We start from the raw sequence: 57,671 nt of genomic DNA on the forward strand, positions 1-57,671 counted from the left end.
ATCTCGGCATCAAGCTCGAAAACGTCACCATCGAGATGCTTGGCCGCGCCAAGCGCGTACTGATCGAGAAGGACACCACCACGATCATCGACGGCGCAGGCACCAAGGCGACCATCCAGGCGCGCATCGCGCAGATCAAGGGCCAGATCGAGGAGACCACGTCCGACTATGACAAGGAGAAGCTGCAGGAGCGGCTGGCCAAGCTCGCCGGCGGCGTCGCCGTGATCCGCGTCGGCGGCGTCACCGAGTCTGAAGTGAAGGAAAAGAAGGACCGCATCGACGACGCGCTGAATGCGACGCGCGCGGCGGTGGAAGAAGGCATCGTGCCCGGCGGTGGCGTGGCGCTTCTGCGCGCAAGATCGGCTCTGGCCGGCCTGACCGGCGCCAATGACGATGTGACCGCCGGCATTTCGATCGTGCTCAGGGCGCTTGAAGCCCCGATCCGCCAGATCGCCGAGAATTCCGGCGTCGAAGGCTCGATCGTCGTCGGCAAGCTGTCCGACAGCAAGGACCAGAATCAGGGCTTTGATGCCCAGAACGAGGTCTATGTCGACATGATCAAGGCCGGCATCGTCGATCCGGCGAAAGTGGTGCGCACCGCGTTGCAGGACGCCGGCTCGATCGCCGCCCTTCTGATCACCGCCGAAGCGATGATCACCGACATCCCGGCCAAGGATGCGGCGCCTGCGGGCGGCGGTGGCGGCATGGGCGGCTACTGACCATCGCCCGAAAATTGCCCGCCTGGGAATCTGGGCGGGCATAAATCAGAACAGACTGCCGGGGACATTTCCCCGGCGAGCCAGGAATTTCCGTCAGTCAGTCAAGACCAGTCAGCAACGACACGGAGATCGACAGATGATCACATTTGCCCCGAAGCCATACGCTGTATCCGCGACCAAGCCGGCGGAGGAGAGCCGCTTCGATCGCATCCGCCGGATTCCGCCGACAAGCACAGGCAGGCCGATGCCGGGCCGATTCGCCGCGAGCCGTCGAAGACCGGCGACAAGCGGCCGATTTGACGGCTGCCAACCTCACGACACCGGCAACGCTCCGCCCTCTTCGGTGCGGCGGGCAATGAACTCGTCGAGTACATCGGATGTGGCAACGGCCGACGCCGGCGGCTGGAAGTCGGCCAGCGTCCGCTTCCAGATGCCGGTGGCGCGCTCGGTGGCCGACTTCGAACCGGACTGCGTCCAGCTGCCGAAATTCGACCAGTCGGCGACCAGCGGCTCGTAGAAGGCGGTGCGGTAGCGCGTCATGGTGTGGCCGGCGGAGAAGAAATGCCCGCCCGGCTGAACTTCGGCGATCGCCTCGAAGCCGATCGAATCCTCGTCGCCGGGGGTCGTAGCGCAGAGTTCGGCAACCGTCTGCAATGCCTCGATATCGGTGATCAGCTTCTCGTAGGAGACGCTGAGGCCACCCTCCAGCCAGCCCGCGGCATGGATGCAGACGGTGGCGCCGGCAAGCACCGAGCCCCACAGCGCGAACTGCGTCTCGTGCGCCGCCTGCACATCGGAAATGTTGGCCGCACTGCCGCCGCCGGACCGCCAAGGCAGGCCGGTGAAGCGCGCCAGCTGGCCGGCGCCCAGCGTCGCCTTGACGTGCTCGGGCGTGCCGAAGGCCGGTGCGCCGGACTTCATGTCCACATTGGAGGAGAAGGATCCGTAAACCACCGGTGCGCCCGGCCGCACCATCTGCGCCAGCGCGAGACCAGCCAGCGCCTCGGCATGCTGCAGCGTCAATGCGCCGGCGACGGTGATCGGCGCCATGGCGCCGGCCAGGCAGAAGGGCGTGATGATGGACACCTGGCTGGCCTTGGCGAAGTCGATGATGCCTTGCGCCATCGGGATATCGAGCTGGCGCGGCGAATTGGTGTTGATCACGGTGTAGCAATGGACGCCGGCCAGGAACTCGTCCTGCGAGAGCCCGCGCGCCAGCCTGATCATCTCGAACCCATCCTCGACCTGCGGCGTGCCGCGCGCGAAGACGAAGGGGAACTTGTCCGACAGGGTCAGCTGCGCACGGTTGACGGCATAGTGGCGCAAACGGTTGTCGACATCCTGAGGCTCGATCCAGGGGCCGAGCATATGCAGCACGTCGAAATTCTGAACAAGCTTGGTCAGTTCTTCGAAAGCGGCGAGCGTGCCCGGACGCCGTCCGCGTTCGAGATCGGTGACGTTGGGCGCCCCGGCTCCGGCGAGGAACGTCATCGAGCCGAGCTCCAGCATGAGATCGCGGCTACGGTCGCCCGCCAGCGCCCGGATGGATTTTGGCGCCGAGGCGATTGCCGCAGTGACAATATCGCGGCCGATGCGCACCATCTGGCTGTCCTCGTCGACCAGCGCACCGGCTTTGGCGTAGATCGCCCGTGCCTCCGGCAGCAGCACCTTGATGCCGAGCTCTTCCAGCACGCGCAACGCCGTGCCGTGGATGGCCGCGACCTGGTCGTCCGAAAACACCGGCTGGGGCAGGAACGGGTTTTTGAGCGAGCGATAGTTCGGGTGGCGGCTTGACCCGCTGCCGGCCTCACCGGTGTGCCCGCGCCGGCGCTCGCGCCTGGTCTCCCTTATGATGTCATCGACCATGGCCAAAACTCCTCATGCCGCATCGCCTGCCCTCGGGGTCGTATGGCGAGGCCGGAATAATTCGCGCCGGCCGCTCGACGCCGACAATGTGCACCCAAAGCGCGGTCCCCTCCCCGGCGAATTCGTCGCCCAGCAACGTCAGCGCGACGCTTTTGCCTATTGTGTAGCCATAGCCGGCTGAGGCGACGAAGCCGACGCGCCGGCCCTTGTGCCAGACTGGCTCGAAGCCACTGGCGTCGGCATCGACGGCGTCGACCTCCAGCGTCACGATCCGGGCGGCGCTCAACAAACCGTGCGGTGTGGCCTGGCTGCCCTTGTGAGCCGGGCTGAAATGGAAGAATAGTCTTCGCCGGGTATGCCCGCCCTGAAATTGCCCGCTTGCGGTTCTCAGGTGGGTTGGGTGAGTTTCGGGAATGGCCAGTCCTTTAGAACGACGTCCAAGACGAAGAGGTCCGATCGCCGCCGCACTGCTGGCGGTGGACGCGTGGATCGATTCCTCGCTCTACGAAATCGGCTTCAAGGCCGGCCAGTTCTGGGAGTCGGCGACCATTTTTTCGCGGCGCTTCCGAGTCACCGGCTGGCGACGCGGCATCATCGAGGTGCTGAGCGAAGGTTTTACGATGGGCGCCGGCGGCGTCGTCGTGCTGCTCGCACTCGCGATGCCGGCCTTCCAGATCACCACCGGCGACTGGCGCAGTCAGGGCGATTTCGCCGTCACCTTCCTCGACCGCTACGGCAACGAGATTGGCCAGCGCGGCATCATCCAGCGCGATTCCGTGCCTGTCGACGAGATGCCGGACCATGTCATCAAAGCAGTGCTGGCGACCGAGGACCGGCGCTTCTTCGAGCACTACGGCATCGACGTGCTCGGCCTGTCGCGCGCCATCTTCGAGAATGTGCGGGCCAATTCCGTCGTCCAGGGCGGCTCCAGCATCACCCAGCAGCTGGCCAAGAACCTGTTCCTGTCGAATGAGCGTACCTTCCAGCGCAAGATCAAGGAAGCCTTCCTGTCGCTGTGGCTGGAGGCCAATCTGTCGAAGAAGGAGATCCTGCAGCTCTATCTCGACCGCGCCTATATGGGCGGCGGCACGTTCGGCATCGAGGCGGCGGCGGATTTCTATTTCGGCAAGAGCGTCAAGGATCTGAACCTCGCCGAGGCGGCGATGCTGGCCGGCCTGTTCAAGGCGCCGACCAAATACGCCCCGCACATCAACCTGCCCGCCGCCCGTGCTCGCGCCAATGTGGTGCTGTCGAACCTCGTCGATTCCGGTTTCATGACCGAAGGCCAGGTGCTGCAGGCGAGGCTGCATCCAGCCGAGATCGTCGACCGCGGCGAGCAGAAGAGCCCGGACTATTACCTCGACTGGGCCTTCGATGAGGTCAAGAAGATGGCCAAGCCCGGCCAGCATTCGCTGGTCGCACACACCACTTTCGACGCCAACATCCAGAAAGCGGCGGAGGAATCCATCGAATTCCATCTCCGCCAGTTCGGCAAGGAATACAACGTCACCGAGGGCGCCGTTGTGGTGATCGAGACCAATGGCGCGGTGCGCGCCATTGTCGGCGGCCGCGACTATGGCGCAAGCCAGTTCAACCGCGCCACCAAGGCGCTGCGCCAGACCGGCTCCTCGTTCAAACCTTACGTCTACGCCACCGCCATGGAGCACGGGTTCACCCCGGACTCCGTCGTCTCAGGCGGGCCGATCAGCTGGGGCGGCTGGTCACCGCACAATTACAATGGCGGCTCGGCCGGCAATGTGACGCTGATCACGGCGATCGCCAAATCGATCAACACCGTGCCGGTACGGCTGGCCAAGGACTATCTCGGCATCGGCCCGATCAAGGCGATGGCCGAATCATTCGGCGTGGAATCGCCGCTGGAGTCGCACAAGACCATGGTGCTCGGCACATCGGGCATGACGGTCATGGACCAGGCGACGGGCTACAGCGTGTTCGCGCAGAACGGCTTCGCCGGCTCGCGGCACGGCATCACCCAGCTCGTCACCCGCACCGGCGATGTCGTCTACGACTTTGCCAAGGATGCGCCGGCGCCGCATCGGGTTCTGTCGGAACAGGCTTTGAAATACATGAACACCATGCTGGCTGCGGTGCCGGCGATCGGCACCGCGCGGCGCGCGCAGCTGCCCAACATCGTCGTCGCCGGCAAGACGGGGACGACGCAATCCTACCGCGACGCCTGGTTCGTCGGCTTCACCGGCAATTACACGGCTGCCGTCTGGCTCGGCAATGACGACTTCACCCCGACCCGCAACATGACCGGCGGCACGCTGCCGGCGATGGTGTGGCAGCGGCTGATGGTCTATGCGCACCAGAATATCGACCTGAAGCCGATCCCCGGCCTAGACAAACCCTTCGTCGACGAAGAGATCGCGGCCAAGGCCGAGGAAGCGGAGAAGAAAAATGCCGATCAGGCAGCAGCGGATGCCGCGGCCGAGCGCCCGGCGGTGCTGTCCAGCCGCACGACACAGACGCTGCGCGAGATGACCAAGGTGTTCCAGGCCGCGCCCGTGCTCGGCTCGCCGCAGACATCGGAGACCCTGTCGGCGCTTTGATTCCACAGCGCTGCTTGCTCTGTGGCCTGCCCCGCTATATCCCCGAACGATAATTCTCTCGTCCCGGTTCTTCATGCTCAAGACCGCCTTTTTCACGCTGCTTTCGCTTGCCATAGCCATCGGCCTCGGCGGCGGCAGCGTCTGGTATGCGCTGCAGGCGCAGAGCGGCGTCGGCGCGATCAGCATCGGCGAATGGACCGCCTTTCCCGAGATCGGCACGCAAGATGCCGACCCCTATTCCAAGGCGCGCGTGGCGCGTGAAGGCGTGCTGGCGCTCGGCAAGGCCGAGGGCTTGTCCTTCATCGCCGAACGCGATGCGGCCGGCGATGAGCTTCAGCGGCAATGCGACTACAGGATCGAGGGCAGTTTCCCCACCGCCCGGTTCTGGACGCTCTATGCCGCGGATCAATCGCTCGGCGTGGTCGACACCGGCAAGCCAAGGCTGGCGGCGCTGCAATCCTACCAGGTGCTGCGTCAGCCCGACAATTCGGTGATCATTGCCGTCGGCAACCGTCCGGCCCCCGGCAATTGGCTTCTGACCGAAGGTTTTGGCCGGATGTATTTCGTGCTCACCTTCTACGACACGCCGATTGCCTCAAGCACCGGCCTTTCCGACGTGTCGCTGCCCCGGATCGTCAAGGCTGGCTGCAATGCGTAGGCTGCTGCACGCCATCCTGCTCGGCCTGGTCGGCGCCGGCATCATCCACATCGTGGTGCTTTTGCTGGTGCCGGACTTTACCGAGCGCGACGCCTGGTCACGGCTGGCGATGGCGTCCGACCTCTACAAGATGACAAGGCTGGATGCCGAGGCGGGCGGCGCGCCGGTGGTGAAGTCGGTAGATCCGCTGTTTTACGCCGCCGCCTGCCGCTTCGACCTTGCCGAAGGCATGGTGCGGATCAAGGCGCCGGGCAGCGTGCCGTTCTGGTCGGTGTCGGTCTATGACCGCAATGGCCACAATTTCTATTCCTTTAACGATCGCACGGCGACCGGCAACAAGCTGGACACCGTGGTGCTGACCCCGGCACAGATGATCGACGTGCGCAGGGAGCTTCCCGAAGACCTGCAAGGGGCGATCTTCGTCGAGGCGCCGATCGAGGAAGGCATTTTCGTCATCCGCGCCTTCGTGCCTGACGACAGCTGGAAGCCGTTAGTGTCGCAGTTCCTGGACCAGAGCTCCTGCGAACTGCAGGACTACTGACCTCAGCCCGACGACCAGCAAACTCAGTGGTGCGGAACAGGCGTCCGTGGTGTGCCCGGCTTGTCCGCCGGCCGCGCCTGGCCTGCCAATGGCGGATGCTCGTAGCGGACGCCGGGAAAAATGATCACCGCCGCCGGCGTACCGGTGTCCTGAACTGCTCGATTGACTGGTGCCGATCGCGGCACGAAAGACAGTACCATGCCCATGGTTCGCGTATTCCTCTCGGTTGCCCCGGAGCACAACGCAACGCCTCCAAATGTGATTAAGGCCGGCAGAGGGTTAACGGAGCGCTAACGGATCGCGGCTAATTTGATGTTTGTTCCAGGCCTTGCGCGAAACCGACACAGTTGCGGTTGAGCATGGTCCGGGTTGTGTCGAGTGTCGGGCGTATCTTCCGTGTCAGCTTCGGATTTCAGGCAAATCGCCATACGGACGGAATCGGGAAAAGCCGAAAGGCTGTTTCGCGCCGCCGTGTCGGCGTTCTGCTCGCTGACCCGCCCGTCGCGCCGCGAGATCGCCCAGCTCGAGGATCTGACGCTGCCGCTGTTCGACAGCGTGCCGGTCGAATCGCGCCGCTATGTCGCCGCCGCCCTGTCCGAATGCGAATATGCGCCGGCCGCCCTGGTGCGGCGGCTTTGCGAGGAGCCGGTCGATGTCTGCGCCCCCTTGCTCGTCCGTTCGCGGGCGCTGGGCGACATCGACCTGATCGCGTTGATCGGCCGCCACGGCCTGCCGCATGCGCGCGCCATTGCCCGCCGCAAGGATTTGAACCCGACCATCGCGCAGTTGATCAAGGCGCTGGAAAAGCCGACCCTGGTGCGCGTGCGGCAGCCCGAGCCGATCGCCGACGTGGCGGGCGCCGAAGCCGCTGCCGCCGCTCCCAGCGCACCAAAACTGCCCGGCAGCGCCGCCGAAACCGCCAGGCGCCGCCTGCGCTCGATGATGCTCGCCGAGGGCGAGGCGACATCGGTCAATCCCTTCGTCGGCTCAGCAACTTACAGCAAGCTGCGCGAGACGGCGCTGACCGGCAAAGCCGCCTTCTTTCAGACCGCGCTTGCCGACGCGCTCGACATCGACTTCTCCACGGCGCGGTCGCTGACCGAGCATTCGAGCTATGTCTCGTTGCTCGCCGCGCTGCGGGCGCTCGACCTCAGCGAGGACAGGGCATTCCTGATCGTGGTCGCGGTTTACCCCCGGGAGTTTCCGCACCCGCAGGCGATCCGCATCTTCCTCGACCGATACCGGCTGCTGCACCACGAGGCGGCGCTCGACAAGGTGCGCGGCTGGAAGGCCGAAACATTGTCGCGAGCGGTGCGCGGCAACACCCCTGTCGCCGCGAATGGCGACCAAGCGCCGGACGTCGACAAAGCCAGCCTAGGGGCCAGCCTCAAGGCGTCTTGACGGAGAGAAGCTCCTCGACGGAAACCGTTGCGGCCTCGATCTCGACCACCCAGATGTCGGGATCGAATTTTTTCTCCCGCTCAAGCCTGGCGTCAAGCGCGGCGGCATCGTCGCCGGCGCCGAGCAGCGTGAAAAAGCGATCATCCGGTTTGTCCGAATCGTAGCTCGTCTGGGGCGCCGGGCCGAACAGGGAGACGTCGCCCAGCCTGCCGCGGGAGAGCACGAAGACAGCGCCGGCCTCGGTCGCGCCGCGCTTGACGACGGCCGCAAAGCCGCCGGCGCCGAAAACACGGCGCAGCAGGGCCGACACCCAAAACTCGGTGGTTACGCGCATGACGAGGCTCCGGAGGACATGCGCGGCGTCTTAGCCGGATTTTCGTCTATCCGCGAGCGGTCGTCTTGACCACTCAATTGGTCAGGCCGATCTCGCGCATCTTAACGTAGACGACCTCGTCGGGCTCGCCCGTTTCCGGCAGGCCGAATAGCGACTGGAATTCCTTGATCGCCGCCTTGGTGCGGGCGCCGACGACGCCGTCGAGCTGCATGTCGTCATTGCCGAATGCCTTCAGGCCGGCCTGGATCTTGACGATGCGGGCATCGGGCGCCTGGGCGGATACCGGCGCGGAAACCGGGATGGGCGCAGGCGCGGCCTCGGGCGCGGCAACTCGAGCGGCGGCCATATCCACGGGCCTCGGCACAGGATGCGGGATGCCAGCTGTTGTCTGCTTGGCGCCGAGCTGGTCGAGCAGGACGGCGTCGATCTCACCGGAGGCCGGCAGGCCAACTTTCTGCTGGTATGCCTGGATCGCCTTTTGGGTATTCGGCCCGGAAATGCCGTCGACCGTTCCCGTGTAGAAATCGAGATCCTTCAGGATGCCCTGGACCTGCTCGACGGTCGGATCGCTTTTGACCGGAGCCGGGCCGGGCCGCAGGATGTTGATGGTGGTTTCGGGTTCGTCCGCGCCGGGGTGCGGAAAACCCTCGATGCTGCGGGTGGCGAAGAAGGCGCCGGCGTGCGGAAAGGGCTGGTACCACAGCGCGTTGGCGGAAACGTAGAACAGCGTCACCAGGAAGGCGGTCGAGCCGCCGACCAGGACCGGATTGCGCGAGATCGCGCCGCCCAGCGCAATCGCGCCGGCCTCGAACGCGCCGCTGCGGCGCTTGACCGCCTTAGGCTGTTTTGCGGAGCGAGCCATTCCTGTCCCCTTTCGCGTCGCCTTTCGTCCTGGTCGCGGGCATCGGCAGCACGCCGTTCCTGTCGGTCGCGCTCCTCTTCGGCCCGTTCACCGGCAGGCTGATCGTGACCGTCGTCCCCTCGCCCGGCATGCTTTCGATCGACATCGTGCCGTCGTGCAGCGCCACCAGGCCCTTGACCAGCGACAGGCCGAGCCCGGTGCCCTCGAAGCGGCGCGTATAGTCGTTCTGGATCTGCATGAACGGCTTGCCGAGATTGACAAAATCTTCCTCGGCGATGCCGATGCCGGTGTCCCTGACCCAGAAATGCAGCCGCGAGCCGATCCGCTTGGCGCCGACGACGACATTGCCGCCATCGGGCGTGAACTTGACCGCATTGGAGATGAGGTTGATCAGGATCTGCTGCACGGCACGACGGTCGGCATTGATCTCGCCGGCGTCCGGCGCAATCTGCGCCTGGAGTCCGATGTTCTTGGCATTGGCCTGCAGCTGCATCATCGACTGGCACATCTCGACCGCTTCGATAAAGCGGAACGGTTCGGGCTCGGTCGCGTAGGCGCCGGCCTCGATCCTCGAGACATCAAGGATGGAGGTGACGACGGCAAGCAGATGCTGGCCCGACTCCTTCACCAGGCCGACATACTCCTTCTGGCGCGGGTCCTTGAAGCCGCCGAACATCTCATGCAGCAGCATGTCGGAAAAACCGATGATGGCGTTGAGCGGCGTCCGAAGCTCATGGCTGACGACCGCCAGGAAGCGGCCCTTCGCCACCTCTGCCGACGCTGCGGCCTCATTGGCGGCAGCAAGCTCGTCGCGCAATTCGGCAGTCTCGTCGTTCTCGCGCAGCAGCAGAGTGAAGGTCTCCTGCTGCTCTTCGGCGCGCATCAGTTCGAGCTGAAATGGCCGGTAATTGTCGGCCGTTGAGGCGCTGCCGTCCTGCGGCAGCCTTACCCGAAGATCGAGCCGGCGCGCCAGGGCGCCATCGCGCATGTCGGCAAGCGCGCTGAGATAAGCGACGCGATCGGACAGGTGGATGCGGTCGAACAGGCCGGCGCCGAAAAGCAGTTCCGGCGGCAGCTTCAGGATGGTGCGCGCCTTGGCCGAGGCATCCAGGACCTCGCCATGCCGGGCGACATGCAGGACAACGGCGTCGATCATGTCTTCAAGGCGGTCGTTTGGAAGCAGCGCGGGCTGCGCGCGTGCGGCATCGCCGAGGGCTGCGAGCCGGGGAACCAGCGTCAGGCCCCAGGCGAGCGGCAGCAGCCAGTGCCACGCCGCGACTTGCGCCCCGCCGAGCGGGACGACAGAGCCGACAAAGGGCTGCAGCAGCATTGCGGCCAAGGCTGAGAGGCCGCCCCAAAGTGCCGCGCGCTTTGAACCGCCGATCCACCAGGCCTCGAATGGCAGTGCCAGAGACAGCAGCGCAACCGGCGACGCCAGGCCGCCTGCTGCCGCGACGGCGCCGGCAAGGGCAAGACCGCCGGCGGCAAGGGCAACCTGGGCTGCCAGCGTCATCTTGCCTGACGCCGCCACCAGCAAGGCGGCGAACCAGCAAAGACCGAAGGCGGCGAAAATGGTTGCGACGGTGACGGCGGCGCCCATGCCCGAGGTGACCAGTGTCACCGCCGCACCGGCGGCGAAGAACGGAGCGGCAAGCATGATGCCGATGAACCGGCGCTGGCGCAGGCGATCGCCCTGGCCGATGATGGCCGGATGGACCATGCGTTCGCAACCAGCCGCCAGCGCGCCAGGCAGTTCAATATATCTGGCAGTTGTCAAACTCAACGCACTCGCACCCGGTCGTGACTGCCCCTGCTTTGCAGGTCGCTTTTGCTTGTTTGAAACTCGCATCCAGCGTTTAAGGAATGAATAAGGCTGACCCGAACAACGAGCGCGCTGCGGCAAAAATTGGAGCGCCGGCACCGGAATGCACCGCCATTTGTGGCCATAGTAAACGGAGCGTTATGTGCAAAGGGCGTGCCCGTGGCTGCGAAACCCTGAGCCGGCATGCCTGCTCTTCTGAAGATATCCATGCGCAACAATCGCTTAGATGGTTACTGCAAGGTTAAGAAAATCGCCGGCATTTGAGGCTAATGCACTGCAAAACGCCTCGCTTCGAATTTGCCTAAAATTTGAGGAAAATTTTCGCTGAGCAGGAAAGCCGTCCTTTGCGCCTCATGTGCCATTGTCGCTGATATAAAGAGGTCATTGCGCATGGACGCATGATCCGGTCATTGGACGAGAGGGCAGATCGATGGGCTTTTTGATAAGAATGGCGTTCTGGTTTTCGCTGGTGTTGCTGGCGCTGCCGCTGACCGTCGGCCCCGACGAGGATGGCCGCGAGAGCGTCGGGCCGTTCCAGGCGCTTTTTGCGGCGCGCGAAGCGGTCGGCGACATCGCCGGCATTTGCGAGCGCAAGCCGGACGTCTGCGAAACCGGCAAGTCGGCGATGCATACGATCAGCGCCCGGGCCAAGGAAACCGCCAAGATCGCCGCCGCCATGCTGGACGACAAGAGCGCCGAGACCTCGCCCGATACATCGCTGGCCACCGGCAGCGTCGCCGAGGACATCGTGCTGCCGGCGACAGTCAACATACCTGCCAAGCTGGTGGCGAAGAACTAAACACCGTTTCAGCTGGTATCTACAGCGACACCGCAGGCCGGTCGGACCTCTCGATGCCTGCGGTGCTTTTCTTCTTTTTCCGTGACGCCGCAGCCGCGGATGACTATATCCCGAGCAATGGCCACGACGATCCAGACGATCCGCGACGACTTCTCCCTGCTCGACGAGTGGGAAGACCGCTATCGCTATGTGATCGAGCTCGGCGAAGCGCTGCCGCCATTTCCCGACGCCGAACGCAACGCCGCCAACAAGGTGCCGGGCTGCGTCAGCCAGGTCTGGCTGACCACGAGCCGAGCGCCGGGCGCCGATCCGGTCATCACCTTCACAGGCGATTCAGACGCTCATATCGTACGCGGTCTGGTCGCCATCATGCTGGCGCTGTTTTCGGGACGGACTGCCAGCCAGATCCTTAAAACGGACGCCGAGGCGACGCTGAGGTCGCTTGGCCTCGACGAACATCTGTCGCCACAGCGGGCCAATGGCCTGCGCTCAATGGTCAAGCGCATCAAGCGCGACGCCGAGATGGCTCTCAAGCAGACTGCTTGATTGCTCTATCTTCTCTTCTTTCGACGCAATTCCCAAGAGAAAGCGCTGGGCAGTTTTCCTGGAATTGTTCTAGAAACAAAACGGCGCCGTAAGGGGCGCCGTTGATCTTGTCCATTGGAGCCGGTGTTACCGCCCCTTGCGCTTGCGGCCGAGGCCCATCTTCTTGGCCAGCTGCGAACGGGCAGCGGCATAGTTGGGGGCAACCATCGGATAGCTGGCGTCGAGATTCCACTTCTCGCGGTATTCATCGGGCGTCAGACCGTAATGGGTCATCAGGTGGCGCTTCAGCGACTTGAACTTCTTGCCATCTTCAAGGCAGACGATGTAATCGTCATGAACAGAGCGCTTCGGGTTTACCGCAGGCTTCTGCTTGTCGGCCGGAGGCTGTTCGCTTGCTCCGCCCACGCGCCCGAGAGCGGCATGGACATCAGCGATAAGGTTCGGCAATTCGCCGACCGGCACGGGATTGTTGCTGACATAGGCTGCCACCACATCGGCGGTCAGCTCGATCAGCGCATCGCTATTTCTGGAAGGTGTTTCGACGATATCCATGGTTTAGGCCCCAACGAAGGATGTTTCTGTTTGCGCCCTTTTTGGAAGATCGGGCATGGCGCGAATTTCACGCGGGAAGAGCTTCATGGATTCGCGTCCGGGCATCTTAATGAGCCCACAGACAAAGTAAGTCAATTCGCATCTTGCGCTATATTCAACGATATTCATCGAATAGTCGCTCTTCAGCTTCAATCTTTCGTGCACTCTGTAACTTCGCGATATTTTCTGGTCGGACCAGGACTAGCATGACGTAAGGTCACGCCATCGCTAAATCAGCAGGGACTCATAAAATGGGCAGCGATGCTTCGTCTATGCTTCAAGGTTTGGGCAGCTGATTGTCGGATTCGTACCAAACCGCAAGTTGCAAAGCGTTGGCGAAACACGCCGAAGAAGATATTCGGTCTGACCGGATTCAATACGGCGTGAGATATTTTCCATAGACCCAGCCACTAACAAAACCACCATTTTGCGCCGGGTCGTGCCAAACTTGACACCATTGATAGCGAATTGCCTGTTTCTGTTTCCAGTGCGGCTGGCCGGCGATCTCCAGAAGATTCAAGCCGCCGGTGCACTTGCCGGTCATCTGCAGGATCGTCCCGTTGGGATAGGCGGCCTGCTTCTGCGAGGTGCCGGACGGATATTTGCGAACGTTGAGCGTGTCGCCGAACGGCACGCCAGCCACTTGCCAAGCGGCGAACGCGGTTGCATGAGACTGGCCGGTGAAAGCCAGAACGGTCGAAGCGACGACGGCGAGAGCCGCAGCGGTGTTGATATGGAAATTCATCATCCTCTCCTTTTGGCTCATCTCCCGAGCCCGCCGCAACCAATACATCCCGGCCCTTGAACCCGCGCTGATCGGCGTGTTCATTTGCCATTCAAGTAATTTCTTCAGTGAGACGCAATGACCAAGACCTCAGCTTTTCCGACCGCCAGCCCGCCGAGCCCCGAGAAACACCCCGTCTTCGACACGCATCACGGCATTACCCGCACAGATGACTATGCCTGGCTGAGGGCCGAGAACTGGCAGGCGATGTTCAGGGACCCTTCCCTGCTTGAGGGCCGCATCCGCGCCCATCTCGAAGCCGAAAACGCCTATCAAGCAGTGCTTATGGCCGATACGCTAGAGCTTCGGAAGCAGCTGTTCGGCGAGATGAAGGGGCGCATCAAGGAAGATGATTCGACGGTGCCGATGAAGGATGGCCCCTATGCTTACGGCTCATCCTTCAAGTTTGGCGGCGAACAGCCCCGCTATTTCCGCATGCCGCGCGATGGCGGCGATGAGCAGATCCTGCTCGATGGCGACGCGGAAGCCGAGGGCAAGCCCTATTTCCGCCTCGGCGGCGTCGACCATGCGGCCGATCACCGCAAGCTGTTGTGGGCGTTCGACGACAAGGGCTCTGAATTCTTCACACTTCGCGTGCGCGATCTCACCAGCGGCAAGGAACTGAGCGACCAGATCGAGGCCACCAGTGGTGGCGGCGTCTGGAATGCCGCCGATGACGGTTTCTTCTACACAAGGCTCGACGACAATCATCGTCCGTCCAAGGTGCTGTTCCACGCGCTCGGCGGCAGCCCCCTTAATGACCGGCTGATCTATGAGGAAACCGATCCCGGCTTCTTCATGGATGTCGGCGGCACGCGCTCCAACGAATGGATCATGATCGGGATCAACGATCACGAAACCTCGGAATATCACCTGATGCGCGCCGATGAGCCTTTCGCCGAGCCAAAGCTGGTGGCAAAGCGCGAGACCGGCCTGCAATATGATCTGGAAGAAGGCGGCGACATCTTCTTCATCCTCACCAATGCCGACGGCGCCAAGGACTTCAAGATCATGACGGCGCCGGCTGATGACCCGGTTCGCGCCAACTGGGACGAGCTGGTGGCGCACGAGCAAGGCCGGCTGATCCTGTCGGTGGTCGGCTTCAGGGATCATATGGTCAGGCTCGAACGCAAGGAAGGGCTGCCGCGCATCGTCGTGCGCGATCGCCGCAGCGGCGAGGAGCATCTGATCTCGTTCGACGAAGAGGCGTTCTCGCTCGGCCTGTCGGGGTCCTATGAATACGACACCGAGATCATGCGCTTCACCTATTCGTCGATGACGACCCCGGCGCAGGTCTTCGACTACAATATGCGCAGCCGCGAGCGTGTGCTGCTGAAGACCCAGGAAGTGCCGTCCGGTCACAGTCCGGATCATTATGTCACGCGCCGGCTGATGGCGCCGGCCGCCGATGGCGAACTGGTGCCGGTCTCGCTGCTGCATCACCGCGACACGCCGCTCGATGGCTCCGCACCGTGCCTGCTTTACGGCTACGGCTCTTACGGCATTGCCATCCCGTCGGCGTTCAACACCAACTGGTTCTCGCTGGTCGACCGTGGCTTTGTCTTTGCCATCGCCCATGTCCGCGGCGGCAAGGACAAGGGCTATGGCTGGTATGACGACGGCAAGCGGGCGCACAAGATGAACACGTTCACCGATTTCATCGCCGTCGCGCAGCATCTCGTCGCCGAGCGTTACACCCAACACGACCGCATCGTCGCGCAAGGCGGCTCGGCCGGCGGCATGCTGATGGGTGCGATCGCCAACATGGCGCCGCAAAATTTCGGCGCCATCGTTGCCGAGGTCCCCTTTGTCGACGTGCTGACCACGATGCTCGACGCAAGCTTGCCGCTGACGCCGCCGGAGTGGCCGGAATGGGGCAACCCGATCGCGTCGGCGGAAGATTACCAAACGATCGCCGCCTACTCACCCTATGACAATGTCGCCGATCACGACTACCCGCCGATACTGGCGCTGGCCGGCCTCACCGATCCGCGCGTCACCTATTGGGAGCCGGCCAAATGGGTGGCGCGGCTGCGCGAGCGCAAGAGCGGCGACAATCCGGTGCTGTTCAAGATCAACATGGATTCCGGCCATGCCGGCGCCTCCGGCCGCTTTTCAAGGCTGGAGGAGATCGCCTATACCTACTCCTTCGCGCTCAAGGTTACGGCCAAGCCCGAACCCGAGGTTACGGGCAAGGCTGAGAATGCAACGGAGGCGTCGCAATGATCGATCTATCCACCTTGACGGCTTACATAGCGGTTGTGCTTGGCTTTGTGTTTATTCCAGGCCCAGCCACGCTTTTGACGGTCGCGCGAGCGACGAGTTCCGGAACCAGGGTTGGCGTCGCGACGGGCGCGGGCGTCGCGGCTGGCGATGTGTTCCATACCATCATGGCGATGGTCGGCATTTCGGCGATCATCGCCACTTCGGCAACGCTGTTCAGCGTCGTAAAATACATCGGCGCGGCGTATCTCGTTTACCTCGGCATCCGCGCAATCATCGAGAGAATACCGGCCGACCCTACTGCCGGCGCACTCGCGATCTCCGCCAGCAAGGCGTTTCGTCAAGCTGTCCTGACCGAAGTGCTTAATCCAAAGACGGCGCTTTTCTTCCTCGCCTTCCTGCCCCAGTTCGTGCGGCCTGAAAACGGATCGGTGATGCTCCAGATGATGACGCTGGGCATAATCTTTGTTCTGCTCGGCCTTTTCAGCACAGTCGTCTTTGCCGTGAGTGCGGGCCGGCTCGGCACGTTCCTGCGCCGCAATCCGTCGGTGGTGAAATGGCAAGGCAAGGTGGTTGGCGGCATCTACTGCGCGTTAGGCGTTCGTCTGGCCTTGCAGCAGCGCTGATGTCGAAGCGAAAAGCGCGCCCGTCGAGGCGCGCCGGTCGTCACTTTTTGAATTCCGGGCTGCTCATTTTCACTCGCATTTGCAATGGCTGCGCGCTACCCATGCGCGCCACCTTCCAGACCATGACATACGCAAAGGGGCCACTATGTTGCTCGTCGACACCTATCTCGAGAAATCACCGATCCAGGGCATCGGGGTTTTCGCCAGGAACCACATTGCCAAGGGCACGCTGGTCTGGAAGCTCGACCCCAGATTCGACCGGATCATCGACGTCGAGACCTATGAAGGCGAGAGCGGCCCGGTGAAGAACTATCTCGACCGTTATTCCTATCCAGACCGCCGGGATCCGAACTACATCGTCTTCGAAGCCGACGACGCCCGCTACATGAACCATGACGACGAACCGAATTGCGATGTCTCCTCGCCCGAGGAAACCTATGCCTTGCGCGACATCGCACCCGGCGAGGAACTGACCTGCAATTACAGCCATTTCTTCGAGACGGGCTTCGACTTCCTCGGCGATCGCCACCTGTAGATCGCCACCTGTAGCCGGGATCACTTGGCCGGCTTGCTGCGCACCGGGTAGCCGTTGGGATGCGGCGGCACCGCCTTGAGATAGGCGGCTATTGCCGCGCGATCTCCCGGCGGCAGTTCGGCCATGTTGCGCTGCACGTCGACCATGGCGCCGCCTACCGAGTCGAAATCGGGGGTAAAACCGGTTTCGAGATAGTTGGCGATGTCGGCTTCCGACCAGTCACCGAGCCCGCCCTCGCCCGATGTGATGTTCGGCACGACGCCGCTGCCTTCGGCTGCCGACGCGCCAGCCAGCCACTGGCTCTTCCTAGTGGCGCCGGTGAAGTCGCGCGGCGTGTGGCATTCGCCGCAATGGCCAGGCCCCTCGACCAGATAGCGGCCGGCGAGTACCGGATCAGGCGTGCCATCGGCAAAGGCAATCACCGGCTCCTTGCTGAGATAGAGCCGCTTCCACAGGCCGAGGCCGCGGCGCATGTTGAAGGGGAAACTCAGGGAATTGTCCGGCGCCTTGCCGGCGACCGCCGGCAGCGTCTTCAGGAACGCATAGAGATCGGCAATATCAGCCGGCTTCATGCGGGCGTAGGATGCGTAGGGGAAGGCCGGATAGAAATGCTCGCCCGACGGCGACACGCCCTTCAGCATGGCGTTGGCAAGGTCCTCGACCGTCCAGGCGCCGATGCCGTCCTTGGGATCCTGCGAGATGTTGGGCGGCACGAAGGTGCCGAACGGCGTCTTGAGCTCGAGGCCGCCGACCAGTTGCAAACGGGCGTCACCCTGCGAGCCTGGCTTGGCGTGACAGGAGGTGCAGCCGCCGGCATTGAAAATGCGCTTGCCCCTGGCGGCGTCGCCGGGGCCGAGCTGCGCCAGGGTGTCAGTGTCGAGCTTGACCGGCGCCGACAACAGCCAGCCGGCGCCGGCACCGACGACACCCAGGACAAGGGCGGCGCCGACAAATTTTTTCCACAAGGGCATTGACCGGGATCAGCTCTTCTTCACCCGATAGGTCTTGTGGCAGGTGCCGCAATCACTGCCGAGCGTATCGATCTGCGCCTTCAGCGCATCGACATCGGCGGGTGCGGCGGCGACTGCGGCCTTGACGTCGGCGAGGTACTTGTCTTCGGTCGATTTGAAGCCCGCCATGTCTTTCCAGATTTTGGGCGAGGCGGTGGTATCACCGCTGTCGCTGCCGGCCGGGAACAGCGTGTCGACATCGAACTTTTCCGCGTTGACCTGCAGCGCCTGCAGCGCCGTCAGCACGGCGGCGGCATCGAAGTCTGCCTCGCCCTTTGCGATTTTTGACAGGCCGCCGACGATCTTGCCTCGTTCCTTCATCAGTCCCTGTCGGTCGAGGATCGGGTCGGCAAAAGCCGCCGAGGCGGCGAGGCTGAGCATAGAGATGGCGATAACAAGCTTTCTCATTCAATTGGCTCCAGGATGATGAGGGGTCGCGACCTAACGTTAACGGAGGGCGGGCCGGGATTATTCCCTGTCCGCCGGCCGGATTCTGCCGAATTTTGTGTGCCTGCTGCTTCAGCTGAGAAAGAAAAGCCCCGGAGTACCGGGGCTTCTCTGGGTCGATCAGGCTTTCGCCTCTTCGTACATTTCAAGGACATGGTCCCAGTTGATGAGGCTGTCGACGAAGGCCTCGAGATATTTCGGCCGCGCGTTGCGGTAATCGATGTAGTAGGAATGTTCCCAGACATCGACGCCGAGGATCGGCGATGCGCCTTGGACGAGCGGGTTCTCGCCGTTCGGCGTCTTGGATATCGCCAGCTTGCCGTCCTTGACCGAGACCCAGGCCCAGCCCGAACCGAACTGCGTGGTGCCGGCGGCGATGAAGTCGGCCTTGAACTTGTCGTAGCCGCCGAGGTCGGCGTCGAAAGCCTTCTGCAGGGCGTCCGGAAGCTTGTTGCCGCCGCCGCCCTTCTTCATCCACTTCCAGAAATGGATGTGGTTGTAGTGCTGGGCTGCGTTGTTGAAGAGGCCGGCATTCTTGCCGAACGACTGCTTGACCACCTCTTCGACCGACAGATCGCCAAGGCCCGCTTCGGCGGCCAGCTTGTTGCCGTTGTCGACATAAGCCTTGTGGTGCTTGTCGTGGTGATACTCCAGCGTCTCCTTCGACATGTAAGGCTGCAAGGCCTCGTAGTCGTAGGGCAAGGCGGGCAATTCAAAAGCCATCGGTCATACTCCTCATGGAAAAATCCGGTGCGGATACCGGATTAAGATAGGGCTGCATTGATCTGGAACAACTCCGGAATGAAGCGCCAATTGCCTTTTAGCGGCTCAACCGGCGGAAGTCGAATGCGCCCATTCCCAATAAAGGTCGCGCGCTTTCTTGGCCACCGGCCCGGGCTGCAGATCGCGGTCCTCGATGCGGGTGATCGGCACGACCTTGGAATGATTTCCGGTCGAAAATATCTCGTCGGCTTCAAGAAAGTCGCGCACCGACAGCATCTTCTCCGTGGTCTTGAAGCCGTAATCGCCAAGCAGCGTCATGGTGCGCGAGCGGGTGATGCCGGACAGGAAGGTGCCGTTGGGCGCCGGCGTCAACACGTGGCTGTCCTTGACCAGGAAGATGTTCGAGGTTCCGGTCTCGGCGACATTGCCCAGCATGTCGAGCACCAGCGCATTGTCGAAGCCGCGTCCCTTTGCTTCGAGTATGGCGCGGCCATTGTTGGGATAGAGGCAGCCGGCCTTGGCATTGGTCGGCATGGTCTCGATGGTCGGCCGCCGGAACGGCGACACGGTGATCGAAAAACCGGTCGGCGAGATCATCGGCGATTCGTAAAGGCAGAGGCAGAAACGGGTCGAGGCCGGATCGGCCGGCACGCCCATGTAGCCGCCATGCTCGGCCCAGTACATCGGCCTGATGTAGACCGCTGTCTTGCCGTCGAACTTCTTCAGCCCGTCCCAGGTCAGTCCAACAATCTCATCGGCGCTCATCGACGGCGCGAGGCCGAGCGCGGTCGCCGATGCGTTCACCCTAGCGGCATGCAGCTCGAGATCGGGGGCGACGCCTTCGAACCAGCGGGCGCCGTCGAAGACGCTGGTGCCGAGCCACATGGCGTGGCTGCGCGGACCCAGAATGGCGACGTTGCCTTCGTACCAGTCGCCGTCGACGAAGGTCCATGTCGCCGATAGCGCCGCAGTCGCCAGTGTCATTGTTCGGTTCCGCTTCAAAGCTGCCTGTGCCAAGCATTGGAAGATGCTTTGACCGGCGCCGTCAACCGGCATGGAGCGGTTTTTGTTGAGGCCAGAGCGCCCCAAGAAAGCGATCAAGACTACAATCGATGCTTGCACCTTGCGCCGCCTGCCCTCAAAACTGTCGCCATGCATTATGCGGCTTACGTTTTCGACGCCTATGGCACGTTGTTCGACGTGCACGCAGCCGTGCGCCGTCATGACGGCGAGATCGGCCCCGACGGCCCGCTGCTTTCGGAAATCTGGCGCGCCAAGCAGCTGGAATATTCCTGGGTGCGCACGCTGATGGGCGGCTATGCCGATTTCTGGCAGCTCACCGAACAGGCGCTCGATTTCGCCCTGCTCAAGGTTCCCTCCGCCGACAAGGGACTGAAGGCCAAGCTGCTCGAAGCCTATTGGCGGCTCGACTGCTATCCGGAAGTGCCGGCCGTGCTCAAGGCGCTGAAAGCATCCGGCGCCAAGCTCGCAATCCTGTCCAACGGCTCGCCCGAGATGCTGGAAGCGGCGGTCAAGTCGGCCGCCCTCGACCAGGTGCTGGACGATATCTTTTCGGTCGACGCCGTCAGGCGCTTCAAGACCGACCCGTCGACCTACGACATGGTGGCGACGGGCTGGCGACTCTATCCGGGCGCCGTCTCGTTCCAGTCGTCCAACCGCTGGGACATCGCCGGCGCCACCAAATTCGGCTTTCGCACCGTATGGATCAACCGCGCCAACCAGCCCGAGGAATACCGGGATTTCCCGCCGGCGCTGATCCTGCCGTCGCTTGAAGGCCTGCTGACCGGCGGCTGATCACTCTGTTGCCTTCGAGCAACAGTGGCACGGCGGTCACAGCTTCGCCTTTGTTTGTCCACCCTCAGGCCAGAATCGGAACCGCCTATCGCGTCAGGCATTGGGGGAGGCCGGCCACTGCGCCGCTTGAAGGCATTCACGCTTTCTTGCGATTCGAGACTTAAAAAAGGCAACCATGTTGAAGACCGAAATCGACCCCTATCGCCTGAGCCGTCGCGGCTTTCTGAATGCTGCAGCCCTTGGCGCCGCTTCGATTGCGGTCTCCGCCTGCACCACCACCGGACCGGCGCCGGCGCCGGTCGAACCCCCACCGCCGACCTATGACGAGCCGCCGCTCGGCGACTATGCGACGATGTACGGCCCGATTTCCGACAGCGGGTTCGAGCTCCCGGCCATCCCGATCAAGAAGATGGACCCGCAGTTCCTACGCCAGATCGTTCCCGATCCGACCGGCCAGCGGCCAGGCACCATCATCGTCGATACGACCAACCATTTCCTCTATCTGGTGCGCGAAGGCGGCCAAGCGATCCGTTACGGCGTCGGCCTCGGTCGCGCCGGCTTCGAATGGTCGGGAGACGCCGTCGTCCAGTGGAAGCAGAAATGGCCGAAATGGACGCCGCCCGATGAGATGGTCGCCCGCCAGCCTGAACTGGAAGAATACAGCGCCAAGAACGGCGGCATGCCCGGCGGCCTCAAGAACCCGCTCGGCGCCCGCGCGCTCTACCTGTTCCACGACAACGTCGACACGCTCTACCGCCTGCATGGCTCGCCGGAATGGAACTCGATCGGCAAATCCGTCTCGTCAGGCTGCGTGCGCCTGATAAATCAGGACATCATCGACCTCTACGACCGCGTGCCGTCGAAGAGCCCGGTCATCGTGACGTCCGACATCGGCCAGCCGATGGCGGCGAGCGCAAACCGCAGAGCCATCCCGATCGATGGCGGGGTGCCGGATGGCTCGGTCCTGCTCGGCCCGGTGACCTGATCGACTTCATCGATGCCATGAAGCGGCAGGTTCCGCTCCATGCGGCAAAGCTCGCCAGGATCCCGATAGCTTTACGCGAATGCCTGGGGTTCGCATCCAAGATATGCATGCCGGCAACAGGAGGCCAAAAAAGACGTCCAGACGAACCATGGAGCCGCTGCAATCGGGGCGGCCATGCCCTGTCAATCTCGACGCTGCTGTGTTTCGTTACCGATTGATGTATATTAGACGGGAGTATGATTGCAGAGACATACATTTCATTAGATCATTGATGGCGGGGGAACGCCGATGGTGGGATTTGATTTCGATAGTCCGCCTCCCGACGGCGCCGAGGCCAACCTGTCGGCCGAATGCGAGCGCCAATTGCTGCCGCTCGTCCGCGGAATTGTCAAGGCGGCGGTTGCCGCCGGGTGGAGCCAGGAAGACGTTCTTCTGGCCATGGTCGAGCTGTCCTGGGATCTGTACGAGAAACGCCGAGGCGATCTTTAGCAGGCCTGCGTGAGCCGGATAATTCGGTAGCGCCGGCCAAGCCAGGCCATGTTTTTCTCGCGCGAACTTTTTTCTTCACTTACAATGTTTTTTCTATCCGCGGGATGCGCTACGCTGCCTTTGGGCAGGACTATGGGGGATACAAATTACCGTCCGGATTTCCGGGTTGGCTGTTTGCACGGCACGGAATTTCGATGGGCTGGCAAAGCGGCTGAGGCAAGGCTGAATGAAAAATGCGGGCGAGGTTCAGGAACGCAGCGCAGGCGCCGATCGGGTCGATCGGCACGCCCTCGACACAATCCCCGAAAATGCCAATCCCAGAAGAGCAACCATGCCGGGGAGCGGGATATGCTCTGTCCGCGGCCCTGGATCGCTCCCGGAGGGTCGCCATCGCCGAAGTCGCCTACCTCGCGGGATTTTCGGATCAAGGCCATTTGGCCACCGCCATGAAGAAGCACAAGGGAAAGAAGCCATGGTTCGGGCGATAACTGCTGCTGGATCGTCCGTGGCAATGACAGATAGTCGACCAGCTCTGTCAATGGCCGCGCGATCTATATTCGGAATACAACTCTGGATTGTGACGGCACACTATGCACAATAACTAGGCAAAAATGGTAAGATAAGATCGGAAAATAGTCAGGTAGCCTTGGATAAAATTCAAACCTGTAAATTTATAGTCAAAATCCTGGTAAAATTTTCATTTGAGCTCAAATTCTTCTTTGCAATATAAAGCAGCATCTGTAGGATTCGAAGGAACGCCCAGGAGCAAACGTCAATTCTGGGCGCCTCGATACAGCACAGGATTGGATTGATCGGCGCAGCAGTGGCAGAGACGGAGATGCAACATAGAGGCAACGTCCAGGAAAGCGCCGGGACAGAGCGGCGGCGCGCGGATCGTCGCATCTTCGACGGAATACCGGAAAGCGCGGGGCGCTACCTGGTCACGTTTCGAGGCGGCGCGGCTCATGTCGTTCATGGGCCGGGATCACACACATTCAAAGCGGCGGAACATTTCGCTTCGGTTCTGCTTACACCCTCACCAGGGATTGCGGCATCGCTGGGCAGCGACAAAGTCCACGAATACGACGGCGACGTCGGCATGATCATGATCGTCCCAGCCGATCTCGGCGGCAAGGTGACCCGGTCATCCACTACGGAGAGCGTAATCGTGGCGCTCACCCCCGAGAGTCTCTTCGAGCTGGCAACGCGTGAATTCGACACCGGCCATGCCGAGCTTCAACCGCGGCCGTTCGGGACCGTCGACTTTCAGGCGCTGCAACTCGCGCAGTTGCTGAAGGCGGAACTGACGGATCGGGAAACTCCAAACGAGTTCTATGTGGATTCGTTGGTCACCATGTTCGGCGTCCATTTGCTTCGGAACTACGCAGGAGCGCGAAAGTTGCCACAAGCCCCAAAGGGCGGTCTGTCGAACCGCAGCGCCCGGCGGGTGCGCGAATTCCTGGAGGTAAATTTTTCCAGCAAGATCGCGGTGGCAGAGCTGGCCGCACTCTGTGGCCTTTCGCCGAGCCATTTCATCCTGGCATTCACAAAGACCTTTGGCGAGCCGCCGCACAAATACCTGCTGCGGCTGCGTCTCGATTTCGCCGAAAAACTTCTCATCGAGAGCGACCTGTCGATTGCGGAAGTCGCTCATCTCAGTGGATTCTCGGACCAGAGCCACTTGACAGTCACCATGTCCAGATACCGGAACAGAACCCCCAGGCAGGTGAAGCTGCAACGTTAACGACTGTTGCGGCGCGCATGATTGTCCGCGGCGATACCTCGATTGATCTTCAGTATAGTCGAGGTTGTGTGGCAGAGCAGTCACAGTTGTCGCGCAGGGACCAAATACCGGATTTTCCTACAAAGATTCCGGATTATTCCAAAATACCTGCACCGCGAATGTGCTCATGGTCGTGATGGAAGTCATTTGGGGCGGGGGAGCAACCAGATGATACAGCATGTCGGATTGTCCCATGGACATTCAATTCGCGGAAATCGAGGTCTTCGCGCCTAAGGCCGAAGCGGCCTGGGCTGCACTGCAACGCCAATACGCCAGCCGGATCAGCGCCGCGGAACTCGACCATCTCCTGGCCTGTTTCGTGCTTGGACTGACCTCTCCGGCTTGTGGTGAAGGCGATCCGGGATTTCATTTCGATCTCTGCCGCGCGCTGGTGGCGGTAAGCCTGCCGCCGGAACGGACGGAGGCTGCACTGCATACGGTTCCAGAACCGACGCAGCCATGGGTCGCGAGCGCCTATCAGCTGATTGAAAAACAAGGCGCGAAGGTTGGTCTCTCGTTACGGGAGAAGACGCGCAATTTCGAAGATTTTTTGGCCACCGAGGCGAATGGTGCGGCACATCAGGGCGCCTCGGCAATTGCGAGGAAAAACTAGCATGACCAGACGCGTCGAGGGGCAAGCAAGGATCGAATTTCTTCCTGGATTTGTCGGAAACTGGATCGCGGGTGCGGCCGACAGTCGCTCGGTTCGTCGCCGCCTGATGGCCGTCCTGCGCATGGCGCATCGTACGCTTGGAATGCGCCGCAAGGGTTTGGGGTTGGGGACGTTGGGCGTCGGCGCCAGCGTGCGTTCGGCATTGGCCTGCGGCGTGAGCCCGGCCAGCATGATCGGAGGCTTGGCCGCAATCGCCGCGATCGGCATCGCCACACCGGCCCAGGCACAATACCAGGCTGGCGGTGGTTCGGCGACCGGCGGCAACGCCGTCGCCATCGGTAACGGCACCGCGACGAATGGCAACAACAGCGTGGCGTTGGGCAGTTCCAACAGTGCAACGGGCGACGGCACGATCGCCATCGGCTATGCGATGGGTGTCAATGGCCTCAATGCCATAGGCATAGGTGTCTTCGCAGGCGCAACCGGCGTCAATGCCCTCGCCGTGGGCGGGAACGCCAAGGCCAACGGGGACGCAGCAAGCGCGATTGGCGTCAATTCGGTTGCAACCACAGGCGCGGCCGCCTTTGGCCTGAATGCGCGTGCCGACGGACTGAACTCGACGGCGATCGGCTATGTTACCCGGGCGACCGGGCTGCGCGCCACCGCGCTCGGGTTTGGGGCAACAGCATCCGGCGTGGATTCGATTGCGCAAGGTAACAGCGCCGTCGCCAGCAACCAGAATGCCGTCGCCATCGGTTTCCAGGCGACCGCGACTAGCATCAACTCCATCAACATTGGCGGGCGCACCGTCGTGGGAACAGGCGCGCTGTCGCAGGGCGCCATCGCCCTTGGTACGGATGTGCTGGCATCTCAACAGAACACGGTCTCCATCGGCGTCCTGACCAAAGCGACCGGAACGGGCGCAACGGCGATGGGCAACACCGCCAGTGCATGGGGCAACCAATCCATCGCATTCGGCGTCGGCGCGCAGGCAGGCGTTCAGGCCAACACTGCCCTGCCCAACAGCATCGCCATCGGCACCAATTCGCTGTCTTCGGGCGCTTTCGCCACCGCGATGGGCGCTACCTCGGTTGCGAGTGGCTCCGCCAGCACTGCTATTGGCAACACCGCCGTTGCCAGCGGCGCAAACGCCTCCTCGTTCGGTTCCGGCGCGAATGCGACGGGAGACAATTCTCTTGCCGCCGGTGTCAGCGCCGCCGCCAGCGGGATTGCCAGCACCGCGCTCGGCATCGGCTCCAAGGCCAGCGCCATCAACGCCGTGGCGATCGGTAATGCGGCGGTCGCCAATTCCGCCGACGCTGTTGCAGTGGGCACGAATGCAACGGCGACGGGCGGCAAGGCTGTCGCCATCGGCGCCGGCAACACAGCCTTTGGCAACGGCGCGGTCTCCATCGGCGATCCCAGCTATGCCAGCGGCACCGGCGCCTTCACCGGCGGCGCCAACAACATCGCCAACAGCGACGGCACGGCAACCGCCACCGCCGCAAACCAAGCCGCAGGCGCGGTTGCCATCGGCAACAACAACAAGGCCGTCGGGCAAGGCTCCGTGGCGCTGGGCAATGGCTCGACGGCGGGTGCAGCCGGCCTTGCCGGCAATGTCGCGCTGGGCAACGGCGCGACGGCGACGGCAAGCTCCGGCGACGTAGCGCTCGGTTCGGGCTCGGTGACCGCGACGGCGGTCGGCACCAGCGGCGCGACGATCGGCGGCACGGCCTACAGCTTCGCCGGCACGACGCCGACGAGCACTGTCAGCGTCGGCGCGCTCGGCGCGGAGCGGACAATCACCAATGTCGCGGCGGGCCGGCTCAGCAATTCGTCGACCGACGCCATCAATGGCTCGCAGCTGTTTGCGACCAACCAGCAGGTGACGCAGAACACGACGGCGATCGCCGCCAACACCGCCGACATCACCAATCTCGGCAACACGATCAACAGCATCAGCACCGGTGGCGGCATCAAGTATTTCCATGCCAACTCGACGGCGGCGGATTCGTCGGCAACGGGGACGGACTCCGTCGCCATCGGACCAGTCGCGACCGCGACAGGGACGAACGCCATCGCGGCGGGCACCAATTCGAGCGCCTCCGACGCCAACGCCTCGGCCTTCGGCAGCGGCGCCGTCGCATCGGCCCTTGACGCAACGGCGATGGGATACATCTCCAAGGCCTCGGGCCAATACAGCACCGCCATCGGCGCCAATGCCACCGCCACAGCCACGTCCAGCACGGCGATCGGACAGAACGCGTTTGCGACCGGCTTTCAGGCGACCGCTCTCGGCGTAGGAGCGAATGCGGGCGCCCAGAATGCGATCGCGCTGGGCGCCCTCTCCGCCGCCAGCAACGCAGGTGACGTGGCGCTCGGCTCGGGCTCGGTAACCGCCGCGGCGGTCGGCACCGCCGGCACGACGATCGGCGGCGTCGCCTACAACTTCGCCGGCACGACGCCGGCGAGCACCGTCAGCATCGGCGCGGTCGGCGCGGAGCGGACCATCACCAATGTCGCAGCGGGCCGGCTCAGCAATTCCTCGACCGATGCGGTCAATGGCTCGCAGCTCTTTGCCACCAACCAGCAGGTGACGCAGAACACGACGGCCATCGCCGCCAACACCGCCGACATCACCACTCTCGGCAACACGATCAACAGCATCAGCACCGGCGGCGGCATCAAGTATTTCCACGCCAACTCGACGGCGGCGGATTCGTCGGCGACCGGCACAGACTCCGTCGCCATCGGACCAGTCGCGATCGCGACGGGGACGAACGCCATCGCGGCCGGTGTCAATTCGAGCGCCTCCGACGCAAACGCCTCGGCCATCGGCAGCGGCGCCGTCGCATCGGCCCTCGACGCAACGGCGATGGGATACATATCCAAGGCCTCGGGCCAGTACAGCACCGCCATCGGCGCCAATGCCAACGCCACAGGTTTGTCCAGCACCGCCATCGGCCAGAACGCGTTCGCAACCGACGCTCAAGCGACCGCCCTCGGCAAGCAAGCGAATGCCAGCGCAGCGGATGCGCTCGCGCTGGGCGCTAACGCCACCGCCGGCAACGCAGGCGCCGTGGCGCTGGGCTCGGGCTCGGTAACCACCGCGGCGGTCGGCACCGCCGGCACGACGATCGGCGGCGTCGCCTACAACTTCGCCGGCACGACGCCGACGAGCACCGTCAGCATCGGCGCGGTCGGCGCGGAGCGGACCATCACCAATGTCGCGGCGGGCCGGCTCAGCAACTCCTCGACCGATGCGGTCAACGGCTCGCAGCTGTTTGCGACCAACCAGCAGGTGACGCAGAACACCACCGATGTCGCCGCCAATACTGCTGACATCACCAATCTCGGCAATTCGATCAGCAATATTACCGGCGACACCTCGCTGGCCTACACCGACGCCAATGGCGACGGCATCCGCTATGTGCGCACCAACGACAGGACGCTTGCCGTCGCGGACTCCTTCGCGCAAGGGATCGGCTCTTCCGCCCTGGGCTACCAGGCGACCGCGAGCGCCGACAATGCGCTGGCGCTCGGCCGCGACACCCAGGCCAGCGTCATCGGCGGCGCGGCGCTCGGCGCCGGCTCGGTTTCGGATCGGGCGGTCGCACCCGTATCGGGATCGATCCTCTCCGGCACCGGCCTCATTCCCTACAACACCGCGGACATGAGCCTGCTCGGCGCCGTCTCGGTCGGCACCTCCACCTCCTATCGCCAGATCATCAACGTGGCCGACGGCACGCAGGACCAGGACGCGGTCACGCTTCGCCAGTTGAAGGGCGCGCTGAGCTCGTTCGCGGTGACGGGGAGCCTGTACTTCCACGCCAATTCGACGGCCGCGGATTCGCTTGCGGTCGGCGTCGATTCGGTTGCGGTCGGTCCGCGCACCACCGTCAATGGCGACAACGGCATCGGCATCGGCAATGGCGCCATCGTGCAGCAGACGGCGCCGGGAGGCATTGCGATCGGCCAGAACTCGACCGTCAACCAGGCCGACAGCATCGCCCTCGGCACCAACGCGACCACCAACGGAGCGCAGGCGGTGGCGCTCGGCGCCGGCGCAAAGGCCAACGAGCCGGGCAGCGTCGCGCTCGGCGCGGGCTCGACGACGGCGGCGGCGGTCGCCACCACCGGCACAACGATCAACGGCGTTGCCTATACCTTCGCCGGAACAGCTCCGACGAGCACGGTCAGCGTCGGCACCGTCGGCAACGAGCGCACCGTCACCAATGTCGCGGCGGGCCGGATCAGCGGCACCTCCACCGACGCCATCAACGGCAGCCAGCTCTTCGCCACCAACCAGGCGGTCGAAGCCATGCAGGGTAGCGTCGGCGACCTCAACCAGTTCGCCGTCCAGTACGACAAGGACGGGAACGGCAACAAGTCCAACTCGATTACCCTTGCCGGCGGCGACCCGAACACGCCGGTGGTCATCCACAATGTCGGGCCGGGCGTTGCCAACACCGATGCGGTCAATGTTCAGCAGTTCAACAGCGGGTTAGCACTCAACCTGGACAATTCGAAGAACTACACCAACCAGGTGGCGGCCACCACGCTGCAGCAAGCCAATGCGTATGCGGACTCCAAACTCAGCCAGCTCAACATGGACATGGGAGAGGTCAGGGGCGAGGCGCGCCAGGCTGCGGCAATCGGCTTGGCGGCCGGCTCGCTGCGCTACGACGATCGTCCCGGCAAGCTGAGCGTGGCCGCCGGCGGAGGCTATTGGCGCGGTGAAGGCGCCCTGGCCTTCGGCGCCGGCTACACCAGCGAGGAAGGACGTGTTCGAGCGAACCTGTCCGGCACAACGGCAGGCGGACACTGGGGTGTCGGCGCGGGCGTCAGCCTTACGCTGAACTAGAGCCCGGCCATGATCAGGCAGGCAGTCCTTGCTGTCGCGATATCCATGACGTCAATGCTCCTGTCCGGCTCGTTAGCGGCCGGGCAGGAAGCGATCCCTTCCGGCTACAGGGTAAAACCTTCCGACGTAGCGATCCCTGCGGATGCGAAGCTTGGCGAATATCAACGGACCACCCGTCCGTTCGAAAACTGGACGCTGATCTGCGACGAGAACCTGAAGGCGCGCCAAAAGGTCTGCAATGTCACCCAGATCATCGAGGACCAGGCAGGACAGGTTGCGTTCAGCTGGTCGCTTGCCGCCACCAAGGAAGGCAACCCCTACATGATCTTGCGCGCCCCGCCGATCGCCAAGAGCGACGCTCCTGTCTCGCTGACATTCGAGGGGCGCAAGGAGCCGATAAAAATTCAACTCGACGGATGCAATCAGGCCGTCTGCGTCGGCATGCTGCCGGTTGGTCCGATCATGCGCGAACAGATTTCGAAGGCCGCGGCATCCGTCATCTCCTTTCCGACCACGGATGGCAGGACGATCAACGTAACCGCGACCCTCAAGGGCTTGGCCGCGGCCGTTGCGGCGATCAATTGACGAGGCAATCGCGATGAACCAGCAATCGATCCATGACCGGATAATGTCCCGCAACCAGGGAAAGGGTGCTGTCCGGGTCGGCATCGAAGACCGGAGCAGACCGCAACGAAACCGGGCGAAGACCGCTGTCTTCTCGTTGCTCGCCATTGCCGTCGTCGCCACGGCCGGCTTCACGGCCATGCGCTACGACCTGCTCCACTATCTATTGCCGCAGCCGGCGGTCGCGGAGACCAACCAGCCCAATCCGGCCCTGGCCGAGACGCCATTTCTGCAACACGCCAAAGAGGCAGGCTTGCAGTCTTGTTCCAACATTTTCCCGGCCCTTGGGCAGATGCTGACAACCGGCACGACGTACAGCGTCCAGTCGATCTGGAACAACGAGGCCCCCGACAAACACCTCGTGGAAGCCCTGGTCGGCATGAACTACGCCACACAGGGCTACAGCGGCCCGGCGGCAGGCCTGGTGTTCGCGGCACCCACCGCATCCGTTTGCGAAGGTACGATGGTCAGGGTGGCGCCATTCGCGGCCAAATGCGCCGATGTTCCGGCCCTGCTTCCGAAAGACAGCAAGCTCGCCAACAATCTTGGACAAATCAGCGTCTATGAACTGGCCAATGGAGGGGGCAACGCGATGCTGCTGCCAACCGGCAACAGCTGCGTCGTCATTTCCGTGGCCTCGGCAGCAGGTAAACAAGGAGGCGTACAATGAGGGTGAATTCCGCCATTGCGGCGATCGGCATGCTGTTGCTTTGCGCCGGACGGCTGGGCGCGGCGGACCTCGCCCCGGCGGCGGACGTGCCCGAGCCGCCGGCCCAGGAGGAGAGAGGCATCTGGGCGTCGATCGCCTATTCGAGCCCCGACGAGAAGCACGGCTTCTTTTGGGGCGCCGACAAGCGGCAGGAGGCGATGGACATCGCGCTGAAGCATTGCCAGAACGCCGGCGGCGGCAGCTGCGCCGTGGTCAGCGTATTCCGCAATCATCGCCATTGGGACGATGACGACAATACCGGCTTTCCCTACAAGCATTGCGGCGCCCTCGCCGTAGGCGAGAAGCCGGAAGGGCGGCTGACCAGCTGGGGCGCCGAGACGGCGCAAACACGCCGGGATGCCGAAGACCTGACACTGCAGGCGTGCGAGCGGAACGGACAAAAATGCAAGATCCGCGAGTGGGTGTGCACATGACGCATCAGAGCGAAGCAGCGGAACGCCAATCGAGGCGCATGCTTGCACTCAGCGTAGCGCCGTGCTCAAGCGGGGTCAGCCCTTTGCCGTGATGCGCATCGACGGTGTGCGACACCGGCTCGAAGCAGAAGAAATCGGCATCCTGCGACGGCGAATAGAGGATGAAGACGTCGAGCAATGGCGAGGCGGTGAGCGAGATGGCGATCCTGTCCTCGGGCCGGGTGATCCTGGCGCGGCGGTCCCAGCCGTCGAAGGCGTTGTTGACCCAGCTTCGCGGCAACAGGGAGGCGTTCGAGAAATTCCACGCGGGGTAATCGGCCACCGGCGCCACGCCGACCGGCAGATGATGCTTGTCCTCCAGCCAGACCCGCGCCGCCTTCGCCTCGAGCGTCGTTCCGACGCTGCGCGGGAACCAGGGATGAAAGCCGAGCCCGTAAGGCAGGCGAATGCCGGTGCGATTCTCCACCGTGAGCGTGGCATCCAAGGCTCCGTCATGCAGCGCATAGGCGACCCGCGCCGTATATCGGTAGGGGCCGATTTCACCGGCGTCGAGGACCAGTTCCGCCTCGGTGGCGCTGTGGCTCGCAATCCGCCACTCCCTCTGGAAGCCGTCGCCATGGATTGGAAAGGCCTCCCCCGGCACGTTCGGCTCGATCGCATGGAAGCGGCCGTCGAAGGCGAAACCGCCGCCTGAGATGCGGTTCGACCAGGGAACCAGAAGCTGGCAGCCGGAGGCGCCGGTGCCATCGTCGGGGCGGAGCAGCGGCACCGTTGCGCCGCAGACCAGTGCGTCGAAGCGGGCGATCGCCGCGCCCTTTGCGGCGCCAGGACCAGACGGGCGCGGTCGTCGCGCAGTTCCAGGAGGCCGGCCATCCCTACCAACCGCCGTCAATAGCGATATTTTGGGCGCTGATCATGTCCGAGGCGGGCTGGCTGACACTTTTCACCGCCCCCTGGACAGGCTGCCCAGAATCCCGCGCACGATCGCGCGGCCGACCGACGAGCCGACCGAACGCACGACAGCTTTGATCGCGGCTTCGGCCACCGTCTGGCGGTTGGACGGGCGCGGCGCCGGCACGCGCCGGCCACCGGATTGCTGCGGCGGCGGATCGTCATTGCCGAAGCCCGGAATGGTCCAGCGCGAGCGCCCGCTGTCGGCCTGCTGCGCCTGCTCGTCCTGCGCATCCTTGGCTTTCTTCTGCAGCATCTCGAAGGCCGATTCGCGGTCGATGGTCTGGTCGTACTGGCCGGCGACCGGGCTCTGGTCGATCAGCTTGCGGCGCTCGTCCGCCGTGATCGGGCCAAGCCTGGACGACGGCGGCCGGATCAATGTCCGCTGCACCATGGACGGCACGCCCTTGACCTCCAGCGTCGAGACCAGCGCCTCGCCGGTGCCGAGCTGGGTGATGGCGGTGGCGCAGTCGAAATCGGGATTGGGCCGGAAGGTGTCGGCGGCGGTCTTGACCGCCTGCTGCTCACGCGGCGTATAGGCGCGCAGCGCGTGCTGCACACGGTTGCCGAGCTGGGCGAGAACCTTTTCAGGGATATCCAAGGGGTTCTGCGTAACGAAATAAACGCCGACGCCCTTGGAGCGGATCAAGCGAACCACCTGTTCGACGCGGTCGATCAGCACCTTCGGCGCTTCGTCGAAAAGCAGATGCGCCTCGTCGAAGAAGAACACCAGCTTCGGCCTTTCGAGATCGCCGACCTCGGGCAATTCCTCGAACAGCTCCGACATCAGCCAGAGCAGGAAGGTGGCGTAGAGCCTGGGGTTCATCATCAATCGGTCGGCGGCAAGCACGCTGATGGCGCCACGGCCGTCGCGGGTGGTGCGCATGATGTCGGCGATGCGCAAGGCCGGTTCCCCGAAGAAATGCGCCGCGCCCTGCTGTTCCAGCACCAGAAGCGTGCGCTGGATTGCGCCGACCGACGGCTTGGTGACATTGCCGTAGCGCGAGCTGATCTCGTCGGCGCGCTCGGCGATGTTGGCCAGCAGCGCCTGCAGATCCTTCATGTCGAGCAGCAGCAGGCCGTCCTCATCGGCGATGCGGAAGGCGATGTTCATGATACCTTCCTGCGCTTCGGAGAGGTTCATCAGCCGCGACAAAAGCAGCGGCCCCATTTCCGAGACGGTGGCGCGGATCGGATGGCCCTGCTCGCCGAACAGGTCCCAGAAGATGACCGGGAATTCCTGGAAGTCGTAAGGGTCGAGCTTGACCTGCTCGGCCCGCTTGACCAGGAAATCCTGCGCCTTGCCCATCATGGCAATGCCGGACAGGTCGCCCTTGATATCGGCGCAGAACACAGGCACGCCGGCATTGGAAAACCCCTCGGCCAGGATCTGCAGGCTGACTGTCTTGCCGGTGCCGGTGGCGCCGGTGATCAGGCCATGGCGGTTCCCATATTGCAGCAAGAGCTGTTCGGCGCGCTGATAGCTGTCGTCGGGCTTGCGGCTGGCGCCGAGGAAAATGCTGGTGTCGTCAGCCATATGACCATGTCTCCGCAAACTGATGTGTTAAAAGCCTGTGGCCGTGCCGCAGGGTATAGTCAGGCCATTGCGCAGCGACAATGCTATTCTCCAATTGGGCTATCCATCCAGTTGGCTATTCATCCAGATTGGGCCAATCGTCTAAATTGAACCAATCCTCCAAATCGGTTTTTGGAACTTGCGGATTTTGCCGCTGTTTGGCAATCGTTCCATGGTTCGTCCACGCAGGCTGCCCTATATCCAGGACATCGAATCCAGCCGTCGCAGGCGCATTGCATTGCGATATCGGGCAGGGAACCGTAGACTGGACCGCTGAGGTTGGTGCGGCCGCATAAAAACGAGGAGCATGGATGGGCGCCGGAGCCTTGACCAGGAGTGTCGAACCCGCTGACGTCGAGCGCCAGCGTTGGCTGGCCTTGGCCGAAAAGGCGCTCGCCGGCGCCTCCTTCGAGGAAAAACTGGTCTCGCATACCGACGATCAGATTCGCATCGAACCGCTCTACGATCGCGCCGGCGGCGCCGAGCCGCTTGTGCGCGCCAACCCCAAATTGCCCTGGATTGTCAGCCAGCGCATTGACGATCCCGATATCGGCCGCGCCAAGGCGCAGGCCCTGGACGATGTGGCACAAGGCGCGACGGGATTGTCGCTTGTCTTCGAAGGTGCTCCGAATGCGTTCGGCTATGGCCTGCCGAGGACGGCGCAGGCGCTGGAAACGGTGCTGGATGGCGTACCGCTCAACCGCACGCAGATCCGCATCGACGCCCATCCCTGGAGCCGTGCCGTCGCCGACTGGCTGGTGGCGTTCCTGAGCAAGCGCCGCTCCGACCCGGCAAAGCTGAACCTCTCCTTCGGCATCGACCCGGCGGCAATCTTTGCCGGAACCGGCCGGCTGCGCATGTCGATCGAGGCGTTGCAGGCATCGATGCCGCAATCGCTGGCACATTTCTTCTCGCTGGGCGTGCCGGGTGTGCTGCTGGAGGCCGACGGGCGGGTGTTCCACAATGCCGGCGCCACGGAGGCGCAGGAACTCGGCACCATGCTCGCTTCCGCCGTGTCCTACCTCAGGATGTTCGAGGATGCGCGCCAGCCGCTTGTCTATGCCGCTCCCCATATCGGCTTTGCGCTGAGCGTCGACCAGAACCAGTTCCTGTCCATGGCCAAGGTCCGGGCCTTGCGCAGGCTGTGGGCGCGCATCCAGGAAACCTGTTCCATCCCGGCATCGACAGCCAACATCCATGCCGAGACGTCGTTCCGCATGATGACGGCGGCGGATCCCGAAACCAACATCCTGCGCACCACCATCGCCAGCTTTGCAGCGGCAGCAGGCGGCGCGGACTCGATCTCCATCCTGGCACACACCATCGCCCTCGGGCTGCCGGCCGGCTTTGCCCGCCGCATCGCCCGCAATGCGCAGTTGATCATGGCCAATGAAAGCCATATCGACCATGTCGCCGACCCAGCATTTGGGTCGGGCGCAGTCGAGGCGCTGACCCTGGGCCTGTGCGAAGCGGCGTGGGAAGAGTTCCAGCGGATCGAAGCGGAAGGCGGCGTTCTGGCAAGCCTGCAGCAAGGGCATATCCAGAAGCGCGTGAAGGCAGCATCCGAGCGCCGCGCCGAGGCCTACCGGTCGGGTGAACGGGCAATCATCGGCACCACGCTTTACCCGCTGAAAAACGATGCCCCGGTTGAGACGCTGGCGGCTGAGCGGCGGCCGCCTTTCACAGAGGGCGTGGCGGTGTGCGAGGCGCTGTTTCCCGTCCGCATCGACCAGGCAATCGGAGCCGCACAGTGATCCCGGATTTCAGCCACATTGGCTGGTCGGCGCCACGGCGCGCGCCGGTCGAGGTCAAGGGCCAGCGGCTGACGCCGGAAGGCATCGCCGTCAAGCATCTCTACGGCCAGGGCGATCTCAAGGGGCTGCCGCATCTCGACACCTATCCGGGAATGCCGCCCTTCGTGCGCGGTCCCTACCCGACCATGTATGTCCAGCAGCCGTGGACGATCCGGCAATATGCCGGCTTCTCGACGGCCGAGGAATCCAACGCCTTCTACCGGCGCAATCTCGCCGCCGGCCAAAAGGGCCTTTCGGTCGCTTTCGATCTGCCCACACATCGCGGCTATGACAGCGACCATCCGCGTGTATCAGGCGATGTCGGCATGGCGGGCGTGGCCATCGATTCCATCCTCGACATGCGGCAATTGTTCGACGGCATCCCGCTCGACGAAATGACGGTGTCGATGACCATGAATGGCGCGGTGCTGCCGATCATGGCGCTCTATATCGTTGCGGCCGAAGAACAGGGCGTCGCGCAGAAGGATCTCGCCGGCACCATTCAGAACGACATTCTGAAAGAGTTCATGGTCCGCAACACCTACATCTATCCGCCGAAGCCCTCGATGCGGATCGTGTCTGACATCTTCTCCTATACCTCCCAGCACATGCCGAAGTTCAATTCGATCTCGATCTCCGGCTATCACATGCAGGAGGCCGGCGCGACCGCGGACCTGGAGCTCGCCTACACCATCGCCGACGGCATCGAATATGCCCGCGCCGGCGTCGCCGCCGGGCTCGACATCGACCGTTTCGCCCCGCGGCTTTCCTTCTTCTGGGCGATCGGCATGAACTTCTTCATGGAGATCGCCAAGCTCCGCGCGGCGCGCATGTTGTGGGCGACCCTGATGCAGAAGAATTTTGCACCGAAGGATGAACGCTCGCTGTCGCTGCGCACCCATTGCCAGACCTCCGGCTGGTCGCTGACGGCGCAGGACCCCTACAACAACATCACCCGCACCATGATCGAGGCGATGGCGGCGACGCAGGGACATACCCAGTCGCTGCACACCAACTCCTTCGACGAGGCGATGGCGCTGCCGACCGACCACTCGGCGCGCATCGCCCGCAACACGCAGTTGATCCTGCAGAAGGAATCCGGCACCACCTGCATCATCGATCCGTGGGGCGGCTCGGCCTATATCGAACGGCTGACGCACGATCTGGCGGCGCGTGCGCTCGCCCATATCGAAGAGGTCGAGGCGCTTGGCGGCATGGCGGCAGCAACCGAACAGGGCATTCCAAAACTTCGCATCGAGGAAGCGGCGGCGCGCACGCAGGCGCGTATCGATTCCGGCGAGCAGATACTGGTTGGCGTAAACGCGCATCGCCCCGAGAACGAAATCGACGTCGACGTGCTGAAGATCGACAATGCCGAGGTCAAGGCCCGGCAATTGTCGAAGCTGCAGAACCTGAAAGGCACGCGCAATGTCGGCGCGGTCGAGAGCGCGCTCGATGCGCTGACCCGCGCTGCGCAGGGTAACGAAAACCTGCTGGAATTTGCCATCCGCGCCGCGCGCGCCAATGCCACGGTCGGCGAGATCTCGCTGGCGCTCGAAAAGGTCTTTGGCCGTCACGTCGCCTCGGTGCAAACGATCTCCGGCGTTTATCGCAATGCGCTTGGCGACAATCTGACGGTCGACCGATTGCTGGAGAAGCTCGAAGCTTTCGAGAAGAAGTCCGGCGGCAAGCCGCGCATCCTGGTCGCAAAGATGGGACAGGACGGCCACGACCGTGGCCAGAAGGTGATCGCCACGGCCTTCGCCGATCTCGGCTTCGACGTGACGGTCGGCGCGATGTTCCAGACACCCGACGAGATCGCCAGGCTGGCGGTGGCGCAGGACGTCCATGTCATCGGCGCCTCGTCGCTGGCGGCGGGGCACCTGACACTGATCCCCGAATTGCGCGATGCGCTGAAGAAACTCGGCCACCCCGACATGCTGATCGTCGTCGGCGGCGTCATCCCGCCGCAGGATTACGGCGCAGTGCTGGAAGCGGGTGCCGCGGAAATCTTCCCGCCAGGGACGGTTATCCCGGAGGCTGCGGATCGGTTGCTGGACCGGCTGCTGGCGAGCTGATTGAAACAGTTGCACTGCTTATCAAAGTTGCGTTACAATATCGGGCGCAACCTATGGTATAGCTATGAACACCATCATTCACGGACTTGAGGACGGATCGGGCGTTGTAATCCTGCCGCGGGAAACGCTCGACAGCTTGAGCCTGCAAGTGGGCGATGAACTCCAGATCATCGAAACCACGACGGCATCATCCTAAGGCCGGTGCCGTGTGACGACGTCGAACGGCAAATACGTGCTGCTCGCGATGTCATGGACAAGTATGAGCCCGCGTTGCGAAAGCTGGCTGTGCAAATAGGGTGAGCTGGCGTCAGGCGTCCGACAGCTTGACAATTTCCCATTCCTTGCCGTTGACGCTTGCGACGTCGCCGACCTTCTTGCCGAACAGCGCCACGGCCATTGGCGAGACGTGTGAGATGCTGCCCTTTGAGGGGTCGGCCTCGTCCTCGCCGACGATCTTCCAGTGCACTTTCTTGCCGTCATCGCTTTCCAGCGTGACACCCATGCCGAAGCGCACCTGGTCGCTGCCCGGTTCCGGCACGGAAAGCTCGGCGCTTTCGCGGCGCGCTGTCCAGTAGCGCAGGTCGCGCGAGACGACGGCAATGCGCTCGCGATCGGCTTTTCGCTCGGCTTTCGCCAAAATGTCGCGCAGATCGGCCAGATTGTCCTCGATCATCGCCAGGCCGCGCTCCGTCACCAGATTGCGGTGTTGGCTGATCGGCCGCTCGCCGATGCCGGCAATGGCGTTTTCGCTGTCTTCCTCGCGGGTGAAAGCCCTGCTCATCGGATAAACTTAGGCCCGCTTCGGCGACTGTACAAGCCACTTGGCGGACCCGGTCATTGGTCGGACTATCGCCGAGCGGAGACCTATGCGGCTGGCCCAATTCCTGCGAAGAACCATTTCATCGCAGGGATCTGTGCCGATGTTGAACAGACGAACGCTTCTCAAGGGGACTGTCGGCTTTGCGGTGCTCGGCGTTTCGCTGGACAACGCCTTGGCGAAGACGGCAGCGCTTGGCTCGATCAATGCCGCCGAGCTTGGCGTGGAGCCGGACGCACCGGACGACCAGAGCAAGGCCTTCGCCACGATGCTAGCCGAGGCAAGCCAGCGCAATGCGCCGGTGTTCCTGCCGCCGGGCACCTATGTCGTGTCCAACCTGACCCTGCCCGCACGCGTCAGGCTTTCGGGCGTGCCGGGCGCCTCGCGCATCCTCTATGGCGGCAATGGCCATTTGCTGACGGCCGAACAGGCCGAGCATATAGAGTTCACCGCATTGGTCTTCGACGGCGCCAACGGCGGGTTGGCCGACGATGCGCAAGGCCTGCTCGACCTGCGCCGCGTCGCCCATCTCGTCATTGACAATTGCACGATCACCGGCAGCGGCAAGCATGGGCTGGCGCTGGAGCATGCGTCGGGCCGCATCGAGCGGTCCGAGATTTCGGGGGCTGCGGACGCCGGCATCTACTCCGTCGAGGCCGCTGGCCTGGCGATATCCGACAACACCGTATCCGACTGTGGCAATGGCGGCATTCTTGTGCATCGCTGGCAGCAGGCCGAGGACGGCACGATCGTCAGCGGCAACCGCGTGCAGCGGATCGGCGCGCGCGGCGGCGGCACCGGGCAGAACGGCAATGGCATCAACGCCTTCCGTGCCGGCAATGTCTCGGTCACCGGCAACATCGTCTCGGACTGCGCCTTCTCGGCGATCCGCGCCAACAGTTCCAGCAATCTGCAGATGACCGGCAACACCTGCTCGCGGTCGGGCGAAACCGCGCTCTATTCCGAATTCTCCTTCGAAGGCGCCATCATCGGCAACAACATCGTCGATGGTGCCGCTAACGGCATCTCGATCGTCAATTTCAACGACGGCGGCCGTATGGGTGTCTGCTCAAACAACATCATGCGCAACCTCTCGACCACCGGCCCCTACCCCGCCGACGCGCCGGGCTTCGGCGTCGGTATCAGCGTCGAGGCCGACACCACCGTCTCGGGCAATGTCATCGAGAACGCGCCGCTCTACGGCATGCAGATCGGCTGGGGCGCTTATATGCGCAATGTTGTGGCGACGGGAAACATCATCCGTCAGGCCGGAACCGGCATCGCCGTCACTGTGGTAGAAGGCGCTGGAAACGCCATCATTTCCGACAACGTCATCGACGGCGCCAAGAACGGCGCCATCATCGGCCAGCGCTGGGCCGAACCGGCGACCGGCGACCTCGCGCGGTCGAGCGATAGCGGCTATGCGCACCTGACGGTCGAGCGAAACAGGGTCAGCTGAGCGTCGTCGTCGGCCGCAGCGAGCCGACCTTGGCGCCAATGCGGCTTTCGATCGGAGGATTGGCCCGCTCCAGAAGGTTCGCCGCCAGTGCGCCGTCGGCGCTGAGAAGTTTTGCCAGCACAGTGGCAATCATCACCTCGGCGGCGCGGCCGGCGCCGTCATCGCATTTTAGCGCGATGCCGAGGCCAAGCTCCGGAACGGCAGCGCAATAGACACCCTCGGCGCCCGTCTTGACGAATATGCGGCCGGGCGCGGCCTGCATCAGCGCCACATCCACTTTGCCGGTGCCGGCGACCAGGAAAGGCTCGGCCATACAGGCAGACAGCAGGCGTTTGGCCGCCTTGGCGCGCTCAGGGCCAAAGCTCCTGCCCGTCGCCATGCGGGCAAAGCCAAGGGCAAAACTTTTCAGCGGCACGGCATAGGTGGGAATCGAGCAGCCATCGGTTGCCCGGTGATCCGCATCGTGGGCAGCGCCGGTCACCGCCTGCATGGCGTCGCGCACCATCTCCTGCAAACCATGGCCTGCCTTGACGTAGCCTTGGTGGGCAATCCCTGAGTGCACGCAGGTGCAGAGAAATCCGGAATGCTTGCCCGAGCAATTGTTGTGCAGTGCGTTCGGCGAGACGCCTGTGCGGGCCAGTGCGATCGTCGCGTCGTGGCTCGACGGCCAATGCGCGCCGCATTCCAGCGCCGACTTGTCGAGCCCGGCCTTGGCCAGCATCGCCTGCGCCAGTTCGACATGCGCGGGTTCGCCCGAATGCGAAGCGCAGGCCAGCGCCAGTTCGCGGTCGCCCAAGCCGTACGCATCGGCAGCACCCGTTTCAACCAGCGGCAGCGCCTGGATCGCCTTGACCGCCGAGCGCGGAAACACCGGCCGCGCCGTATCGCCGATCTCCAGGACAGGCTTGCCGTCACCGTCGAAGATTGCGACAGCGCCGCGATGGACGCTCTCGACGATCGCGCCGCGCAAGACCTCGACCAGAACCGGATTTGTCATCACCACGCCCCAAAAATACGGGCCGCTTCTACCTGATCCGGTCGAGAATGGAAACGTAGTTGGCGACGGCAGCGCCACCCATGTTGAAGATGCCGCCGAGCTTTGCGCCCGGCACCTGGATGCCGCCGGCCTCGCCCGTCAACTGCATGGCAGATAAGACGTGCATCGACACGCCGGTGGCGCCGATCGGATGGCCCTTGGCCTTCAGGCCGCCCGAAGGATTGACCGGCAGCCTGCCGTCCTTGGCCGTCGTGCCGTCCAGCGCCAGCCTGGCGCCTTCGCCGGGCTTGGCCAGGCCCATCGCCTCATATTCGATCAATTCGGCGATGGTGAAGCAGTCATGTGTTTCGACGAAGGAGAGATCGTCGAGCGTCACGCCGGCCTTTTTCAGCGCCTGGTTCCAGGCCTGTTCGCAGCCTTCGAAGGACAGGATGTCGCGCTTCGACATCGGCAGGAAATCCTGGACATGCTCGTTGGCGCGGAAGGCGACGGCGCGGCGCATCTTCAGCGCCGTCGAGGTGTCGGTCAGCACAAGGGCGGCTGCACCATCGGAGACCAGCGAGCAGTCGGTGCGCTTCAGCGGACCGGCGACGAAGGGGTTCTTCTCGCTTTCCTGGCGGCAGAATTCGTAGCCGAAATCCTTGCGCATCTGCGCGTACGGATTGTCGACGCCGTTCTTGTGGTTCTTGGCGGCAATCATCGCCAGCGCGTCCGACTGGTCGCCATAACGCTGGAAATAGGCCTGCGCGATCTTGCCGAAGACGCCGGCAAAGCCGGCCGGCGTGTCGCCCTCCTCCGGCAGATAGGAAGCTTTCAGCAGGTTCTTCCCGATCTCAGGCCCGGGCGTCGTCGTCATCTGCTCGGCGCCGACCACCAGCACGATGCGGGCAGCGTTTGCGTCGATGGCGCGGATGCCTTGCCGGACCGCGGCCGAACCGGTGGCGCAAGCATTCTCGACCCGCGTCGCCGGCTTGAAGCGCAGTCGGTCGTCGGCCTGCAACACGAGGCTGGCGGTAAAATCCTGTGGGGAAAAGCCGGCATTGAAGTGGCCGAGCACGATCTCGTCGACCTCATCCGGGCCGATGCCGGCATGGTCGAGCGCGTCGACCGCGACCTTGGTGATCAGGCCTTCCAGCGTCTCGCCTTCCAGCTTGCCGAAGCGCGAATGCGCCCAGCCAACGATGCATGCGGTCATGGCGGTCTCCATCCTTGGCGCCAGCCTAACATGTGGGCAAATGGCGCACTTCGCCTTTATTGTTCAAATATAAACAATCCCGCCCGCATCGAAAAGGGCCGCAAGCCGACAATCGCTTGGTGCAGGTTCCAATCGGATCGTTTTTTGTTGATTGACGCGTCAATAAAAAATAATCTCCGCCGCAAAAGCCGGGAACATCATGCCTAAAGTCGGAATGGAACCGTTGCGCCGCAAGGCGCTCATCGACGCGACGATCTCGGCGATCGGCGAGCGCGGCTCGCTTGACGTGACCATGTCGGAGATAGCGGGGCGCGCCGGTGTGTCGTCAGCATTGGCTCACCACTATTTCGGCGCCAAGGATGAGCTGCTGCTGGCGACGATGAGGCATATTCTGGCCGAGCTGACGATCGACATGCGGCGCGCGCTGCAATCCGCCGGCTCGCCGCGCGAACGTGTTTCGGCCGTGGTGGCCGTCAACTTCTCCGACATCCAGTTCCAGCCGGAAACCATCGCGGCCTGGCTCGCCTTCTATGTCGAGGCGCAGAAATCATCGGCCTTGCGCCGGCTGCTCAGGGTCTATGCGCGGCGGCTGCATTCCAACCTAATGAGCGGGCTGACCGGCATCTTGGCCAGGCACGAAGCCGACCGCGCGGCGGAAGCGACCGCGGCGATGATCGACGGGCTCTACATCAGGCGGGCGCTGAAGGACGGCGTGCCGGACGCGGCGACCGCGATTGCGCTGGTCGAGGACTATCTGGAAACCAAACTCGGCGGGCGACAGACACAGTGACAGCCTCAGTGACACAAAGGCGACCCAACATCCTGATCGTCATGGTCGATCAGCTCAACGGCACGCTGTTTCCGAACGGACCGGCGGACTTCCTGCACGCGCCGCATCTCAAGGAGCTGGCCGCGCGCGCGGCACGTTTCCGGAACAATTATACGCCCTCGCCGCTTTGCGCGCCGGGGCGCGCCGCCTTCATGAGCGGCCAATTGCCGTCGCGCACCCAAGTCTACGACAACGCCGCTGAGTTCGCCTCCTCAATTCCGACCTATGCTCACCATCTGCGCGCCGCCGGCTATTACACCTGCCTGTCGGGCAAGATGCATTTCGTCGGCCCCGACCAGTTGCATGGTTTCGAAGAGCGGTTGACCACCGATATCTATCCCGCCGATTTCGGCTGGACGCCGGACTACCGCAAGCCCGGCGAACGCATCGACTGGTGGTATCACAATCTGGGCTCGGTGACCGGCGCCGGCGTCGCCGAGATCACCAACCAGATGGAGTATGACGACGAGGTCGCCTTCCACGCGGTGCAAAAACTCTACGACCTTGCCCGCACCTCCGACGATGCGGCCAGCCGGCCCTGGTGCCTGACGGTTTCCTTCACCCACCCGCACGACCCCTATGTCGCACGGCGGCAATATTGGGATCTCTATGAAGATTGTCCGGCGCTCGAACCGGAGGTGGGATTCATCCCCTATGCCGATCAGGACCCGCATTCGCAGCGGCTTTACCGCGCCAGCGACTACGACAGTTTCAACATCACGCCGGAGCAGATCCGCCGCTCGCGGCGCGGCTACTACGCCAACATCTCCTATCTCGACGACAAGGTCGGCGAGTTGATGTCAGTGCTGGAACGTACGCGCATGCTGGACGACACGGTCATCCTGTTCTGCTCCGACCATGGCGATATGCTTGGCGAGCGCGGCCTGTGGTTCAAGATGAACTTTTTCGAGGGCTCGGCACGGGTGCCGCTGATGATCGCCGGCAAGGGCGTTGCCGCGGGGCTGATCGACGCGCCGGTTTCCAATCTCGACGTGACGCCGACATTGTGCGATCTCGCCGGCATCGACATCTCGGTGATCGCGCCGTGGACCGACGGCCAGTCGCTGCTGCCGCTGCTCGAGGGCACGAAACGCGATGCTCCAGTTCTGATGGAGTATGCCGCCGAAGGCTCCAACGCGCCGTTGGTGGCGATCCGCGACGGCCGCTATAAATTCATCCATTGCGAGATCGATCCGCCGCTTCTGTTCGATCTCGAAGCCGATCCGCAAGAACTCACCAATCTTGCCACCGATCCGACGCATGCCGATCTGGTGGCGGCCTTCACGGGAGCCGTACGAGCGCGCTGGGACATGGCCGCCTTCGACGCCGCCGTGCGTACCAGCCAGGCGCGGCGCTGGGTGGTCTATCCGGCGCTACGCAACGGCACGCATTACCCCTGGGAGTTCCAACCGCTGCAGAAGGCGTCGGAACGCTACATGCGCAACCACATGAACCTCGACAATCTCGAGGAACAGAAACGCTTTCCGCGAGGCGAATGATGACAATTGTCCCCTCCCTCGAGCACCTCAGACAGGCCTATGCCGTGACGTCGAAGGCGACGCAGATCACGCCTTTGCTGGAATCGACAGCCTTGGCCAAGGAGACGGGTGCGGCCCGCGTCTTTATCAAGCCGGAATCACTGCAATGGGCCGGCTCGTTCAAGGTGCGCGGGGCCTATTGGCGGTTGAAGCGGCTGTCGCCGGATGAGGCCATAAAAGGCGTCGTCGCCTACTCCTCCGGCAATTTCGCGCAAGGGTTGGCGGCTGCCGGCCAGGCGCTCGGCATTCCCGTCACCATCGTCATGCCGATCGACGCGCCGGCCGCCAAGCGCGATGCGACCACAGGCTATGGCGCGCGCGTCGTGCTGACCGATCATGGCGAGCGCGCCCGTGAAGAGGTCGCAGCCGCCAAGGCCTGCGAGATTGCCGAGACCGAAGGGCTGGCGTTGCTGCATCCATTCGACGATCCGGAGATCGTTGCCGGCCAGGCCGGCGCCGGGCTCGAAGCGCTCGAACAATTCGAGGCAAAGGACGCCAGTGCCGACCTTCTGTTCTGCTCGGTCGGCGGCGGCGGACTGATCGGCGGCATCTCGCTGGCCTTCCACTATCTGTCGCCGGCAACCGAGATCATCGGCGTCGAGCCGGAAGGCTTCAACGGCATGGGTGCATCGCTAGCGCATGGCGCCATCGAGACCATGCCGATCGCGCCGAAATCGATCTGCGACGGGCTGATGTCGCGGCGGCCGGGCGACGCGCCGTTCGCGGCGGTCAAGACCGCTGGCGTGCGCGGCATCACCGTCGACGACCAATCGGTTAGGCGAGCGATGAAGATCGCCTTCGAACGGATGAAGCTGGTGCTCGAGCCATCGGGCGCCGCCTCTCTGGCGGCGCTTCTCGGCGGCAAGGTGGATGTGACGGGTAAAACGGTCCTGGTCATGGCTACCGGCGGCAATGTCTCGCTCGCCGATTTTATTTCGCATATGAACGATGGGCGCATGTGAACCATGCTTGAAGCAGACTTCGTCATCATCGGCTCCGGCTCGGCCGGCTCGGCCATGGCCTACCGACTGTCGGAAGACGGCAAGCATTCGGTGATCGTCATCGAGTTCGGCGGTACCGATATCGGGCCGCTGATCCAGATGCCGTCGGCGCTGTCGATCCCGCTCAACATGAGCCTTTACGACTGGGGCTTTGCCAGCGAACCGGAGCCGCATCTCGGCGGCCGCGTGCTGGCGACGCCACGCGGCAAGGTGATCGGCGGCTCGTCCTCGATCAACGGCATGGTCTATGTCAGGGGCCACGCACGCGACTTCGACCACTGGGCCGAACAGGGGGCGGCCGGCTGGGGCTTCGCCGACGTGCTGCCCTATTTCAAGCGCATGGAGGACAGTGACGGCGGCGAGGACGGCTGGCGCGGCCACGGCGGCCCGCTGCACGTCCAGCGTGGCCCGCGCAAGAATCCGCTCTACGGCGCCTTTGTCGAGGCCGGCCGCCAAGCCGGGTTCGAACTGACCGACGACTACAATGGCTGGAAGCAGGAAGGCTTCGGACCGATGGAGCAAACCATTCGCGGCGGCCGCCGCTGGTCGGCTGCGTCGGCCTATCTGAAGCCGGCGCTCAAGCGGCAAAATGTCAGCGTGATCAGAGGCTTCGCCCGCCGGGTGATCATCGAGAATCAGCGTGCCGTCGGAGTCGAGATCGAAGCTCACAAACAGATTCAGGTCGTTAAGGCACGACGTGAGGTGATCGTCGCCGCATCGTCGATCAATTCGCCCAAGATCCTGATGCTATCCGGTATCGGCCCGGCCGCGCATCTCACGGAGAACGGCATCCAGGTCGTGGCCGACCGGCCCGGTGTCGGCCGCAATCTGCAGGATCATATGGAGCTCTACATCCAGCAGGAATCGACCCAGCCGATCACGCTGAATTCGGTTCTCAACCCATTCTCCAAGACGCTGATCGGGGCGCAGTGGCTGTTCTTCAAGACCGGCCTCGGCGCCACCAACCATTTCGAGGCCGCGGCCTTCGTACGCTCGCAGGCCGGTGTCGACTACCCCGATATCCAGTACCACTTCATCCCGGCGGCGGTGCGCTATGACGGCAAGGCGGCGGCGAAGGCGCATGGCTTCCAGGCGCATGTCGGGCCGATGCGGTCGAAGTCGCGCGGTTCGGTGACGCTGCGCTCGCCCGACCCGAAAGCGACGCCGGTCATCCGCTTCAACTACATGTCGCATCCAGACGACTGGACCGAGTTCCGCCACTGCATCCGGCTGACCCGCGAGATCTTCGGCCAGAAGGCTTTTGACGGCTTTCGCGGCAAGGAAATCTCGCCGGGTTCGCACGTCCAGTCGGACGAGGATCTCGACGCCTTCATCCGCGATCATGCCGAGAGTGCCTACCACCCGTGCGGCACTTGCAAGATGGGCCGCGCCGACGACATCATGAGCGTGGTCGATCCGGAGTGCCGGGTCATCGGCGTCGACGGCCTGCGCGTCGCCGACTCCTCGATCTTCCCGCGGGTGACCAACGGCAACCTCAACGCGCCGTCGATCATGACCGGCGAGAAGGCCTCCGACCACATTCTCGGCCGCACGCCACTGGCGCCGTCCAACCAGGAACCCTGGATCAATCCGCGCTGGCAGGTGGCGGATCGATAGGGCATTGTCCGGCGGACTGCTCCGCAATAGCGAATACATCTGGAGAACAGCATGCGCGCCCAGCCAACGGCATCGCACTATGTCAACGGCCGCTACATCGAGGACGAAGGCGGCGCGCCGCTGCCGGTGATCTATCCGGCGACCGGTGAGGTCATCGCCACCTTGCATTCGGCGACTCCGAACGTGCTGGAGCTCGCCATCGAAGCCGCGCGGGCCGCACAACCGGCCTGGGCGCGGATGAAGCCGGTCGAGCGTGGCCGCATCCTGCGCCGCGCCGCCGACATTTTGCGCGCGCGCAACGCCGATCTGGCGCGGATCGAGACGCTCGACACCGGCAAAGCGATCCAGGAGACGCTGGTGGCGGATGCACTATCGGCCGCCGACTGCCTCGAATATTTCGGCGGCGCGGTTGCCGCCTTCAACGGCGATGCGATCGATCTTGGTGGACCTTTTGCCTATACGCGCCGCGAGGCGCTCGGTGTGTGCGTCGGCATCGGCGCCTGGAACTATCCGATCCAGATCGCCGGCTGGAAATCCGCCCCCGCGCTCGCCATGGGCAACGCCATGGTATTCAAGCCTTCGGAAAACACGCCGCTGTCGGCGCTGGCGCTGGCCGAGATCTACTCAGAGGCGGGCCTGCCCGACGGGCTGTTCAACGTCGTGCAAGGCTATGGCGATGTCGGCGCCGGCCTCGTCGGCCACGATGTCGTTGCCAAGGTTTCGGTGACCGGCTCGGTGCCGACCGGCCGCAAGGTGCTGTCGCTCGCCGGTTCGAAGATGAAGCATGCGACGATGGAACTCGGCGGCAAGTCGCCGCTGATCGTGTTCGACGATGCCGATCTCGAAAACGCCATCGGCGGCGCCATGCTCGGCAATTTCTATTCGACCGGGCAGATCTGCTCCAACGGCACGCGTGTTTTCGTACAAAGCGGCATCCATGACCGCTTCGTCGACCGGCTGGTCGAGCGGACGAAAAAGATCCGCATCGGCGATCCGCTCGATCCTGAGACGCAGATGGGGCCGCTGGTCAACAAGGCGCAGCAGGAGAAGGTCGTTTCCTACATCGCGGCCGGCAGGCAGGATGGAGCAACGCTCGCCTGCGGTGGCAACGTGCCGTCGCTGCAAGGGTTCGATGGCGGCTTCTTTGTCGAGCCGACGGTGTTCACCGGTGTCACCGATACGATGCGCATTGCGCGCGAGGAGATTTTCGGGCCGGTGATGAGCGTGCTGAAGTTCGACGGCGAGGACGAGGTGATCGACCGCGCCAACGACACCGAATTCGGCCTCGCCGCCGGCGTCTTCACCCGCGACCTGCAGCGCGCCCATAGGGTGATCGCCGAACTGCAGGCCGGCACCTGCTGGATAAACGCCTACAATCTGACGCCGGTGGAAATTCCGTTTGGCGGGGTGAAGCAATCCGGCATCGGGCGCGAGAACTCGCTGGCGGCTTTAGCGCTCTATTCGCAGCTGAAGGCGGTGTATGTCGAGACCGGGGATGTAGCGAGCCCGTATTGAGGGTTGAAAGCGAAGTGACAGCTGATCTCCCCCCTTGCGGGGGAGATGGCCGGCAGGCCAGAGGGGGGTGTGACGGATCGCCAACCTTTGGTCTGATCTTCGAGTAGCTGAGACGTCGGCGGGACAGCACCCCCCTCTGCCTTGCCAGGCATCTCCCCCGCAAGGGGGGAGATTGGCAGCTCCAACGCTTCACCCCTTCTGCGCTGTCCCATCAAGATACTGCGTCAGCGCGCAGACCAGATGATAGAAGATGCTGGCCGGCACGTCCGATGCCAAGGAGCGGCCGCGTTCGTCGATGCGGTCGATCCACAGGCCGAGCGGCGCCGGGTCGATGTGCCAGCGGAATAGCCGGCCGACGCGCGCCTCGATTTCGGGCTTGAGGTCGGGACCGCCCGAGCCATCCAGCGCAATCGCCGCCTTGATCGCTTCCGCCTGCGGCCAGCTGCGCGATACGAGGTCGAGCGGCAGGCCCTGCCGGGAGACCGCACCGTAGGCAAGGCCGGTGGCGCGGTTGAGGCCGTTGGCGATGGCCGAGGCGTAGAGCTTGCGGGCAAAATTGCTCAACTCGCCCTGGCCGCTGCGGGCGACGAAATCGGTGAGCAGCGAGGCCCATTCGAAATGATGGCCGGGCTCGGTCCATGTGCCCTTCTCGCCGGCGGCCGGCTTCCACCCGGCGTCGAAATATTCGCCCAGCGTCCAGCTCTCGGCATCGAAGAAATGACTGCGGAAAAGGTCGATGATGCGCGCGGCGCGGCGCAGATAGGTGCGGTCGCCGGTCGCCTCATACCAGGCGAGGAAGGCCTCGAGCAGATGCATATGCGGGTTGGAGCGCCGCTCGCCCTCCCCGTCCGACGTCTCGAGGAAACCGGTCATGCGGCTGTCCTCGAGATGCGCGTCGAGGAACACGAAGGTCTCCTGGCCCAGCCGCAGCGCATCCGGATTGCCGCACATATGCGCATGCGCCAGCGCCAGCAGCACGCAGGAATGGTCGTAGGCATCCTCGGTTGGGTCGGCGACGGAGCCGTCGACATTGAGCGTGCGCACCCAGCCGCCCCGGTCCGTGCGGCCCTTGCCGGCCATGAAGGCGATGCCATGGGAGATCAGGCGATCGGCTGGACCGTCCCAGCCGCGGGCCTTGGCAACGGCGAAGGCGTAGACTTGCCTCGCCGTCGTGCGCATGCGCTTGGGCTTCAACAGCGCCTCGCCGTGGAAGCCGAGCGCCTCGTGGAAGCCGCCATGACGCTCATCGACGCCTGAAGTCGACCAAAGCGGCAAGGTCTCCTCGAACAGCCAGTGATGCACGCGCCGACGCCAGGCGCCGCTCTCGATGACGCGGTCGTGTGCCGGCGTAAACCTGGTTTCCAGCCGTCCCGATTTCTCCAGCTGCTCGACGATCTTCTTGACGTGCTGGCTGTGACTGACCGGGGCAACGAAGGTGGCGTCCGCGGTCGAGACGATGGCGACATCCTTCATGCCGATCGCCGACAAAAGCCGGCCGTCGCTGCGGATGTAGGAGTTCTCGCAATCGATGGCGACGACATCGCCGACGACGACATTGCCCTTGGCGTCGGCAGGGCCGACATCAAGCAGCGACTGCCAGGAGCCGAGGTCGTTCCAGCGGAAGCCGGCCGGCACCATCGCGATGTCCTTGGCCCGTTCCATGATGGCGTAGTCGATCGAGTTCGACGGGATGGCGGCGTAGAGGTCGAGCGGCATATAGAGGCCGGACAGGTCGCTCGTTGCCGCCTTGTAGGCGGTTTCGGTGGCCTGCCAGATGTCGGGTTGGAAGGTGGCGAAGGCGTCGCGCATGGCGCCGGCGCGAAACAGGAAAATGCCGGTGTTCCAGTAGAAGGTGCCCGCACTGAGATAGCTCTGCGCAGTGGCGAGGTCGGGCTTTTCGACGAAGCGCGACACGTCGAAGACGCCGCCGCTTTCGGCTGCGACTTCGATATACCCATAGCCGGTCTCGGGCTGCGCCGGCTTGATGCCGAACACCACCAGACGGCCGGCAAGCGCTGCTTGGCTGCCCGCCTCGACGCTCTGCCAGAACTGCTTGGGCGTGGCGATTTCATGGTCTGACGGCACCACCAGCACTAGGCTGTCGCCGAACTCCGACAATGTGCGCAACGCGGCCAGCGCCACGGCGGCAGCCGTGTTGCGCCCGGTCGGCTCGAACAGCGGGCCACCGCCGGCGAGGTCGAGGCCGGCAAGGTCGGCATGCACGCGCTCGGCATGGCGCTCGGCGGCGATCAGGAAGATCGGCGTTTCGCCCTCCGGCCGCGCCGTCAGCCGGCGCAGTGTCTTGGCCAGCATCGAGCCGTCGCCGGAAAGATCGTGGAACTGTTTCGGGTTGTCCTCGCGCGACAGCGGCCACAGCCGCGAACCGACACCGCCGCTCATGACAAAACTGACGATGCGCTCGGTCATGAAAGGTCCAATCAGAACGTCTGGTTGTAAGCGCCGACTTCGGGGCTGCGGCGCAGCACGGCGTCGACCGCCTCGAACATCTGCCGGCGGCGGTCGGACGATACCGGGCTTTCGACAACCACGACAAGCTCCGGCTTGTTCGACGACGCCCGTACCAGGCCCCAGGTGCCATCTTCGGCCACGATGCGCACGCCGTTGACGGTGATCAGGTCAGCGATCTTCTGGCCGGCAAAAGCCTTGCCGGCGCGCTGCATCGCCTGGAAGTCCGCCACCACCTGATCGACCACGCCGTATTTCACGTCATCGGCGCAATGCGGCGACATGGTCGGCGTGCCGAAGGTCAGCGGCAGCGCGCGATAGAGATCGGCCATCGAACTTGTGGGGTTGCGGACGAGCATCTCACATATGGCTATTGCCGTGATGAGACCGTCATCATAGCCGCGGCCGATCGGCGGATTGAAGAAGAAATGGCCCGACTTCTCGAAGCCGGCGACGGCGCCAAGCTCGGCGACGCGGCGCTTGATATAGGAATGGCCGGTCTTCCAATAATCGGTGACGGCGCCATTGGCTTGGAGCACGCTGTCAGTGTTGAACAGGCCGGTCGACTTGACGTCGACGACGAAGGTCGAGCCGGGATATTGGGTTGATATGTCCCGCGCGAGCATGACGCCGACCTTGTCGGCAAAAATCTCGTTGCCCTCATTGTCGACCACGCCGCAACGGTCGCCGTCGCCATCGAAACCCAGGCCGACATGGGCACCTGTTTCCAGCACTTTGTCCCTGATGGCATGCAGCATCTGCATGTCTTCCGGGTTCGGGTTATAGCGCGGAAAACTGTGGTCGAGCTCGACATCGAGCGGGATCACCTCGCAACCGATGCGCTCCAGCGCCTGTGGCGCGAAGGCGCCGGCAGTGCCGTTGCCGCAAGCGGCCACAACCCTGAGCTTGCGCGCGATGTGCTTGCCGCCGACCAGATCGTCGAGATAGGTCTCGCGAAAACCGGCGACGAATTCGTAAGAGCCGCCGCCGGCAAGATCGAAGTCGCTCGACAGCACGATCTGTTTCAGTGCGCTCATCTCCTCCGGTCCGAAGGTGAGCGGCCTCGCCGCACCCATCTTGACTCCGGTCCAGCCATTCTCGTTGTGCGACGCCGTGACCATGGCGACGGATGGCACGTCGAGCGCGAATTGGGCGAAATAGGCCATGGGCGACAGCGCCAGGCCAATGTCTTTCACCTTTGCGCCCGCAGCCATCAGGCCGGAAACCAGCGCCAGCTTGATGGCAAGCGAATAGGAACGGAAATCATGCCCGGTGACGATGTCGGGACCCGCGCCAAGACGGCGGATCAAAGTGCCCAGGCCCATGCCCAACGCTTGGACGCCGATCAGGTTCAGGTCCGGCGGTTGCGTCGAACCGGCATGGCCAAACCACCAGCGCGCGTCGTATTCGCGAAAGCCGGACGCCTTGATCAGCGCTTCGGTTTCGAATTCGAAGCTGTTGGGCCGGGCGTCGCCTACGATTTTCAGGGGCAAGGCAGCAAAGCTCCAGATGGCGAAAACACGATCTATCGAGGCTGCGACTTAGCACACAAGGCTTTAAGCCGGGTTTATCCCGGGAGGGAAAGCCAAGCTTTGCGGCAATGCCCGACGAAAGCCAACGAAATGCGACAGAAGCGCTGCCATTGCCGCTTGCAGGAACGGTATGCGGCAGCTATAAGCCCGCGGTCTGGTCACGGAGTGTAGCGCAGCCTGGTAGCGCACCTCGTTCGGGACGAGGGGGTCGCAGGTTCAAATCCTGCCACTCCGACCAGAAAAAACAAAGGGTTAGCGATCCCGCACTTTCGCTACCCCACAGATATCCCCACAGAAACGACCGAATGTATTTACCGCTCAGGGCTGGGGTGGGCGACGTCGCATGGGATCTACGTCGGATTGGGTCATCAGCGAACCCACAACAAGATGTCAGGGGGACCGGATGAGCTGCCTTCCCGCTCATGGGCGCATCGACTGCAAATCATGCTACAGGGGCGAGAATGTCCTGTTCGATCGTAGCCGTCGAGAGGATCAGGACTGGCGCATCACTGCTAATCCCTTAGCTTGGGGAAACCCCAATGCTCGGATCGTCATTCTCGGATTCTCAAAGGGGCCAACCCAGGCTGGGAGCTTTGCAAGAACCCCTCACGACCAGATAGCTTACAAAGGCAGCCGTCCGAACGTCGGGCGAATTCTTGCGCACGTGGGACTTTTGGAAAAAGGGACACGCGAATCCCAGGCAGCCGCGGTCGATTCTATGATCGCCGACAAGAGCGGGCTGTTCCACTTCGGATCTCTTATCAGATGCAGCGTTGAGCGTTACGACCAAAGGGAGCTGGAATGGAAAGGGTCGGGTGGCGGCATGTTAGACAGATTTGTCGCGACACCATTTGGCTCCGAGGTTGCCAGAAACTGCGCTTCCCAATTCTTGGTCAACCTCCCGAAGGCAACCAAGCTCGTCGTGATGTTCGGGATGGGATCACACCAGAACTACGTTCGAGAGGCACGCACCTTGCTCTCGGCCGTTCGCGGGAGAACCATGAGGGAGATCAATGCTGTGACCTACGAGGATGATCTAATAACGGTTGTCCATGTAGAGCATTTTGCTTCACAGGGCGACCTGATCCCCCAGTGGCTCGGCGAAGGGCAATATGGCGATCATCCGCGAAGCGAATTCGGTCGGCTCGCCCGTGCTTCGGTTAATCGCGCAATCGACCGGTTCACTTGAGTTGGTAATTAGCGGTCGACGGACGCTACTGCGGTGGCGCCCCTAGCCGGGAAGCAAAAAACTAACCTTTTCAATGGCCAGTCTTGAAAGTGGGACAGAATAGGCCTTTCAAGATCCTTATTTTTTTCGTCGAGATTGTCTCACCGAAACCTGGCTAGGACAGGACCTCTTCGATGCCTACCGGACCATCGATAGCGATCGCCCGGCTAACTTGCATGGCAAAGGGGGGTCCCAAGTTCAAACCGTGCCGCTGTAGACGTCACAGCATCGAATGGCTTGAAGGGGCCGAAACCGGACCGACCGCAATCGAGTCAGATCTTCGAAAGCTGCCGTTCAGATCCGGACCTGCTATTCTGGAGCCCCGGCGAACGCCAGCGCCTTCTCAAGCTTAGCGTCCTGCTTCATGGTCTGCCTGCGGGCAGACAGATTTCTGTTCTCCGCCGAACGCTGTGCGGACCACCGCAGCAGACGACAGAAGGGGCCAGACGCCAACTCTGGTCTGCCTAGTGCAATCGCGTACACAATTCGAGCAAGGACTCTGGCGTAGCGGCGAAACAGTTCATCCTCCAGCGAAACGATAGCCTCGAAACTGCCCGGGTCGCCCTGACGTGCGCATCGCCCGAAGAGCTGACGATCGATGCGAGCAGATTCGTGGAATTCCGTCAGAACGACATGTAGTCCGCCACTTTGGACGATGCTCTGCGCGAGCCGAATGTCAGTTCCTCGACCTGCCATGTTTGTCGCTACGGTAATGCGCCCTGCTTCTCCTGCAGCCGCAACGATGGCCGCCTCCTCCGCGTCCTGACGGGCATTCAGCACCGTGTGGCCAAGTCCATGCGAACTGAGCAATGCACTGAGTTGCTCAGAAGCTTCGACCGATCGCGTCCCAATGAGGACTGGTCTTCCGAGCTTCCTCAACTCGCGCACATGGGCGGCGACTTTGCGCCACTTTTCCTCAGCGGTCCGGCAAAGGTGTACCCCCAAGCTTCGTCGCTGGACCTCGCGGTGCGTCGGAATTCTGACGACCTCAAGCCCATAGACTTCCTGCAGCTCGGTCGAAATCTCCGCGGCCGTGCCGGTCATCCCCGCCAGCCACAAATATCTCCTGAAGAAGCGTTGATACGTTATCTGCGCGAGCGTCTCCCGGCGGCCGGTTGTTTTACAGCCCTCTTTCGTCTCCACCAGTTGATGCAGGCCGCGCTCCCAAGACCGGTCAGCCATGACCCGTCCAGTATACTCGTCGACAATCTGTACCTTCCCGTCTGCCACAATATAGTGGATGTCCCGATTGAAGAGGTGGAGGGCGGACAGGGCTTGCTCCACCAATTCGAGGCGCACTCTTCGCGACGCCCAAAGCCCGCCCACAGCTGAGGCGTCTGTGCCAGCGACTAAGGCCCGCCCTCGCTCGGTCAGCCGGACTGCCCTCTCGCTGCCCAACAAGCGATAGTGCTCACCGGCCTTCAGATCTTTAGCCAGATCCAACGCAGCCTTGTAAACCTCGGTCGCAGCCGGATCGTCAGTCTCGCGCGAAATGATGAGGGGTGTCCTGGCTTCATCGACCAACACGCTGTCGGCCTCGTCTACAATTGCAAAATGCAACCCCCGCAACAGGAGCTGCGATGCCTGCTGCCCGTCACCGATCGTCTTGTCTAGCAGAACACGAGCACCGCTTCGACGCCCGCGCAGCGCGATCGTATCCCGCAGGTAGTCAAAGGTAAGCTCTTTGTTGGTGCAGTAGGCGACGTCGCAAGCGTAGGCAGCGCTACGAACCGATGGATCTTGCCCATGCAGCACCAGCCCTACCGTTAGTCCAAGGTTCTCATAGACGGGCCTGAGTTGATCAGCATCCCGCTGTGCAAGATAGTCGTTAACAGTGACGACGTGGACTGGAACTCCAGCGAGCGCGGCTGTGGCCGCTGGCAGGAGCGCCGTGAGCGTCTTGCCTTCACCCGTTTCCATCTCCGCGAGTCGACCTTTGAGAAGTGCATAACCACCGATAAGTTGCACCGGATGATGCTGCATGCCGAGGAGACGTTGCGAGCATTCTCTTATCAGCGCAAATGAACGAGCGACGACGCTTTCCGCAAGTCCTTCACGTGAGAGGGCCAGCTTGACCTTTTCAGCGGCCACCGAGATGCTGTTGTCAGCGAGCGTTCGATACTCGTCCCCAAAGCGCTCGACGTCTTCCAGAAATGTTCTGAAGCCGCTCAATGTCACATTTGGTCGGCGCTTGACCTTTGCCTGGACTCTGGTGAGAGCATCATCGAGAGCGCTCGCGGTCTCCCGCCGTCTTTCGGGAAACGGCACCATCCGGAGGTCAGCGATCCTCCAAGGCCTGATCGTGTCCTCACGCATGGAACTGGGACAGAAAGAGCTGCCGCAGTCGGCGCGCCATCTGCAGGCCAACCGGTTCCCATTCGTGCTCGAACCGAACATAGACGCGGCTCCCAAAAGCTGGTGGGAGAGCGTCAGCGGAGGTCTTCAGATCAAATTGGAACCAGCGTCTTAGGGAGTTGAGTCCCTCGGCGTCACGCGGATCAACGGCAATGGCGCCACCACCGCCTGACGTCAGAGCCTTACTCGGAAGCTTGTCGTAGGCGGCAGGCACTTCACGCAGAATTTCCGCCGGAAGCGCCGCGCCACTCTGTCCCGGCATGCGCACAGTGACCCGAAGCAATCGCTCTCGCACCAGATCGATATCGTCCTGAGAGACCACAACGCGGATGATACTCGCCGCAGTTGGCGTTACATAACCGAGGACGGATCCCTGGCGGAAGAAGCGCTCAGGCATGTCCTGGCTCTGTTCAACGACAAGGACTCCTGCGGCGGCGCTGGTTGCCACAAGGTGGAGAAACCGATCCTGGGTCCTATCAAGATCAGCCTGGGCCTCCTCCAGTTCCTTCCGTGTCACCTCGGCCTGCGAACGGTCATCAAAACGTTCCGCACGGAACTGAAGGTCAAGTTCCCTGACGCGGGCCTTTAGGATTGAACGCTGCATCTCCAGAACCGGATCGACACTTTCGAACAGGGGCTGGCCAGGTTCGACTGGTGAGCCAGGTCGGCGCTTCAGTTCGCGTAGGAATCCATCAGCGCCGGCGCGGACGTAGGCTTCCTCCGGTAGCCAGATCACCCCTTGTGACATCGTCTGGTGCGGCGCCGGTACAGCAAAGAGGAGCGCGGTTCCAGCGAGCAAGGTGAGGGACGTGACCATGACCGCTCGCACCCGATGACGACGCAGACGAGGGCTGGCGATGACATGCCACAACATCTTGGCGGCGGGCAGCACTACCCCAGAAACGATCCCCCACAGTGCCACAAGCACGCCAAGGACCAGGTAGTGAGTTGCGACAAACAGCGAAATGCCGAACAGGATGAGCATTCGATAGATGAATGATGCGGGGGCGAAAGCAAGCAACCAGATTCGTTCACCCGGTCCGAGCGGAAGCGTGCGTTCCTTCTCGACACCGAAGGCATAACGCTCGACCAGGCGGCCCCAAAATTCGGATGAGCGCTGTGCGAGATTAGGCATCTCGACAAGATCGGCCAGCACAAAGTAGCCGTCGAACTTGAGCAGCGGGTTTCCGTTCACCAGCACGGTCGAAACACCGGCAACGAGCATCACGTCGAAGGCTATTGCCCGCACGACGCCGGTCTCCACAATCAACCACACATAGAGCCCAATGGCCGCTAGCAGCGTTTCAACCAGGATTCCGGCCCCGGCCACAGCTGCACGCTGATACTT

49 protein-coding genes and 1 tRNA gene (2 of these 50 cut by a window edge) are annotated in these 57,671 nt (G+C 63.2%); 30 read left to right on the forward strand and 20 right to left on the reverse strand.

Annotated features, from left to right (window positions below; all coding sequences use genetic code 11):
• Nucleotides 1-719 carry the 3' portion of a chaperonin GroEL gene (gene groL / locus NKI46_RS04715; protein WP_352744986.1) on the forward strand. The gene continues 910 nt to the left of window position 1, outside the view, so 719 of the gene's 1,629 nt are visible here — the last part of the coding sequence; the start codon falls outside the window, past its left edge; its stop codon occupies nt 717-719.
• A 312-nt stretch (nt 720-1,031) separates the two neighbouring features.
• On the opposite strand, the gene NKI46_RS04720 is transcribed toward groL, so the two are convergent.
• Nucleotides 1,032-2,585 (reverse strand): trimethylamine methyltransferase family protein, encoded by a 1,554-nt coding sequence (locus tag NKI46_RS04720; protein WP_352744989.1) that lies wholly within the window; start codon nt 2,583-2,585, stop codon nt 1,032-1,034.
• Nucleotides 2,575-2,871, reverse strand: a complete 297-nt coding sequence (locus NKI46_RS04725; RefSeq protein WP_352744992.1) for a glycine cleavage T C-terminal barrel domain-containing protein — start codon at nt 2,869-2,871, stop codon at nt 2,575-2,577. The genes NKI46_RS04720 and NKI46_RS04725 overlap by 11 nt, the downstream gene beginning before the upstream one ends.
• A 127-nt stretch (nt 2,872-2,998) precedes the next feature.
• On the opposite strand from NKI46_RS04725, the gene NKI46_RS04730 reads away from it, so the two are divergent.
• From NKI46_RS04730 to NKI46_RS04745, 4 genes are all read left to right on the forward strand, one after another.
• Entirely contained in the window at nt 2,999-5,158 is a 2,160-nt protein-coding gene (locus NKI46_RS04730) for a transglycosylase domain-containing protein (RefSeq protein WP_352744995.1), read from the forward strand.
• A gap of 73 nt (nt 5,159-5,231) precedes the next feature.
• Nucleotides 5,232-5,816, forward strand: coding sequence for a DUF1214 domain-containing protein (locus NKI46_RS04735; RefSeq protein ID WP_023738546.1), 585 nt, complete (start codon nt 5,232-5,234; stop codon nt 5,814-5,816).
• Nucleotides 5,809-6,357 (forward strand): DUF1254 domain-containing protein, encoded by a 549-nt coding sequence (locus NKI46_RS04740; protein ID WP_352744998.1) that lies wholly within the window; start codon nt 5,809-5,811, stop codon nt 6,355-6,357. The genes NKI46_RS04735 and NKI46_RS04740 overlap by 8 nt, the downstream gene beginning before the upstream one ends.
• A 396-nt stretch (nt 6,358-6,753) precedes the next feature.
• Nucleotides 6,754-7,758 carry a hypothetical protein gene (locus tag NKI46_RS04745; protein ID WP_352745001.1) on the forward strand — a complete coding sequence of 335 codons (1,005 nt, stop codon included), beginning with the start codon at nt 6,754-6,756 and terminating at the stop codon, nt 7,756-7,758.
• Here NKI46_RS04745 and NKI46_RS04750 read toward each other — a convergent pair.
• From NKI46_RS04750 to NKI46_RS04760, 3 genes are all read right to left on the reverse strand, one after another.
• A complete protein-coding gene (locus tag NKI46_RS04750) occupies nt 7,745-8,092 on the reverse strand; it encodes a DUF1491 family protein (RefSeq protein ID WP_023670160.1) in 348 nt (115 codons plus the stop codon). The genes NKI46_RS04745 and NKI46_RS04750 overlap by 14 nt on opposite strands.
• A gap of 73 nt (nt 8,093-8,165) precedes the next feature.
• Nucleotides 8,166-8,954 carry a peptidoglycan-binding domain-containing protein gene (locus NKI46_RS04755; protein WP_023670159.1) on the reverse strand — a complete coding sequence of 263 codons (789 nt, stop codon included), beginning with the start codon at nt 8,952-8,954 and terminating at the stop codon, nt 8,166-8,168.
• Complete coding sequence (locus tag NKI46_RS04760) at nt 8,929-10,674, reverse strand: sensor histidine kinase (protein ID WP_352745004.1); 1,746 nt, start codon at nt 10,672-10,674, stop codon at nt 8,929-8,931. The genes NKI46_RS04755 and NKI46_RS04760 overlap by 26 nt, the downstream gene beginning before the upstream one ends.
• Nucleotides 10,675-11,206: 532 nt before the next feature.
• Between NKI46_RS04760 and NKI46_RS04765 the strand changes: the two genes are divergently transcribed.
• Nucleotides 11,207-11,575 carry a DUF5330 domain-containing protein gene (locus tag NKI46_RS04765; RefSeq protein ID WP_023732038.1) on the forward strand — a complete coding sequence of 123 codons (369 nt, stop codon included), beginning with the start codon at nt 11,207-11,209 and terminating at the stop codon, nt 11,573-11,575.
• A 117-nt stretch (nt 11,576-11,692) separates the two neighbouring features.
• Complete coding sequence (locus tag NKI46_RS04770; protein WP_023738544.1) at nt 11,693-12,121, forward strand: SufE family protein; 429 nt, start codon at nt 11,693-11,695, stop codon at nt 12,119-12,121.
• Nucleotides 12,122-12,247: 126 nt separating this feature from the next.
• Here the strand turns inward: NKI46_RS04770 and NKI46_RS04775 are convergent, their stop codons facing one another.
• Both NKI46_RS04775 and NKI46_RS04780 read right to left on the reverse strand, forming a co-directional pair.
• Nucleotides 12,248-12,673 carry a Ros/MucR family transcriptional regulator gene (locus NKI46_RS04775; RefSeq protein ID WP_023673680.1) on the reverse strand — a complete coding sequence of 142 codons (426 nt, stop codon included), beginning with the start codon at nt 12,671-12,673 and terminating at the stop codon, nt 12,248-12,250.
• A 412-nt stretch (nt 12,674-13,085) separates the two neighbouring features.
• Nucleotides 13,086-13,460: an SH3 domain-containing protein gene (locus tag NKI46_RS04780; RefSeq protein WP_023702200.1), complete on the reverse strand. Its 375-nt coding sequence runs from the start codon at nt 13,458-13,460 to the stop codon at nt 13,086-13,088.
• A 114-nt stretch (nt 13,461-13,574) separates the two neighbouring features.
• On the opposite strand from NKI46_RS04780, the gene NKI46_RS04785 reads away from it, so the two are divergent.
• The 3 genes from NKI46_RS04785 (at nt 13,575) to NKI46_RS04795 (ending at nt 16,880) form a co-directional block, all read left to right on the forward strand.
• On the forward strand, nt 13,575-15,722 hold the full coding sequence (locus NKI46_RS04785; protein WP_023738543.1) for a S9 family peptidase: 2,148 nt from the start codon (nt 13,575-13,577) through the stop codon (nt 15,720-15,722).
• A complete protein-coding gene (locus tag NKI46_RS04790) occupies nt 15,719-16,345 on the forward strand; it encodes a LysE family translocator (protein ID WP_023738542.1) in 627 nt (208 codons plus the stop codon). Before NKI46_RS04785 ends, NKI46_RS04790 begins: the two co-directional genes overlap by 4 nt.
• A gap of 145 nt (nt 16,346-16,490) precedes the next feature.
• Nucleotides 16,491-16,880 (forward strand): SET domain-containing protein, encoded by a 390-nt coding sequence (locus tag NKI46_RS04795; RefSeq protein ID WP_023673684.1) that lies wholly within the window; start codon nt 16,491-16,493, stop codon nt 16,878-16,880.
• A gap of 20 nt (nt 16,881-16,900) precedes the next feature.
• Here NKI46_RS04795 and NKI46_RS04800 read toward each other — a convergent pair whose 3' ends face one another.
• The 4 genes from NKI46_RS04800 to NKI46_RS04815 all read right to left on the reverse strand — a co-directional run bounded on the left by NKI46_RS04800 (nt 16,901) and on the right by NKI46_RS04815 (nt 20,044).
• The gene (locus tag NKI46_RS04800; RefSeq protein WP_023738541.1) at nt 16,901-17,851 is read right to left on the reverse strand and encodes a cytochrome c; all 951 of its coding nucleotides are present in this window, start codon (nt 17,849-17,851) and stop codon (nt 16,901-16,903) included.
• 9 nt (nt 17,852-17,860) lie between these two features.
• Nucleotides 17,861-18,298, reverse strand: coding sequence for a c-type cytochrome (locus NKI46_RS04805; RefSeq protein ID WP_023684552.1), 438 nt, complete (start codon nt 18,296-18,298; stop codon nt 17,861-17,863).
• A gap of 159 nt (nt 18,299-18,457) precedes the next feature.
• Nucleotides 18,458-19,060 (reverse strand): superoxide dismutase, encoded by a 603-nt coding sequence (locus tag NKI46_RS04810; RefSeq protein WP_352745009.1) that lies wholly within the window; start codon nt 19,058-19,060, stop codon nt 18,458-18,460.
• Between the two features lie 105 nt (nt 19,061-19,165).
• Nucleotides 19,166-20,044, reverse strand: a complete 879-nt coding sequence (locus NKI46_RS04815; protein WP_023673688.1) for a branched-chain amino acid aminotransferase — start codon at nt 20,042-20,044, stop codon at nt 19,166-19,168.
• A 168-nt stretch (nt 20,045-20,212) separates the two neighbouring features.
• Between NKI46_RS04815 and NKI46_RS04820 the strand changes: the two genes are divergently transcribed.
• The 9 genes from NKI46_RS04820 (at nt 20,213) to NKI46_RS04860 (ending at nt 31,376) form a co-directional block, all read left to right on the forward strand.
• A complete protein-coding gene (locus NKI46_RS04820) occupies nt 20,213-20,875 on the forward strand; it encodes a haloacid dehalogenase type II (protein WP_023834440.1) in 663 nt (220 codons plus the stop codon).
• A 175-nt stretch (nt 20,876-21,050) separates the two neighbouring features.
• Complete coding sequence (locus NKI46_RS04825) at nt 21,051-21,860, forward strand: L,D-transpeptidase (RefSeq protein ID WP_023692792.1); 810 nt, start codon at nt 21,051-21,053, stop codon at nt 21,858-21,860.
• A gap of 288 nt (nt 21,861-22,148) precedes the next feature.
• Nucleotides 22,149-22,349, forward strand: coding sequence for a hypothetical protein (locus NKI46_RS04830; protein ID WP_352745013.1), 201 nt, complete (start codon nt 22,149-22,151; stop codon nt 22,347-22,349).
• Nucleotides 22,350-23,157: 808 nt separating this feature from the next.
• A complete protein-coding gene (locus tag NKI46_RS04835) occupies nt 23,158-24,093 on the forward strand; it encodes a helix-turn-helix domain-containing protein (RefSeq protein WP_352745016.1) in 936 nt (311 codons plus the stop codon).
• 232 nt (nt 24,094-24,325) lie between these two features.
• On the forward strand, nt 24,326-24,745 hold the full coding sequence (locus NKI46_RS04840) for a hypothetical protein (RefSeq protein WP_023684558.1): 420 nt from the start codon (nt 24,326-24,328) through the stop codon (nt 24,743-24,745).
• 1 nt (nt 24,746) lies between these two features.
• The gene (locus NKI46_RS04845) at nt 24,747-29,609 is read left to right on the forward strand and encodes a YadA-like family protein (protein WP_352745018.1); all 4,863 of its coding nucleotides are present in this window, start codon (nt 24,747-24,749) and stop codon (nt 29,607-29,609) included.
• 9 nt (nt 29,610-29,618) lie between these two features.
• Entirely contained in the window at nt 29,619-30,194 is a 576-nt protein-coding gene (locus tag NKI46_RS04850; RefSeq protein WP_023829081.1) for an invasion associated locus B family protein, read from the forward strand.
• 13 nt (nt 30,195-30,207) lie between these two features.
• On the forward strand, nt 30,208-30,903 hold the full coding sequence (locus NKI46_RS04855) for a hypothetical protein (protein WP_352745021.1): 696 nt from the start codon (nt 30,208-30,210) through the stop codon (nt 30,901-30,903).
• Nucleotides 30,900-31,376 carry a DUF4189 domain-containing protein gene (locus tag NKI46_RS04860; protein ID WP_352745024.1) on the forward strand — a complete coding sequence of 159 codons (477 nt, stop codon included), beginning with the start codon at nt 30,900-30,902 and terminating at the stop codon, nt 31,374-31,376. The genes NKI46_RS04855 and NKI46_RS04860 overlap by 4 nt, the downstream gene beginning before the upstream one ends.
• 4 nt (nt 31,377-31,380) lie before the next feature.
• Here NKI46_RS04860 and NKI46_RS04865 read toward each other — a convergent pair whose 3' ends face one another.
• Together NKI46_RS04865 and NKI46_RS04870 are read right to left on the reverse strand one after the other, a co-directional pair.
• On the reverse strand, nt 31,381-32,145 hold the full coding sequence (locus NKI46_RS04865) for an aldose 1-epimerase (protein WP_352745027.1): 765 nt from the start codon (nt 32,143-32,145) through the stop codon (nt 31,381-31,383).
• A gap of 174 nt (nt 32,146-32,319) precedes the next feature.
• On the reverse strand, nt 32,320-33,864 hold the full coding sequence (locus tag NKI46_RS04870) for a helicase HerA-like C-terminal domain-containing protein (RefSeq protein ID WP_352745030.1): 1,545 nt from the start codon (nt 33,862-33,864) through the stop codon (nt 32,320-32,322).
• 350 nt (nt 33,865-34,214) lie between these two features.
• Here NKI46_RS04870 and NKI46_RS04875 point away from each other — a divergent pair, with 350 nt between their 5' ends.
• The 3 genes from NKI46_RS04875 to NKI46_RS04885 all read left to right on the forward strand — a co-directional run bounded on the left by NKI46_RS04875 (nt 34,215) and on the right by NKI46_RS04885 (nt 37,970).
• Entirely contained in the window at nt 34,215-35,657 is a 1,443-nt protein-coding gene (locus tag NKI46_RS04875; protein ID WP_023727664.1) for a methylmalonyl-CoA mutase subunit beta, read from the forward strand.
• Nucleotides 35,654-37,774, forward strand: coding sequence for a methylmalonyl-CoA mutase (gene scpA / locus NKI46_RS04880; RefSeq protein ID WP_352745034.1), 2,121 nt, complete (start codon nt 35,654-35,656; stop codon nt 37,772-37,774). The genes NKI46_RS04875 and scpA overlap by 4 nt, the downstream gene beginning before the upstream one ends.
• Nucleotides 37,775-37,838: 64 nt before the next feature.
• Nucleotides 37,839-37,970: an AbrB/MazE/SpoVT family DNA-binding domain-containing protein gene (locus NKI46_RS04885; protein WP_023732052.1), complete on the forward strand. Its 132-nt coding sequence runs from the start codon at nt 37,839-37,841 to the stop codon at nt 37,968-37,970.
• Nucleotides 37,971-38,081: 111 nt separating this feature from the next.
• On the opposite strand, the gene greA is transcribed toward NKI46_RS04885, so the two are convergent.
• Nucleotides 38,082-38,555: a transcription elongation factor GreA gene (greA, locus tag NKI46_RS04890; RefSeq protein WP_023670749.1), complete on the reverse strand. Its 474-nt coding sequence runs from the start codon at nt 38,553-38,555 to the stop codon at nt 38,082-38,084.
• A gap of 139 nt (nt 38,556-38,694) precedes the next feature.
• Here greA and NKI46_RS04895 point away from each other — a divergent pair, with 139 nt between their 5' ends.
• Nucleotides 38,695-40,050: a TIGR03808 family TAT-translocated repetitive protein gene (locus tag NKI46_RS04895; protein ID WP_023698160.1), complete on the forward strand. Its 1,356-nt coding sequence runs from the start codon at nt 38,695-38,697 to the stop codon at nt 40,048-40,050.
• Here the strand turns inward: NKI46_RS04895 and NKI46_RS04900 are convergent.
• Nucleotides 40,043-41,047 (reverse strand): asparaginase, encoded by a 1,005-nt coding sequence (locus NKI46_RS04900; protein ID WP_023735549.1) that lies wholly within the window; start codon nt 41,045-41,047, stop codon nt 40,043-40,045. The two genes, NKI46_RS04895 and NKI46_RS04900, sit on opposite strands and share 8 nt — an antisense overlap.
• Before the next feature lie 28 nt (nt 41,048-41,075).
• A complete protein-coding gene (locus tag NKI46_RS04905) occupies nt 41,076-42,242 on the reverse strand; it encodes an acetyl-CoA acetyltransferase (RefSeq protein ID WP_023698158.1) in 1,167 nt (388 codons plus the stop codon).
• Nucleotides 42,243-42,441: 199 nt separating this feature from the next.
• Here NKI46_RS04905 and betI point away from each other — a divergent pair, with 199 nt between their 5' ends.
• From betI to betB, 5 genes are read left to right on the forward strand one after another with little or no spacing between them, the layout of a single operon-like run.
• On the forward strand, nt 42,442-43,032 hold the full coding sequence (gene betI, locus NKI46_RS04910; RefSeq protein ID WP_023692769.1) for a choline-binding transcriptional repressor BetI: 591 nt from the start codon (nt 42,442-42,444) through the stop codon (nt 43,030-43,032).
• Nucleotides 43,033-43,040: 8 nt separating this feature from the next.
• Nucleotides 43,041-44,570, forward strand: coding sequence for a choline-sulfatase (betC, locus tag NKI46_RS04915; RefSeq protein ID WP_352745037.1), 1,530 nt, complete (start codon nt 43,041-43,043; stop codon nt 44,568-44,570).
• A complete protein-coding gene (locus NKI46_RS04920) occupies nt 44,567-45,571 on the forward strand; it encodes a threonine/serine dehydratase family protein (protein WP_023687208.1) in 1,005 nt (334 codons plus the stop codon). The genes betC and NKI46_RS04920 overlap by 4 nt, the downstream gene beginning before the upstream one ends.
• Nucleotides 45,572-45,574: 3 nt before the next feature.
• Nucleotides 45,575-47,227 (forward strand): choline dehydrogenase, encoded by a 1,653-nt coding sequence (gene betA, locus NKI46_RS04925; RefSeq protein ID WP_023692768.1) that lies wholly within the window; start codon nt 45,575-45,577, stop codon nt 47,225-47,227.
• Between the two features lie 51 nt (nt 47,228-47,278).
• On the forward strand, nt 47,279-48,742 hold the full coding sequence (gene betB, locus NKI46_RS04930) for a betaine-aldehyde dehydrogenase (protein WP_023670741.1): 1,464 nt from the start codon (nt 47,279-47,281) through the stop codon (nt 48,740-48,742).
• A 189-nt stretch (nt 48,743-48,931) separates the two neighbouring features.
• Here the strand turns inward: betB and NKI46_RS04935 are convergent, their stop codons facing one another.
• Together NKI46_RS04935 and NKI46_RS04940 are read right to left on the reverse strand one after the other, a co-directional pair.
• The gene (locus NKI46_RS04935; protein ID WP_352745040.1) at nt 48,932-51,169 is read right to left on the reverse strand and encodes a mannose-1-phosphate guanylyltransferase/mannose-6-phosphate isomerase; all 2,238 of its coding nucleotides are present in this window, start codon (nt 51,167-51,169) and stop codon (nt 48,932-48,934) included.
• 11 nt (nt 51,170-51,180) lie between these two features.
• Nucleotides 51,181-52,701: a phosphomannomutase/phosphoglucomutase gene (locus NKI46_RS04940; RefSeq protein ID WP_023738528.1), complete on the reverse strand. Its 1,521-nt coding sequence runs from the start codon at nt 52,699-52,701 to the stop codon at nt 51,181-51,183.
• Between the two features lie 200 nt (nt 52,702-52,901).
• Here NKI46_RS04940 and NKI46_RS04945 point away from each other — a divergent pair.
• Nucleotides 52,902-52,978 (forward strand) — tRNA-Pro (locus NKI46_RS04945).
• A 165-nt stretch (nt 52,979-53,143) separates the two neighbouring features.
• Nucleotides 53,144-53,929: a hypothetical protein gene (locus tag NKI46_RS04950; RefSeq protein WP_352745043.1), complete on the forward strand. Its 786-nt coding sequence runs from the start codon at nt 53,144-53,146 to the stop codon at nt 53,927-53,929.
• A 348-nt stretch (nt 53,930-54,277) separates the two neighbouring features.
• Here the strand turns inward: NKI46_RS04950 and NKI46_RS04955 are convergent, their stop codons facing one another.
• Both NKI46_RS04955 and NKI46_RS04960 read right to left on the reverse strand, forming a co-directional pair.
• A complete protein-coding gene (locus NKI46_RS04955) occupies nt 54,278-56,239 on the reverse strand; it encodes a preprotein translocase subunit SecA (RefSeq protein ID WP_352745046.1) in 1,962 nt (653 codons plus the stop codon).
• Between the two features lie 37 nt (nt 56,240-56,276).
• Nucleotides 56,277-57,671 carry the 3' portion of an HlyD family efflux transporter periplasmic adaptor subunit gene (locus tag NKI46_RS04960; RefSeq protein WP_352745049.1) on the reverse strand. 753 nt of this gene lie beyond the right edge of the window, so the window shows 1,395 of its 2,148 coding nt (coding positions 754-2,148); its start codon lies off the right edge, out of view; its stop codon occupies nt 56,277-56,279.

The sequence above is a fragment of the Mesorhizobium sp. M0615 genome, from assembly GCF_040320805.1.
Lineage (GTDB): Bacteria > Pseudomonadota > Alphaproteobacteria > Rhizobiales > Rhizobiaceae > Mesorhizobium.

Bases quoted from the DNA above. Each gene is read 5' to 3' on its own strand.
- NKI46_RS04765 (WP_023732038.1), top strand. From the start codon at position 11,207: ATGGGCTTTTTGATAAGAATGGCGTTCTGGTTTTCGCTGGTGTTGCTG.
- betA (WP_023692768.1), top strand. From the start codon at position 45,575: ATGCTTGAAGCAGACTTCGTCATCATCGGCTCCGGCTCGGCCGGCTCG.
- NKI46_RS04815 (WP_023673688.1), bottom strand. From the start codon at position 20,044: ATGACACTGGCGACTGCGGCGCTATCGGCGACATGGACCTTCGTCGAC.
- NKI46_RS04780 (WP_023702200.1), bottom strand. From the start codon at position 13,460: ATGATGAATTTCCATATCAACACCGCTGCGGCTCTCGCCGTCGTCGCT.
- NKI46_RS04770 (WP_023738544.1), top strand. From the start codon at position 11,693: ATGGCCACGACGATCCAGACGATCCGCGACGACTTCTCCCTGCTCGAC.
- NKI46_RS04755 (WP_023670159.1), bottom strand. From the start codon at position 8,954: ATGGCTCGCTCCGCAAAACAGCCTAAGGCGGTCAAGCGCCGCAGCGGC.
- NKI46_RS04790 (WP_023738542.1), top strand. From the start codon at position 15,719: ATGATCGATCTATCCACCTTGACGGCTTACATAGCGGTTGTGCTTGGC.
- greA (WP_023670749.1), bottom strand. From the start codon at position 38,555: ATGAGCAGGGCTTTCACCCGCGAGGAAGACAGCGAAAACGCCATTGCC.
- NKI46_RS04840 (WP_023684558.1), top strand. From the start codon at position 24,326: ATGGACATTCAATTCGCGGAAATCGAGGTCTTCGCGCCTAAGGCCGAA.
- NKI46_RS04955 (WP_352745046.1), bottom strand. From the start codon at position 56,239: ATGGTGCCGTTTCCCGAAAGACGGCGGGAGACCGCGAGCGCTCTCGAT.
- NKI46_RS04740 (WP_352744998.1), top strand. From the start codon at position 5,809: ATGCGTAGGCTGCTGCACGCCATCCTGCTCGGCCTGGTCGGCGCCGGC.
- NKI46_RS04800 (WP_023738541.1), bottom strand. From the start codon at position 17,851: ATGCCCTTGTGGAAAAAATTTGTCGGCGCCGCCCTTGTCCTGGGTGTC.
- NKI46_RS04860 (WP_352745024.1), top strand. From the start codon at position 30,900: ATGAGGGTGAATTCCGCCATTGCGGCGATCGGCATGCTGTTGCTTTGC.
- NKI46_RS04805 (WP_023684552.1), bottom strand. From the start codon at position 18,298: ATGAGAAAGCTTGTTATCGCCATCTCTATGCTCAGCCTCGCCGCCTCG.
- NKI46_RS04775 (WP_023673680.1), bottom strand. From the start codon at position 12,673: ATGGATATCGTCGAAACACCTTCCAGAAATAGCGATGCGCTGATCGAG.
- NKI46_RS04920 (WP_023687208.1), top strand. From the start codon at position 44,567: ATGATGACAATTGTCCCCTCCCTCGAGCACCTCAGACAGGCCTATGCC.
- NKI46_RS04900 (WP_023735549.1), bottom strand. From the start codon at position 41,047: ATGACAAATCCGGTTCTGGTCGAGGTCTTGCGCGGCGCGATCGTCGAG.
- NKI46_RS04830 (WP_352745013.1), top strand. From the start codon at position 22,149: ATGGTGGGATTTGATTTCGATAGTCCGCCTCCCGACGGCGCCGAGGCC.
- NKI46_RS04825 (WP_023692792.1), top strand. From the start codon at position 21,051: ATGTTGAAGACCGAAATCGACCCCTATCGCCTGAGCCGTCGCGGCTTT.
- NKI46_RS04885 (WP_023732052.1), top strand. From the start codon at position 37,839: ATGAACACCATCATTCACGGACTTGAGGACGGATCGGGCGTTGTAATC.
- betI (WP_023692769.1), top strand. From the start codon at position 42,442: ATGCCTAAAGTCGGAATGGAACCGTTGCGCCGCAAGGCGCTCATCGAC.
- NKI46_RS04750 (WP_023670160.1), bottom strand. From the start codon at position 8,092: ATGCGCGTAACCACCGAGTTTTGGGTGTCGGCCCTGCTGCGCCGTGTT.
- NKI46_RS04905 (WP_023698158.1), bottom strand. From the start codon at position 42,242: ATGACCGCATGCATCGTTGGCTGGGCGCATTCGCGCTTCGGCAAGCTG.
- betB (WP_023670741.1), top strand. From the start codon at position 47,279: ATGCGCGCCCAGCCAACGGCATCGCACTATGTCAACGGCCGCTACATC.
- NKI46_RS04935 (WP_352745040.1), bottom strand. From the start codon at position 51,169: ATGACCGAGCGCATCGTCAGTTTTGTCATGAGCGGCGGTGTCGGTTCG.
- NKI46_RS04720 (WP_352744989.1), bottom strand. From the start codon at position 2,585: ATGGTCGATGACATCATAAGGGAGACCAGGCGCGAGCGCCGGCGCGGG.
- NKI46_RS04950 (WP_352745043.1), top strand. From the start codon at position 53,144: ATGAGCTGCCTTCCCGCTCATGGGCGCATCGACTGCAAATCATGCTAC.
- NKI46_RS04785 (WP_023738543.1), top strand. From the start codon at position 13,575: ATGACCAAGACCTCAGCTTTTCCGACCGCCAGCCCGCCGAGCCCCGAG.
- NKI46_RS04875 (WP_023727664.1), top strand. From the start codon at position 34,215: ATGGGCGCCGGAGCCTTGACCAGGAGTGTCGAACCCGCTGACGTCGAG.
- NKI46_RS04735 (WP_023738546.1), top strand. From the start codon at position 5,232: ATGCTCAAGACCGCCTTTTTCACGCTGCTTTCGCTTGCCATAGCCATC.
- NKI46_RS04850 (WP_023829081.1), top strand. From the start codon at position 29,619: ATGATCAGGCAGGCAGTCCTTGCTGTCGCGATATCCATGACGTCAATG.
- NKI46_RS04895 (WP_023698160.1), top strand. From the start codon at position 38,695: ATGTTGAACAGACGAACGCTTCTCAAGGGGACTGTCGGCTTTGCGGTG.
- NKI46_RS04810 (WP_352745009.1), bottom strand. From the start codon at position 19,060: ATGGCTTTTGAATTGCCCGCCTTGCCCTACGACTACGAGGCCTTGCAG.
- NKI46_RS04855 (WP_352745021.1), top strand. From the start codon at position 30,208: ATGAACCAGCAATCGATCCATGACCGGATAATGTCCCGCAACCAGGGA.
- NKI46_RS04870 (WP_352745030.1), bottom strand. From the start codon at position 33,864: ATGGCTGACGACACCAGCATTTTCCTCGGCGCCAGCCGCAAGCCCGAC.
- NKI46_RS04795 (WP_023673684.1), top strand. From the start codon at position 16,491: ATGTTGCTCGTCGACACCTATCTCGAGAAATCACCGATCCAGGGCATC.
- NKI46_RS04760 (WP_352745004.1), bottom strand. From the start codon at position 10,674: ATGGTCCATCCGGCCATCATCGGCCAGGGCGATCGCCTGCGCCAGCGC.
- NKI46_RS04730 (WP_352744995.1), top strand. From the start codon at position 2,999: ATGGCCAGTCCTTTAGAACGACGTCCAAGACGAAGAGGTCCGATCGCC.
- NKI46_RS04820 (WP_023834440.1), top strand. From the start codon at position 20,213: ATGCATTATGCGGCTTACGTTTTCGACGCCTATGGCACGTTGTTCGAC.
- NKI46_RS04845 (WP_352745018.1), top strand. From the start codon at position 24,747: ATGACCAGACGCGTCGAGGGGCAAGCAAGGATCGAATTTCTTCCTGGA.